Origin of the sequence: Ideonella sp. (assembly GCF_041918995.1) — a bacterium.
In the GTDB taxonomy this organism is placed as follows: domain Bacteria; phylum Pseudomonadota; class Gammaproteobacteria; order Burkholderiales; family Burkholderiaceae_C; genus Ideonella.
The window spans coordinates 1-50,592 of record NZ_JAYRUN010000024.1; the positions used below are offsets into that span (position 1 = coordinate 1).

A 50,592-nucleotide genomic window follows, 5' to 3' on the forward strand; every position below is an offset into this window, starting at 1 on the left:
CCGTGCGTGCCGCGCCGGCATCGCGGCGGGGGTGCTGCTGGCGGCCCTGGCCGCGGCCTGCGGCGGCGGCGACGCGGGCCGCGCGCCCGACGCCGCCGCTGCGCGCCCGCCCGCGACCGGAGCGTCCGACGCGCGCCCCGGGGTGCGCAGCGCCGCGCAGCCGGCCGAGCGCCCCCGGCCGGCCAGGGCCGTGCCGGCCGACGCCGCCGAGCGCGGCCTGTTCTCGCCGCTGGCGAACTGGCCGCTCATCGCGATCCATGCGGTGCTGCTGCCCGACGGCCGGGTGCTCACCTACGGCAGCGACGCCGCCGGCCGCCAGACCGGCTACTTCGTCTACGACGTGTGGGACAGCACCCAGCCGCCCGATGCCGGCCACCAGGTGCTGCCCAACACCACTGGCACCGACCTGTTCTGCAGCTCCCAGGTGCTGGTGCCGCTGGGGGGCGACCGGCTGCGGCCGCAGGTGGTCATCTCCAACGGCGACAACTGGGACGGGGGCATGGCCACCAACACCGGCAACGACCGCAGCAGCCTCTTCGACGTGGCCGGCAACACGCTGACCCGCGGGCAGGACACGCAGCGCCAGCGCTGGTACGGCACGTCCACCGTGCTGCGCAACGGCGAGGTCTACATCCAGGGTGGCTGGGAGGGCATGGACCGGCCCGAGATCCGTGGCGCCGACGGCCGCTACCGGCTGCTGGACGTGGACACCAGCGCCCTGGATTTCTACTACCCGCGCAATTTCCTGGCGCCCGACGGCCGGGTGTTCGGCATCGACAGCCACGGCCAGATGTACCACGTGAACACCCAGACCGCCCGGCTGCGGCTGGCGGGCCGCATCGGCGACGGCATCCATGGCACGGACTCGAGCGCGGCGATGTTCCGCCCCGGCCGCATCCTGCAGTTCGGCGGCTTCTCGGACCAGTCCATCGTGATCGACATCAACGGACCCGCGCCGGTGCTGTCCGGCCAGGCGCCGATGGCCTCGCAGCGGCGCCTGGCCACCGCGACCGTGCTCGCCGACGGCCGGGTGCTGGCCACGGGCGGCAGCCCGGTCTGGAACGACCTGCGCGACGCCGCGCTCGATGCCGAGCTGTGGGACCCCGCCACCGGCCGCTGGACGCCGGGCGCACGCGCGGCCGCGCCGCGGCTGTACCACTCCACCGCGCTGCTGCTGCCCGACGCCACCGTGCTGGTGGCCGGCGGCGGCGCACCCGGTCCGGTGGACAACCTCAACGCCGAGATCTACTACCCGCCCTACCTGTTCACCCCCGGCGGCGGATGGGCGGCGCGGCCGGTCATCACCGCCACGCCCGATTACCTGCGGGTGGGCCAGACCGTGGCCATCGACGTGGCCGCCGACCGCCCGGCCGCCCGCGTGGCGCTGGTGAGGACCGGCGCGGTGACGCACAGCTTCAACATGGACCAGCGCTTCCTCGAGCTCAGCTTCCGCGCCGAGGCGCAGGGCGCTGGCCGGCAGCGGCTGCATGTGCAGGTGCCCAGCCAGGCCAACCAGGTGCCGCCGGGCTGGTACCTCGTGTTCGTGATCGACGACGCCGGCGTGCCGTCGGTGGCGCGCATCCTCAACCTGGGCGTGTCCACCGGGCCGGACCCGGAGGTGAGCCCCGTGCTCACGCCGCCGCCACCGCAGAGCACGCCGGTGGGGGCGACCGTGGACCTGGCCCTGCAGGCGAGCGACCCCAACGGCGACACGCTGCTGTACAGCGCCGCCGGGCTGCCGCCCGGGCTGGCCCTGGACACGCGCACCGGCCGCATCACCGGCGTGCCCACCCGTGCCGGCCGCCACGACGTCGCGCTGGCCGTGTCCGACGGCCTGAACAGCGCCAGCGCGCAGCTGGTGTGGACGGTGGAGGGCGGCGTGCCGCTGGTGCTGGAGCCGCTGGCGCCGCCCGAGCTGGTGCTGCGCGGCGAGCGGCTGGACGTGCAGGCCAGCGCCAGCGGCTGGCAGGTGCAGTACCGCTGGCAGTTCGGCGACGGCACGGCGCCCACCGCGTGGTCGGACAGCGGCACCGCCAGCCACACCTACAGCCGCCCGGGCGTCTACACCGTGACGCTCACCGTGCGCGACGGCTTCGGCACCGAGCAGTCGCAGTCCTTCGTGCAGCGGGTGGGGCTGCCGCCCACGCCCGGGGGCGTGGCCACCCGCTCCAGCGGTCTGCTGGCCGAACCCGGCCGGCTGTGGGTGGTGAACCCGGACAGCGACAGCGTCAGCGTGTTCGGCCTGCCGGGGCAGGGCCGCATCGCCGAGATTCCGGTGGGCGCCGAGCCGCGTGCCATCGCGCGTGCCGCCGACGGCCGGGTGTGGGTGGCCAGCCAGCGCGGCGGCAGCCTGAGCGTCATCGACCCCGCGAGCCTGGCCGTGCAGGCCACGCTGATGCTGCCGCGCGGCAGCCAGCCGGTGGCGCTGGCCCTGTCGCCCGGCGGTCAGCTGGCCTACGTGAGCCTGGCCGCCAGCCAGCGCCTGCTGCGGCTGGACACCACCAGCTTCGCCCAGACCGGGGAACTCGCGCTGCCCGGCGGCCCGGGGGGGCTCGCCGTGTCGGCCGATGGCACGCGCGTGTACGTGTCGCGCTTCATCACCCCGCCGCTCACCGGCGAGGCCACGCTGCAGGTGCAGCCGGCCGCGGGCGACGGTGGCCAGGTGTGGCGCGTGGACGCCGCCGCCATGGCGCTGGCCGGCCGTTTCGTGCTGCGCACCAGCACCCGCGCTGACGGCGAGAACCAGGGCCGCGGCGTGCCGAACGCGCTGGGCGCCCCGGCGATCAGCCCGGATGGCAGCCAGGCCTTCGTGCCGTCCAAGCAGGACAACGTGCAGCGCGGCCTGCGCCGCGACGGGCTGCCGCTGACATTCCAGAACACCGTGCGGGCGGTCAGCTCGCGCCTGCTGCTGGACGCCGGCCGCGAGGACCTGGCCGGCCGCATCGACCACGACAACGCCAGCGTCGCCAGCGCGGCGCTGTTCGACCCGAGCGGCGTGCTGCTGTTCGTGGCGCTGGAGACCAGCCGCGAGGTGGCGGTGATCGACGCCCACGCGCGGCAGGAGCTGCTGCGCCTGCCCGTGGGCATTGCGCCGCGGGCGCTGGCGATGTCGGCCGACGGGACGGCGCTGTACGTGGCCAACCACCTCGACCGCAGCGTCAGCGCCTTCGACCTGCGGCCGCTGCTGCAGCACGGCCGGCTGTCGGTGCCGCCGCTGCACGAGCCGCTGGCGGCCGTGGCCACCGAGCCGCTGCCCCCGCAGGTGCTGCGCGGCAAGCAGCTCTTCCACGACGCCCGCGACACCCGGCTCGCGCGCGACGGCTACCTCAGCTGCGCCGCCTGCCACCACGAGGGCGGTCACGACGGCCGCACCTGGGACATGTCCGACGCCGGCGAAGGCCTGCGCAACACCGTCTCGCTGCGCGGCCGGGCTGGCCTGGCGCACGGGCCGCTGCACTGGAGCGCCAGCGCCGACGAGGTGCAGGACTTCGAGGGCCAGATCCGCCGCCTGGCCGGCGGCACCGGGCTGATGGCCGACGCCGACTTCCTCGCCGGCACTCGCAGCCAGCCGCTGGGCGACCCGAAGGCCGGCATCAGCGCCGACCTCGACGCGCTGGCCGCCTATGTGGCATTCCTGGCCAGCAGCGCGCCCAGCCCGCATCGCCCGGCCGCCGACGCGCCCAGTGCGCGCGCCCTGGCCGGCCGGGCGGTGTTCGCCGCCAAGGCGTGCGCCAGCTGCCACGGGGGCGCCGGCTTCACGCTGTCGGCCAGCCGGGGCCTGCAGGACATCGGCACCCTCACCGAGGCCAGCGGCCAGCGCCTGGGGGGCCCGCTGGCAGGCATCGACATTCCCGGCCTGCGCGACGTGTGGGCCACCGCCCCCTACCTGCACGACGGCTCGGCGCCGACGCTGGACGCAGCGCTGGCGGCTCACCAGGGCCTGCAGCTGGCGCCGCGCGAGCAGGCCGACCTGGTGGCCTACCTGCGCGAGATCGGGGGCGACGAGCCGGCGGCGCCGGAGCCGGGGCGCGGCCTCGCGGGCAGCTATTTCGCCAACCGGCAGCTCGCCGGCACGCCGGTGCTGCAGCGCGTGGAGGCGGTGGACGCGGACTGGGGCGCAGGCCCGCCGGGGCCCGGTGTGCCGGCCGACGGCTTCTCCGTGCGCTGGAGCGGGCTGATCGAGGCGCCGGCCAGCGGCACCTACCGCTTCCAGACCCTGTCCGACGAGGGCGTGCGGCTGTGGGTGGACGGCCGGCGGCTCATCGGCCACTGGACCCCGCATGCCGCCACGCTCGACACCTCGGACGCGATCACGCTGAAGGCCGGTCAGCGCGTGCCGCTGGTGCTGGAGTTCCAGGAGGTGAGCGGCCCGGCGCTGGTGCGGCTGGCGTGGCGGCTGCCGGGCACCGAGGTCTTCGTGCCGGTTCCGGCGCTGCGCCTGCATCCGGCTTGATCTGGCGCCGGCCAGGCGGCGGGCGCGCTTGACGTGGCGCAACCCGGCCGGTGCGCCGCTGCGTGACAGTGGCGCCGAAGCTGACCGACGCCCCGGATGACCGTGACCACGCCCGCGCCCCCCCCCCGCACCGCCCCCGCGGCGGGGCCGCCGCGGCCCGCCGCCGTGGCGCCCGCCCCGGCCGCCGGCCGCGAGCCTGCCGCCCTGGTGGGCGACGCCACCCGCCTGCCGCTGCCCGACGCACGGGCCTGGGGCGCGCTGTTCGCCGGGCCGGCCCTGTCGGCCTGCCAGGCCGAGCGGCTCGCGCCGCTGGCCCGCGTGCGCCGCCTGACCGCGGGCCAGGCGGTGTTCCGCCAGGGCGAGCCGGCGTGCAGCCTGGTGGCCCTGCTCCAGGGCGACGCCGCGCTGGGCCGCATGGACGCCCAGGGCCAGTTCCGCACCGAGCGGCACCTGTGCGGCCCCGCCTGGCTGGACGCCAGCGCGGCCTGGCTGGGGGCGCCCCGCGCCCACGATGCCCGGGCCCTGGGCGCCGCCACCCTGCTGGAATTCGATGCCGATGACCTGGCCGAGGCGCTGGAGCAGGCCCCGGGCCTGGCCACCCAGTTCGTCCGCGTGCTCGCCAGCGAGGTGCGCACGCTCACCCGCCATGCCCAGGCGCTCATGCACCAGGATGCGCCCGCGCGCTGGGCCGGCTGGCTGCAGGCCCATTGCCAGGACGTGCCGGGCGCGCCCGAGCGCGGCCTGGTGCAGCTCACGCTGCGCAAGCGCGACATCGCCTCGCAGCTGGCCATCACGCCCGAGACGCTCTCGCGCCTGATGCGCAGCTTCACCTCGCAAGGGGTGATCGAAGTGGCCGGCTACACCGTCCACGTGCTCGACCGCGCCCGCCTGGCCGCCCTGGCGGCCGGCTGACGCCCTCGGGCTCACCCTGAGCCCGCGGAGGGCCGACATGCCTTCGCGTTCGGCCTGAGCCTGTCGAAGGCCCTCCCTCGCCACAGCTCTCCCGCGTCCCCGGCACCCCCGACACCCGCCCCGCCGGGCGATTTCGGGAGCGGCGAGAAGCGCAGGGCGGCCGGCAGCGCGCCGGACCGGCGCGACTCGTTCTCTGACTCGCCGTCCGGTGTCTGAGCGCAGTGAACGTCAGTGAGCGCAGCGAGTTCGGCGGCGTGCCGGCTGGCCGAGCATCGCAGCGGACCCTCGGCCGCCAGGCCGAGGGCGCGGACGCATGAGCCCGGTGGGGCGGGTGTCGGGGGGGCCGTGCGCCGACGTCGGCGTGCGGGCCCTTCGACAGGCCCGGCCCGAGCCTGTCGAAGGGCCCAGGCGGAACGGGGAGCGACGCCGGCCACCGCCCCGGGCCCCACAATGGCGCCATGCCCGACGCCCCCACCCGCCTGGCCCTGCGCGGCGACCTGCTCGACTTCACGGGCACGCCGGCGCTGGACGAGCCCGCCAGCCCGGCCGTGCGCTTCCGGCCCGACCACTGGCTGCTCGTCGAGGACGGCCGCATCGCCGGCGCGCTGCCGGGCCCCACGCCGCCGGGCGAGGACTGGGCGCGCGAGGACCACCGTGGCCGGCTGCTGATGCCGGGCTTCATCGACACCCACGTGCACTGCCCCCAGCTGGACGTCATCGCCAGCTACGGCAGCAGCCTGCTGGACTGGCTGGACACCTACACCTTCCCGGCCGAGCAGCGCTTCGCGGATGCCGCCGCGGCGCGCGCGGGCTCGGCCCTGTTCCTCGATGCGCTGCTGGCGCACGGCACCACCGCCGCGGCGGTGTACCCCACCGTGCACGCCGGCTCGGCCGACGCGCTGTTCGAGGCGGCGGCCGCGCGCGGCATGCGGCTGGTGACCGGCAAGGTGCTGATGGACCGCCATGCGCCGCCGGCGCTGTGCGACGACGTCGTGGGTGGCCAGGCCGACTGCGAGGCCCTGATCGCCCGCTGGCACGGCCGTGGCCGGGCCGCGTACGCGGTGACGGTGCGCTTCGCCATCACCAGCACCCCGCCGCAGCTGGCCATGGCGGGCGGCCTGCTGCGGCGCCACCCGGGCCTGTACATGCAGACCCACGTCGCCGAGAACCGCGACGAGGTGCGCTGGGCGGCCGAGCTGTTCCCCGAGGCACGCAGCTACCTGGACGTGTACCACCGCGCCGGCCTGCTCGACGAGCGCGCCATCCTGGCGCACGGCATCTGGCTGGACGACACCGACCGCGCCCTGCTGGCCGACACCGGCGCCCACATCGCCCATTGCCCCACCAGCAACCTGTTCCTCGGCAGCGGGCTGTTCGACTGGGCGGCGGCGCGGGAGGCGGGCGTGCGGGTGTCGGTGGCCACCGACGTCGGGGGCGGCACCACGCTGTCGATGCCGCGCACGCTGGCCGAGGCCTACAAGGTGCAGGCGATGCAGGGCTGGCGGCTGTCGGCCTGGGCGGCGCTGCATGCGGCCACGCGCGGCGCGGCCGAGGCGCTGCAGCTGGGCGGCGAGATCGGCAGCCTGGAGCCCGGCCGCCTGGCCGACGTGGTGGCCTGGGACTGGTCCCACGGCCCCGTGGCCGCGCACCGGGACCGCCTGGCGCAGGCGCAGGCCCTGCATGCCCGGGTGTTCGCCTGGATGACGCTGGCCGACGAGCGCCAGGTGGCGGCCACCTGGGTGGCCGGTGTGCCGCGCTGGCGACGAGCGCCCGATCGCGCGCCGCAGGTGGCCGCACTCGGGTGACAATCCAGGGTTTGTCCCTCGCGCGCACCGCACCGGCCGGCATGTACCGCCTCGAACTCCAAGGCATCACCAAGCAGTACCCCTCGGTGCGCGCCAACGACGACGTGTCGTTGCGCGTGGCGCCGGGCGAGATCCACGCCGTGCTGGGCGAGAACGGGGCCGGCAAGTCCACCCTGATGAAGGTCATCTACGGCGCCACCCAGCCGGACGCCGGCCGCATCCTCTGGGACGGCCAACCGGTGCAGGTGGCCAGCCCCGCGGCGGCCCGCGCCCTGGGCATCAGCATGGTCTACCAGCATTTCTCGCTGTTCGACACGCTGACCGCGGCCGAGAACGTGTGGCTGGGCCTGGACAAGGCGCTGTCGCTGGCCGACGTGACGCGTCGCATCCGCGAGGTGGCCGAGGGCTACGGCTTGGCCGTGGACCCGCTGCGGCCGGTGCACTCGCTCAGCGTGGGCGAGCGGCAGCGGGTGGAGATCGTGCGCGCCCTGCTGGGCCGGCCGCGCCTGCTCATCCTGGACGAGCCCACCTCGGTGCTCACGCCGCAGGCGGTGGAGCGCCTGTTCGTCACCCTGCGCCAGCTCAGCAGCGAGGGCTGCAGCATCCTCTACATCAGCCACAAGCTCGACGAGATCCGCGACCTGTGCCACCACTGCACCGTGCTGCGCGGCGGCCGGGTGACAGGCGAGGTGGACCCCACGCGCGAGACCAACGCCAGCCTGTCGCGCCTGATGATCGGCGCGGAGCCGCCGGCCCTGGCGCGCCGCGGCCCGCATGCGGGCGACGTGGCGCTGGAGGTGCGCGGCCTGTCGCTGCCGCAGGTCGATCCCTTCGGCGTGGCGCTGGAGGCGGTGTCGCTGCAGCTGCGCGCGGGCGAGGTGCTGGGCATCGCCGGTGTGTCCGGCAACGGCCAGCAGGAGCTGATGGCGGCGCTCTCGGGCGAGGACCGCCGGGCACCGGCCGGCAGCGTGCGCCTGGGCGAGGCCGACATCTCGCGCGCCTCGCCGCGCGAGCGCCGTGCCCGCGGCCTGCACTTCGTGCCCGAGGAGCGCCTGGGCCGCGGCGCCGTGCCGGCCATGAGCCTGGCGCAGAACACGCTGCTGACCCGCGAGGAGGCCGTGGGCCGCACCGGCTGGCTGCACCTGGGCGAGACCCGGCTGCTGGCCATCCGGCTGATCGAGCGCTTCGGCGTCAAGGCGCCGGGGCCGGACGCCGCGGCGCGGTCCCTGTCCGGCGGCAACCTGCAGAAGTTCCTGGTCGGCCGCGAGATCGACGCGCGGCCGCAGGTGCTCATCGTCGCGCAGCCCACCTGGGGCGTGGACGTGGGCGCCGCCGCGCAGATCCGCCAGGCCCTGCTGCAGCTGCGCGACGAGGGCTGTGCGGTGCTGGTGGTCAGCGAGGAGCTCGACGAGCTGTTCGAGATCTGCGACCGGCTGGTGGTCATCGCCCGCGGCCGCCTGTCGCCGCCGGTGCCCATCGCCGAGGCCACGGTGGAGCAGGTGGGCATCTGGATGTCCGGGCTATGGCCCGGCGCGGATGGCGCAGCCTCGGACGGTGCGCGGGAGGTGGCCCATGTGGCGGCTTGAAGCGCGCCCCCAACCCTCGCGGGCGCTGTCGTACGCCTCGCCGCTGATCGCCCTGGCGATCACCGTGCTGATCGGCGTGGTGCTGTTCGCCGCGCTGGGCAAGGACCCGCTGCGCGGCCTGCAGGTGTTCTTCGTGGAGCCGCTGAAGAGCGCCTACGCGTTGTCCGAGCTGTCCGTCAAGGCCGTGCCGCTGGTGCTCATCGCGCTGGGCCTGGCGGTGTGCTTCCGCGCCAACGTATGGAACATCGGCGCGGAAGGGCAGTTCGTGGTGGGTGCGCTGGCGGCCGGCTGGATGGCCATGCAGGCCGGGCCGGCCACGGCCTGGCTGGGCGCGGGCATGGTGGCCCCCGTGCTGGTGGCGGGCGCGGTGGGTGGCATGGCCTGGGCGGCCATCGTGGCCCTGCTGCGCGACCGCTTCAGCGCCAACGAGATCCTGGTCAGCCTGATGCTGGTGTACGTGGCCGACCTGCTGCTGGCCTGGCTGGTGTACGGGCCCTGGAAGGACCCGGCGGGCTACAACTTCCCGCAGACCATCACCTTCGATGCCACCACCCGCGTGCCGCGCCTGGTGCAGGGCCTGCGCATGAACGCCGGGGTCGTGGTGGCGGTGGTGGCGGTGGCGGCGCTGTGGGTGTTCATGTTCCGCACCTACCGCGGCTTCGCGCTGCAGGTGGGCGGGCAGGCGCCGGCCGCCGCGCGCTACGCGGGCTTCTCCTCGCGCCGTGCGGTGTGGACGGCGCTGCTGCTGTCGGGCGGGCTGGCCGGGCTGGCCGGTGGGCTGGAGGCGGCCGGGCCGCTGGGCCAGCTGACGCCCTACGTGCCGGCCGGCTACGGCTTCGCGGCCATCATCGTGGCCTTCGTGGGCCGGCTGCACCCGGTGGGCATCGTGCTGTCGGCGGTGCTGATGAGCATGTTCTACATCGGCGGTGAGCTGGCCCAGTCGCGCCTGGGCCTGCCCAAGGCACTCACCGGCGTGTTCCAGGGCCTGCTGCTGTTCGCGCTGCTGGCCTGCGACACCCTGATCCACTATCGCCTCGTCCGCTCGAAGGGAGCCCGGGCATGAACGAGATGGCGCTGCTGCTGGCGGCCACGCTGAACGCCGGCACCGTGCTGGCCATCGCCGGCCTGGGGCTGCTGCTCAACGAGCGGGCCGGCATCGTCAACCTCGGCGCCGAGGGCATGATGCTGGTGGCCGCGGTGGCGGGCTTCGCCACGGCCGTGCACACCGGCTCCGACCTGCTGGCCTTCGCGGCCGGCATGGGCGCGGGCGCACTGATGGCCGCCGCCTTCGGCGTGCTGGTCATCTGGCTCAACACCAACCAGTACGCCAGCGGCCTGGCCCTCAGCCTGTTCGGCGCCGGCTTCTCCGCCTTCGTGGGCATCGGCTACGTGCAGGAGCGCATCGGCGAGCGCACCGTCTTCGCGCTGCCGCTGCTGGCCGACATCCCGGTGCTGGGGCCCGCGCTGTTCCGCCACCATCCGCTGGTGTATGGCGCCATCGCGCTGGCGGCCGGCCTGGCCTGGTTCCTGTACCGCTCGCGCGCCGGGCTGGTGCTGCGCGCAGTGGGCGAGTCGCCCGAATCCGCGCATGCGCTGGGCTACCCGGTGCGGCGCATCCGCCTGGCCGCGGTGGTGGGCGGCGGTGCGCTGTGCGGGCTGGCGGGCGCCTACCTGTCGGTGATCTACACGCCGCTGTGGGTGGAGGGCATGGTGGCCGGCCGCGGCTGGATCGCCCTGGCGCTGACCACCTTCGCCACCTGGCGGCCGGCACGCGTCCTGCTTGGCGCCTACCTGTTCGGCGGCGTCACCATGCTGCAGTTCCACCTGCAGGGTGAGGGCGTGGAGATCGCCAGCCAGTGGCTGTCCATGCTGCCCTACCTGGCCACCATCGTGGTGCTGGTGCTCATCTCGCGCAACCCCGCGTGGATACGCGCCAACATGCCGGCCTCGCTGGGCAAGCCGTTCTTCCCGGGGCAGTGAAGCGTGCCTCCCCTCGGCGCCGCGCTTTGACGGCGGCGTCCCATTCGTGAACCCTTTCTTGACGACGACACGGAGTCCTGACATGACCCTCTCGAAGCGAACCTTCCTCACCACCGCCGGCCTGCTGGGACTGGCCGCCACCGCCGGCCTGGTCGGCTGCGGCAAGAAGGAGGAGGCCGCTGCGCCCGGGGCGGCCAGCGCCGCCGCCTCCGCCCCCGCGGCCAAGCCCGAGCCGCTGAAGATCGCCTTCGCCTATGTCGGCCCGGTGGGCGACGGCGGCTGGACCTTCGCCCACGACAACGGACGCAAGGCGCTGGAGAAGGAGTTCGGCGACCGCATCGTGACCAGCTTCGTCGAGAAGGTGCCCGAGGCCGCCGACGCCGAACGCGTGTTCCGCGACATGGTGGGCCAGGGCAACACGCTGGTGTTCGGCACCACCTTCGGCTACATGGAGCCCATGCTCAAGGTGGCCGCCGACACGCCCAACGTGAAGTTCGAGCACGCCACCGGCTACAAGACGGCCGAGAACCTGCGCACCTACGACAGCCGCACCTACGAGGGCGCCTACATGGCCGGCGTGGTGGCCGGCGCCATGACCAAGAGCAACACGCTGGGCGTGGTGGGCTCCATTCCCATCCCCGAGGTGATCCGCAACATCAACAGCTTCACCCTCGGCGCGCAGAGCGTGAACCCGAAGATCAAGACCAAGGTGGTCTGGGTCAACGAGTGGTTCAACCCGCCCAAGGAGACCGAGGCCGCCACCGCGCTGATCAACGGCGGCGCCGACGTGCTCATGCAGAACACCGATTCCGCCGCCGTGCTCAAGACCGCGGAAGACAAGGGCAAGCGCGCCTTCGGCTGGGATTCCGACATGACCGCCTACGGCCCCAAGGCCCACCTCGGCTCGGCCGTCATCAACTGGGGCCCGTACTACGTCAAGGCCACGCGTGACGTGCTGGACGGCACCTGGTCCACCGGCAAGGCCTGGTGGGGCGTGAAGGAAGGCGCGATCGATTTCGTGGGCATCGCCGAGGACGTGCCGGCCGAGACCAAGGCCCGCGTCGAGCAGATCAAGGCCGGCCTGAAGGACGGCAGCTTCGTGATCTGGAAGGGCCCCATCGTGGACAACGCCGGCAAGGAAGTGCTGGCCAAGGACGCCGTGGCCGACGACGCCTTCCTGGGCGGCATCAAGTTCTACGTCAAGGGCGTGGACGGAAAGGTGCCGGGCGACGGCAAGTAAGCCGGCGCACCCCTTCCGCCGCCCAGGCCGCCGGCACCCGCCGTGCGGCCTTTTTGTCGCGCGGCGCGCCCGCGCCGCACCCCCGGGCAAGCCCCGATGTGACGATTCTTGCTAGAGCCCCGGTGCCGCGCATCCCGGGTAGTAGGATGCGCGGCACCTACTTTTCCCTTATGGCCCGCATCCCGGGCCGCATTGAAGCGAGGAGATCCCCCATGCCGCGTCTTTCTTCCCTGACGGTCACCGCCGCCGCCGTGGTGATGCTGTTCGGTGCCGGTGCCGCGTCGGCCCGCAACATCGACGCCATCAAGAAGTCGGGCACGATCATCGTGGCCACCGAGGGCCAGTACGCCCCCTTCAACTTCTTCGAGGGCTCCAAGCTCACCGGCTTCGAGGTCGAGCTGATGGAGGGCGTGGCCAAGAAGATGGGCCTGAAGATCGAGTGGAAGACGCTGGGCTTCGACGCCCTGCTCACCGGCCTTGGCCAGGACCGCTGGGACGTGGTGATCGCCTCGCACGGCATCACCGAGGAGCGCGCCAAGGCGGTGACCTTCACCAACCCGCACTACTGCTCGGGCGGTGCCATCGTCACCAAGAACCCCGACCTGAAGACCGCGCAGAGCCTGGCGGGCAAGGTGCTGGCCGTGCAGACCGGCACGTCCTACCTCGAGTCGGCGCAGAAGATCCCGGGCGTGAAGGAAGTGAAGAACTTCCCCAAGGACCCGGATGCCCAGGCCGCCGTGATGTCCGGCCGCGCCGACGCGTGGGTGACCGACAAGTTCGTGGCGCTCGACGTGCTGAAGAACAACAAGAACACCGGGCTGCGTGCCACCGGCATGCTGTTCGTGGAGAAGATCGCCGCCGCGGTCGCCAAGGGCAACCAGGGTGTGGCCGATGCCTACAACAAGGCGCTGGCCGACTACATGGCCAAGGGTGGCGGCTACGAGACCCTGACCATGAAGTACTTCGGCGAGGACGTGCGCTGCAAGTGATGCGCGCCCCGGGGCGCCCCCGGGCGCCCCGGCCGAGGACCTCTTTCCCACGGCCAGCCGTCTGTCCATGATTCTTCCTGTCCCCGGTTGGCCCGCGGGCTGGTCGCGCGAGCGGCGCAGCCTGGCCACCATCGTCACCGCCTCCCTCGCCCTGCTGGCCGCCCTGTGGGTGGCGGCCAGCCTCATCGCCCTGGCACCTGCGCCCATCGGGCCGAACGCGAAGTTCTTCGCCGAGGGCATGGTGGTCACCATGCAGCTCACCGTGGTGGCCAGCATCGCCGGCGTGGTGCTGGGCCTGCTGGCCGCGCTCGGCAAGACCTCGCGCATGCGGCCGCTGCGCTGGGTGTGCGGCTTCTACATCTGGGTCATCCGCGGCACGCCGCTGCTGGTGCAGATCTTCTTCGTCTACTTCGCGCTGCCGGTGCTGGTCGAGGCGATCGGCTGGGAGTGGCTCACGAATGCCTCGCGCATGTCCGAGTTCACCGCCGCCGCGCTGGCGCTGTCGCTCAACGTGGGCGCCTACAACGCCGAGGCGTTCCGCGCCGGCCTGCTGTCGGTGCCGCGCGGGCAGTTCGAGGCCGCACAGTCGCTGGGCCTCAGCCGCTGGCACACGCTGCGCGACATCACCTTCCCGCAGGCCTTCAAGGTGGCCCTGCCGCCGCTGGTGAACAACGTGGTGGCACTGCTGAAGGATTCTTCGCTGGCCTACTCCATCGGCGTGGTCGAGCTCACCAACGTGGGCGCGCGCGTGCAGTCGTCCACCTTCCAGCCCGTGCCCATCCTGATCACCACGGCCATCCTCTACCTCGTGATGACCACGCTGCTCACGCAGATCACCAACGGCATCGAGCACCGCTTCGACATCGAGGGGCGGCAGTCATGACCGGCTCCGCCCCGCTCATCACCGTGGACAAGGTCAACAAGCACTTCGGCCCCGCCCATGTGCTGCGCGACGTGTGCACCCATTTCAACACCGGCGAGGTGGCGGTGGTCATCGGCTCGTCGGGCTCGGGCAAGAGCACGCTGCTGCGCACGCTGAACCGCCTGGAAAAGCACGACAGCGGCCGCATCGTCATCGACGGCATCCCGGTGGACGACGACCCGAAGCACCTCAAGGCGCTGCATGCCGAGGTGGGCATGGTGTTCCAGCAGTTCAACCTGTTCCCGCACCTCACGGTGCTGGACAACGTGTCGCTGGCGCCGCGCCGGGTGCGCGGCCTGAAGAAGGCCGAGGCCGCCGAGCGCGCCATGGGGCTGCTGGAGAAGGTGGGCATGCAGGCGCATGCGCACAAGCACCCCTTCCAGCTCTCGGGCGGGCAGCAGCAGCGCGTGGCCATCGCCCGCGCGCTGGCCATGCAGCCGCGCATCATGCTGTTCGACGAGCCCACCTCCGCGCTCGACCCGGAGATGGTCAAGGAAGTGCTCGACGTGATGAAGGGCCTGGCCGCCACGGGCATGACCATGATCGTGGTGACCCACGAGATGGGCTTCGCACGCGAGGTGGCCGACCGGGTGCTCTACTTCGACAAGGGCTGCATCCTGCAGGACCGCCCGCCCGAAGACTTCTTCGACCGCCAGGACAACCCGCGCATCCGCGCGTTCCTGGGGCAGATCGGGCACTGATTCCCTTCCCACCGTTCGGTCCGAGCCACCCCGGCCGTTCGGCCTGAGCTTGTCGAAGGCCCCCGCACGCCGAGGTGGGTGCCAGCCCGCACCGGCACCCACCCCGGCCGGCTCATGCGTCCGCGCCCTCGGCCTGGCGGCCGAGGGTGCCCTGCGATGCTCGGCCGCGGGTCGCGCGGCTCAACTCGCTTCGTTCGCTGCGCTCTCTGCGCTCGGACAGTCGCCGCGAGTCAGTGCACGCAGCGCGCTGGCGCGCGCCGACCCGCGTCCTGCGCTTCTCGGCGCTCCCAAATCGCCGGCCGGGGTGGGCACCGGTGCGGGCGGGTGAACGGCTCGTCCTGTCAGGGGCCTCTTCGACAAGCTCAGGGCGAACGGGGAGGGCTGCGCTTGCTCACGCATCGTTCGGCCTGAGCTTGTCGAAGGCCCTCCCTCGCCGCCGCACCCACGCATCCCCGGCACCCCCGACACCCGCCCCGCCGGGCGATTTGGGGAGCGGCGAGAAGCGCAGGACGGCCGGCAGCGCGCCGTGTCGGCGCGCCTCGTCCTCTGACTCGCCGTCCGGTGTCTGAGCGAAGCGGGCGGCAGCCCGCGCAGCGAGTTCGGCGGCGTGCCGGCCGGCCGAGCATCGCAGCGGACCCTCGGCCGCCAGGCCGAGGGCGCGGACGAATGAGCCCGGTGGGGCGGGTGTCGGGGGGGCACGCGCCGGCCTTGGCGTACAGGGCCTTCGACACGCTCAGGCCGAACGGAAGGCAGGGGCCCTCGAGTGGCGGGACAATGGCGCCGCTGCCATCGCCACCTCCCATCCGCCATGCCTGATTTCGACCGCATCCCCCGTGACCGGCTGCCCGCGCTGCTGCGCCAGATGCCCAAGGCCGAGCTGCACATCCACATCGAGGGCTCGCTGGAGCCGGAGCTGATCTTCCGGCTGGCCGAGCGCAACGGCGTGGCGCTGGCCTACCCCAGCGTGCAGGCGCTGCGCGAGGCCTACGCCTTCACCGACCTGCAGAGCTTCCTGGACATCTACTACGCGGGCGCCAGCGTGCTGCTCAAGGAAGCCGACTTCTTCGACATGGCCTGGGCCTACTTCGAGAAGGCGGCGGCGGACAACGTGGTGCATGCCGAGCTGTTCTTCGACCCGCAGACCCACACCGAGCGCGGCGTGCCGATCGAGGCGGTGATCCTCGGCCTGCACCACGCCTGCCAGCGGGCCCATGCCGAGTTCGGCATCACCAGCCGGCTCATCCTGTGCTTCCTGCGCCACCTGAGCGAGGAAGATGCCTTGCGCACGCTGAACGCGGCCCTGCCCTACCGCGAGTACGTCGTGGGCGTGGGGCTGGACAGCTCCGAGCGTGACCACCCGCCCGAGAAGTTCGCCCGCGTGTTCGCGCGCTGCCGGGAGCTGGGGCTGCACGTCGTGGCCCACGCCGGCGAGGAAGGCCCGCCGGCCTACATCGACAGCGCCATCGACGTGCTGAAGGTGGAACGCATCGACCACGGCGTGCGCTGCGTGGAGGACCCGGGCCTGGTGGCCCGGCTGGCGGCGCTGCGCATGCCACTCACCGTGTGCCCGCTGTCCAACGTGAAGCTGTGCGTGTTCCCCTCGCTGGCGGCGCACAACCTGCCGCAGCTGCTGGACGCGGGCTTGGTGGTGACGATCAATTCGGACGACCCGGCCTACTTCGGCGGCTACCTCAACGACAACTTCGTGCAGACCTTCGCGGCCTTGCCCCAGCTGGGCGCACGACAGGCCTACACCCTGGCGCGCAACAGCTTCGAGGCCAGTTTCGTGGACGCGCCGGCCCGGGCCGAATGGCAGCGCCGGCTGGACGAGGTGTTCGCCGCGGCCGCGGTGTGAGCGCGCCGGTGTGCTGCCTGGCCGCGCTGCCCTGATGCGTGCGGCTTGCGTCCTGCGCGGCGAGGCGGCAGCATGGGGCCAAGGAGAGTTTCCATGAAGATCCTCGTTCCCATCGACGGCACGGCGCTGTCGCTCGCGGCCCTGCGCCATGCCATCGGCCTGGTGCAGCTCGGCCTGCGCGCCGAGCTGGTGCTGGCCAATGTGCAGGAGCCGGCCAGCCTGTACGAATGGCTGCGTGCGCCCGATCCCGACACGCTCGGCCACATCGCCGAGGCCGCGGGCGAGCATGCGCTGCAGACGGCCGAAGGCCTGCTGCGCCAGGCCGGGCTGGACGCCACCGAGGTGCTGGTCACCGGCGAGCCGGCCCATGCGCTGCTCGATCTCATCGAGACCGAGGACTGCGGCGCGGTGGTCATGGGCACGCGCGGCGGCGGCGGTTTCCTGGCGGCGTTCTCCGATTCGGTCTCGCATGTGCTGGTGGAGCGCTCGCCCGTGCCCGTCACGCTGGTGAAGCTGCCGGACGAGGACGACGCGCGCTTCAGCACAGACGCATGACACGGTGATGGCGGGGCGCGCCGCTATGCTGCGGCGCACCCGCCATGACCACCGGCCCCCGCCACACCCTGCCCGAGCTTGTCGAGCTGCAGGCGCTCCAGCGCCTGGGCGGCGCGGCGCTGCGCGAGCGGCTGCTGTGCACGGTGCCCGTGCGCGGCGCGCCAAGCGGCGGGCTGCCGGTGTGCGCCTACACGCTGGGCAGCGAGCGCCCCGAGGCGCCGGCCCTGCTGGTGGTGGGTGGCGTGCACGGCCTGGAGCGCATCGGCGCCGAGGTGGCCATCGCCTGGCTGCGCAGCCTGGTGATGCGCCTGGCCTGGGACGACACGCTGCACCGCCAGCTCGATGCCGTGCGGCTGGTGTTCGTGCCGCTGCTCAACCCGGGTGGCGTGTGGCAGGGCACGCGCAGCAACCCGCGCGGGGTGGACCTGATGCGCAATGCCCCCGTGCAGGCCGAAGACCCGGTGCCGTGGCCGCTGGCCGGCCAGCGCCTGTCCGCCCGGCTGCCCTGGTACCGCGGGCGCCGCGGCGAGGCCATGGAGCCGGAGGCCCAGGCGCTGTGTGATCTCGTGGAGACGGAGCTGCTGCCGCGCCCCTTCACCCTGGCCGTGGACTGCCACTCCGGCTTCGGCCTGCACGACCGGCTGTGGTTCCCGTTCGCGCACACCGCGCGGCCCATCGGCCACCTGCCCGAGCTGCACCGCCTGGCCGAGATGCTGGACCAGGCCCTGCTGCACCACCGCTACGTGATGGAGCCGCAGAGCCGCCAGTACCGCACGCATGGCGACCTGTGGGACCACCTCTACCTGCGCGCCGGTGCCGCCGGGCCCGGCCACACCTTCCTGCCGCTGACCCTGGAGATGGGCTCGTGGCTGTGGGTGAAGAAGAACCCGCGCCAGCTCTTCAGCCGCCACGGCATCTTCAACCCGCTGGTGGACCACCGCCAGCGGCGCGTGCTGCGGCGTCACCTGGGGCTGCTCGATTTCCTCGGCCGGGCCGCGGCCAGCCATGCGCGCTGGCTGCCGCAGGGGCCGCTGCGCGAGCACCACCACCAGGCCGCGGTGCGCCGCTGGTACGGCGCGCCACCGGTGGCCAACGCATGACGGCCGAGCGGCACGCAGCACCGGCGCCGTGGGTGCTGCTGCGCGGCCTGACGCGCGACAGCCGCCACTGGGAGGACCTGCCGGCCCGCCTGCAGGCCGCGCTGCCGGCGGGCACCGTGGTGCGGGCACTGGACGCCGCGGGCAACGGCGCGCGCTGGCGCGAACGCAGCCCGGCCTCGGTGGCTGCCATGACCGAGGACGCGCGGGCCAGCCTGGCCGGCCTGGGGCTGCGCGGCCCGGTGCGGCTGCTGGCGCTGTCGCTGGGTGCGATGGTGGCGGTGGACTGGGCCGCGCGCCACCCGCAGGAGCTGGCCGGCGCCGTGCTGGTGAACACCAGCCTGCGGCCCTTCAGTGCCGCGCACGAGCGGCTGCGCTGGGGCTGCTGGCCGGCCGTGGCCGGCGCACTGATCCGGCGCCCCGATGCCGAATCGTTGGAGCGCCTGGTGTGGCGCCTGACCAGTGCGCGCCCGCGAACCGCCGAGGAGACGGACGCCCTGGTCGCCCGCTGGGCCGGCTGGCGCGACGAGGCGCCCGTGTCCGCCGCCAACGCGATGCGCCAGCTCTGGGCGGCGGCGCGGTTCCGCGCCCCGGCGGAGCCGCCGGCCGTGCCGATGCGGGTGCTGGTGGGCGCGGGCGACGCGCTCGTGCACCCACGCTGCAGCGAACGCCTGGCCGCCGCCTGGGGCCTGCCGCTGCAGCGCCACCCGTGGGCGGGGCACGACCTGCCGCTGGACGACCCCGGCTGGGTGGTGCAGGCGGCGTGCGAGGCGGACGCCGCGTGGCGCCGCGCCGGTCAGCTGCGGCCGGCCTCCACCGCCCAGCAGGCCACGCGCTGATCGGGATGGGCGGCGCCCGGCGGCGCGGCCAGCGGCGGCATCTCGGCCGCGCAGCGCTCGAAGGCGAGCGGGCAGCGCGTGCGGAAGGGGCAGCCGCTGGGCCGGTCGATGGGGGAGGGCAGCTCGCCCTTGAGCAGGATGCGCTCGCGCCGGTGGGCCGAGTCCACGGTGGGCGTGGCCGACAGCAGCGCGCGCGTGTAGGGGTGGCGCGGCGACTCGAACACCGCGTCGCGCGGGCCGCTCTCCACGCAGCGGCCGAGGTACATCACCAGCACGTCGTCGGCCACGTGGCGCACCACGCCCAGGTCGTGCGAGATGAAGACATAGGCCACGTGCAGGCGTTCCTGCAGCTCGTCCAGCAGGTTCAGCACCTGGGCGCGGATGGACACGTCCAGCGCCGACACCGGCTCGTCGAGCACCAGCACGCGGGGCCGCAGCATCAGCGCGCGGGCGATGGCCACGCGCTGGCGCTGCCCGCCGGAGAACATGTGCGGGTAGCGGCCGAAGTGCTCCTCGCGCAGGCCCACCTGGCGCAGCATCTCGCGCGCCTGCTGTTCTCGCTCGTCGCGGTTGCCCAGCCCGTTGACCAGCAGCGGCTCCATCAGCGCGGCGCCCACCGTCTGGCGCGGGTTGAGCGAGCCGTAGGGGTTCTGGAAGACGATCTGGATCTGCCGGCGCAGCTGGCGCTTCAGCGCCTCGTCGGCCGCGGCGACGTCCTGGCCGTCGATCAGCAGCTGTCCCGCGGTGGGCGGCTCGATCATGGTGAGCAGCCGGGCCAGCGTGGACTTGCCGCAGCCGGACTCGCCCACCACCGCCAGGGTGCGCCCGGCGGCCACGCTGAAGCCCACGCCGTCGAGCGCGTGCACGACCGCGGGCGGCTGGAACAGGCCGCGCGAGACCGGGTAGTCCCGGCGCAGGGCCACGGCCTGCAGCACGGTCGCCGTGGTGTCGGGCGACGCGGGCGCCACGGTCCGATCGAGGGTGTCGGTGTTCATGCCGCCTCCGGGTGCGGTGCGCCGGCGGCCAGGTCCGGCGCGCGGCCGTCCACCAGCGGGAAGTGGCACAGCGCGCGGCCCAGCGAATCGCAGGCCGCCGCCGGCGCCACGCGGTGGCACAGCGGCTGCGCCTGCGGGCAGCGCGGCGCGAACAGGCAGCCGGCCGGGCGGTCGAACTGGCCGGGCACCAGGCCGTCGATGGCGGACAGGCGCTGCCCGTGCGCCACCCGCTCGGGCAGCGCGGCCAGCAGCGCGGCGGTGTAGGGGTGGTGCGGGTCCTGGAACAGCGTGGCCGCGGGCTGGGTTTCCACCGGCCGCCCGGCGTACTGCACCAGCACACGGTCGGCGGTCTCGGCCACCACGCCCAGGTCGTGCGTGATGAGCACCAGCGCCATGCCGGTGTCGCGGCGCAGGCCGCGCAGCAGGTCGAGGATCTGCGCCTGGATGGTCACGTCCAGGGCGGTGGTCGGCTCGTCGGCGATGAGCAGGCGCGGCTTGCAGGCCAGCGCCATGGCGATCATGACGCGCTGGCTCATGCCGCCGGAGAGCTGGTGGGGAAAGGCGCGTGCGCGGCGGGCCGGGTCGGGGATGCCCACCTGCTCGAGCAGCTCGATGACCCGGGCGCGGCGCTGGGTGCGGTCCAGCGCGGTGTGGGCGGCCAGCGCCTCGCCGATCTGGTAGCCCACGGTGAAGCACGGGTTCAGCGAGCTCATCGGCTCCTGGAACACCATGGCCACGTCACGGCCGACGAGCGCGCGGCGCTGCTTCGGGTGCATGGCCAGCAGGTCCTGGCCGTCGAAGTGCATGCGCTCGGCGCCCACGGTGGCGGTCCAGGGCAGCAGGCCCATGATGGCCAGCATCGCCACCGACTTGCCCGAGCCCGACTCGCCCACGATGGCCAGCACCTCGTTGGGCGCCACCTGCAGGTCGACGCCGTCCACGGCCCGGAAGGCGCCGCCGCGCGTGGCGAAGCTGACGCTCAGCCCGCGGATGTCGAGAAGCGGAGTGGAGGACCTCATGGGCGGCGTAGGCGGTAGGCAGGCTGAGGCGGCGCTCCGAAGGAGCCGCCGCCATCCAAGTGGCGTGCGCGGATCCGGCTTCGCCGGTCCGCTGCGCGAGCCCCCTCGGGGGGCAGCGACCGGCAGGGAGCGTGGGGGCTCACGTTTTTCTCATCTTGGGATCGAGGGCGTCGCGCAGGCCGTCGCCGGCCAGGTTGATCGACACCACGGTGACGAGGATGGCCAGGCCGGGCAGGGTGACCAGCCAGGGGTCGGAGCGGATGAACTCGCGGGCGTCGGCCAGCATGGTGCCCCACTCGGCGGTGGGCGGCTGCGCGCCCAGGCCCAGGAATCCCAGCGCGGCGGCCTCGAGGATGGCGTCGGACACGCCGAGCGCGGCCTGCACGATGAGCGGCGCCAGGCAGTTGGGCAGCACGGTGAAGAACATCAGCCGCCACTTGCCCACGCCGGCCACGCGCGCGGCGGTGACGTAGTCCTTCTGCAGCTCGGCCATGGCCGACGCCCGCAGCAGCCGCACATAGCGCGGCAGGTAGACGATGGTCACCGCGATGATGGTGTTGGCCAGGCTGGGGCCCAGCACCGCCACCACCAGGATGGCGAGCACCAGGCTGGGCACGGCCATGATGAGGTCCATCACGCGCGTGATCACCACGTCCACCGCCTGGCCGAGCGAGGCGCAGGCCAGGCCCAGCAGCACGCCGATGACGAAGCTGAAGGCCATCACCGACAGGCCGATGAACAGCGACACCCGGGCACCGTGGATCAGGCGCGAGAGGTGGTCGCGGCCCAGGCTGTCGGTGCCCAGCAGGAAGCGCGTGCTGCCGCCTTCGGCCCAGGCGGGCGCGGCGCGCACGGCGTCGCGGAACTGCTCGTTGGGCGAGTAGGGCGCCACCACGTCGGCGAAGATGGCCAGCAGTGCCACGATCACCACGACCACCAGGCCGGCGACCGCGCCCTTGTTCTCGCTGAAGGCCCACCAGAAGGACTTCCAGGGGGAGGGCGGGGCCGGCGCGGCCACGGCGGGGGACAGTGCGGACGTATCAGCCATGCCTAATGCGTGGGTTGATCAGGCCGTAGGCCAGGTCGACCAGCAGGTTCACGCCGATCACGATGGAGGACACCAGCATCACGCCGCCCTGCAGCGCGGGGTAGTCGCGCCGCGAGATGGACTCGATGAGCCACTTGCCGATGCCGGGCCAGGAGAAGATGGTCTCGGTGAGCACCGCGCCGGCCATCAGCGCGCCCACCTGCAGGCCGATCACGGTGACCACCGGGATCATGGCGTTGCGCAGCGCGTGCACGCCCACCACGCGCCAGGCGGGCAGGCCCTTGGCACGCGCGGTGCGCACGTAGTCCTCGCCCAGCACCTCCAGCATCGCCGAGCGCGTCATGCGCGCGATGACCGCCAGCGGGATGGTGCCCAGCACCACGGCCGGCAGCACCAGGTGGTGCAGCGCGTCGAGCACCGCGCCGTCCTGGCCGGACAGCCAGGCGTCGACCACCATGAACCCGGTGACCGGCTCGAAGTAGTACTGGATGAGGTCGATGCGGCCCGACACCGGGGTCAGGCCCCAGCGCTCGCCCACGAACATCACCAGCAGCAGCCCCCACCAGAAGATGGGCATGGAGTAGCCGGTGACCGACAGGCCCATGAGCGCCTGGTCGTACAGGCTGCCTCGTTTCGCCGCGGCGATGGCGCCCGCCGGCAGGCCGATGAGGGCGGCGAACAGCATGGCGAAGAAGCTCAGCTCGAGGGTGGCCGGGAACAGCGCCATGAACTCGGTGAGCACCTTCTGGTTGGTGGCCAGCGAGGTGCCGAAGTCGCCTTGCAGCAGCTGGCCGCAGTAGTCGAGGAACTGCTTCCACACCGGCTGGTCGAGCCCCAGCTCGTGGCGGAACTGCGCCAGCCGCTCGGGGCTGATGCCGCGCTCGCCCACGCGCACCTCGACCGGGTCGCCCGGCACCAGGCGGATCGCCACGAAGGTGACGAACATCAGGGCGAAGAAGGTCGGAATGGTCAGCGCCAGGCGCCGCCAGAGGAACTTCAGCATGAATGAACAAGCGGCCTCGTGGGCCGCCTCCATCGGGGTGTCGCACGCGCTGCCAAAGGTGCGGCGGCGCGGCGGAGTCAGGGCAGGGTCACCACACGTCGCTGCGGGTGAGCAGGAACCACGCGCCCTTGTTGAGCTGGTAGACGCTCACCGAGCCGTAGCGCTGCTCGCCGTCCGCCGCGAAGCGCATGGTGGTCGTGACCGGCGCCAGGGCGTCGATCGACTTCAGCACCGGCAGGAGTTTCGCACCGTCTGCCGACTTCGCCTGCTTCATCGCGGCTGTCAACACCCAGACCGCGTCGTAGGCGTAGTGCGCGGCGTACACCGGCTCATGCTTGAACTGGGCACGGAAACGCTCGAGGAAGGGCTTGCCGCCGGTGAACTCGCCCGCGCCGATGATGGGCGAGGTGGCGTAGATGTTGCCCACCGCCGGGTTCACCTTGAGCATGCCCTCGGTCTTGATGGTGTCGCTGCCGATGATCTGCATGTTCTTCATGCCGGCGGCCACCAGCTGGTCGGCCAGGGCCACCACCTGGAAGTCGGCCAGCGTGGTCACGAACACGTCGACGTTCTTCGCCTTCATCTCGGGCACGAGCTTGGAGAAGTCGGTCGTCTTGTCGTCCAGCGACATGCGGATGGCGATGTTCTTGCCCTTGAGCTGCGCCGCGGCCGTGTCGGCCAGGCCCTTGCCGTAGGGCGTGGCATCGTCCACCACCGCGAACACGTGCTCGCCCGGCAGGCTGCCGGCGATGGAGCCCATGGCCTTGGACTGCAGGTTGTCGTTGGCCACCAGGCGCAGCGTGGTGGGCAGGTCGAGCTGGGTGTACTTCGGGTTGGTGGAGATGGCCAGCTGCGGAATCATCTTCTCCGCGTAGATGGGCGCGGCCGCGATGCTGACGCCGGAGTTCAGGTGGCCGATGACGGCCGCCACGCCCTGGTCCACCAGCTGCTTGGCGGCCGCCTTGCCGGCCTCGGCGTCGGCCTTGTCGTCGGCCGTCACCAGCTCCAGCGTGACGAGCTTGCCGTCGATCTTCAGGCCCTGCTTGTTGATGTCCTCGATGGCCATGCGGGTGCCGTCGACCATGTCCTGGCCGAGTTCCTTCAGGGGGCCGGACAGCGGCTGGGCCACGCCGATCTTCACCGTGTCGGGCACGCCGGGCGAGCAGCCGGCCAGGGCGGCCAGGCCGATCAGCGCGGCCAGGCCGAGGGCGACACGGGTGGGGGCAAACGTCGTCATGCAGGTCATCTCACTTCAGGCTGACACCATTGAACTGGTGGGTGTTGAACGGGCTCTGCTTGTAGCCCGTCACCTCCTTGCGCAGCACCTCGAAGACCACCGAGTGGGCGATCTTGAAGTCCGGCGCCTCGTCACGCTCGATGGCCTGCATCTCTTCGTACAGCTTGGCGCGCGCCTTGTTGTCGGTGAGCGAACGGGCCTTCTCGAGCCTCTCGTCGAACGGCTTGTGGCACCACTTCGACAGGTTCTGTCCGCCCGGGCGCGCGGCGTCGCAGCCGTGCAGGAAGAAGAAGTTGTCGGGGTCACCGTTGTCGCCGTTCCAGCCGAGCATGCCAGTCATGTGCTCGCCTTGTTGCATCCGCTTGCGGTACTCGCCCCATTCGTACGTGACCAATTTCGCGTTGACCCCGATCTTGGCCAGGTCGGCCTGCATCATCTCGGCCATGCGCTTGGCGTTGGGGTTGTACGGGCGCTGGACCGGCATGTACCAGAGGTCCACCTCCAGCGGTGTCTTCACGCCGGCCTTGGCCAGCAGGTCCCGCGCCTTGGCCGGGTCGTGCGGCCACTCAGCCACCTTGTCGTTGTAGCCCCAGAGGGTGGGCGGGATCAGGTTCTTCGCCGAGGTGCCCGCGCCCAGGTACACGTCGCGCAGGATGGCCGCCTTGTCGATGGCCATGGTGAACGCCTGGCGCACCTCCTTCTTGTCGAAGGGCGGCTTGGTGGTGTTGAAGGACCAGTAGGCGATGTTCAGGCCCGGCATGCTGGTGACCTGCAGCTTCGGGTCCTTCTTCATCTCGGCCAGGTCGGCCGGGCGCGGGTAGCCCATCACGTGGCACTCGCCGGCCTTGAGCTTGGCGTAGCGCGCGGTGGCATCGGGCGTGATGGCGAACACCAGGTCGTCGACCATGGCCTTCTCGCCCCAGTAGACCGGGTGCGCCTTGTAGCGGATGACCGCGTCCTTCTGGTAGACCACGAAGCGGAAGGCACCGGTGCCCACGGGCACCTGGTCGAGCTGCTCCTTGCGGTTGGCCTTGGCCAGCGCATCGGCGTACTCGGCCGAGTGGATGGCCGCGAAGTCCATGGCCAGGTTGGGCAGCATGGTGACGTTGGGCTTCTTCAGCACCATCTTCACCGTGTGGGCGTCCACCTTCTCCAGCGATTCCAGGTCGTCCTTCAGGCCCATGTCGGCGAAGTAGTCGTACTTGCCGCCCGACACCTTGGCGTACGGGTGCTCGGCCTTCCACTGGCGCTCGAACGAGAACAGCACGTCGTCGGCGTTGAAGTCACGCGTGGGCGTGAAGCCCGGCACCGCGTGGAACTTGACGCCCTTGCGCAGCGTGAAGGTGTAGGTGCGGCCGTCCGGCGACACCGTCCAGCTCTCGGCCAGGCCGGGCTCCACCTCGGTGCTGCCGCGCTTGAAGTGCGTGAGGCGGTCGTACACCGGGCGGGCGGCGTCGAAGCTGGTGCCCGTGGTGTTGAGCGCCGGGGTGAAGTTCTCCGGGGAACCCTCGGAGCAGTACACCAGGGTCTTGGCCAGGGCGGGCGTGGCCGCGAGCGGCGCCATCAGGCACAGGGCGGCGGTGGCCAGCGTGTGGCGAGTCGGGGTGGAACGGTCGCGGGGCATGTCCATCTCCTTGGGGCGCACGGGGTGCCGTGCGGGGCATCGGGGCGGGCTTCGATGGAAGCCGGAAGCCCGGCATTCTGGCGCGAGTTGTCGCTCGCAAGGCCCATGCCGGGCCCTGGGGTTTGCACGGTGGCGTTCACCAGTCCGCCGGCGGGCGGAAGCGCGGGTTGGTCAGCGCCGTCACCTGGTGGTCGCGCCAGGCGCCCGCGATGAACAGGTAGTCGCGGGCCAGGCCCTCCACCTGGAAGCCCAGGCGGGCCAGCACCTGGCCGCTGCGCCGGTTCTCCGGCCGGTAGGCGGCCTGGACACGGTGCAGGTTGACGCGCTCGGAGAACATCTCGGCGATGAGCGCCACGAGCGCCTCGTGCATCAGGCCGCGGCCTTGGGCCCGCTCGTCCAGCGCATAGCCGAGCACGGCGTTGTGGAAGGCGCCGCGCGTCACCTGGCTGAAGTGCACCGAGCCGATCACCTCGTCCGGGGCCTCCGGCAGCACCAGCCAGTAGCGGAAGGCCTGGCCCTCGGCAAAGGCCAGGTCGGCCGCGCGCAGGCGCTCGCGCTGCACCCGCGCGGTGCCGAAGTCCGGCGGCGTGGGCGGGTCCCAGGGCGCGAAATGGCGCTGGTTGCGGCGGTAGAACTCGGCCACCGCCGGGGCCATGTCGGTGTCGCTGGCCTGCAGCCACAGCCGCGCGGTGCGCAGCAGGCGGCGGGCGGGGGTGAGGTCCATGCCGGCAGTCTCGCATGGACCCGGGGCCGGGCGGCGGGCCCGGCGCCCGCAAGCCGCCCGCCCCTTGGCCGTCACCAGCGATTGAAGCGCAACAGGCCGCTGCCGCTGTACTCGATGTAACCGGCGAGCACGCCGTCGGCGGTGGCGGTCGCGCCGGCGACCACGCCGCCCGGGACGACGCGGCGCGCCAGCACCCCGGTGGACGCGAAGACGTTGAACTCGGTGCCGTAGTTGGCGTAGAGCCTGCCGTCGCGGCCCACGGCGATCGAGTCGATCGAGTTGCCCAGGTCGCCCTGGTCGTAGTACGGCAGGAACGCCTCGCTGGTGAACGTGCCGGTGTCGATGCGTGCGGCGCCGACGTACAGCTTGCGGCCATCCGGGCTCAGGGCGAGGAACGGGCGGAAGCCGTGGCTGTCGTAGTCGCCCAGTTCGCCCTGCGCCACCAGCTCCAGGCCCAGGTCGTTGGCGTCGACATAGTCCACCGCCCACTTGTACGCGCTCAGCGGGCTGATCCCCGAGTTCACGCCGTACAGGGCGCTGCCGTCGTCGCTGGCCACCATCCGGTGGACCGCCAGGCCCAGGTCCGTCCGGATGCGCTCGCCCGTGCCGGCCAGGAACGCCGTGGTCGAACTGAGGAGCACGCCGACGCCGTTCGGGCGGATGAACTGGATGCCCATGTCATGCCGGTAGCCGTCGTCCAGCGCCCAGGGCTGCAGGCGCGTGCGGCTGGCCAGGTCGAAGACCTCGATGGCGCGGCTGGTGGCGTTCACGGCGTACAGCCGGGTGCCGTCGCTCGAGGTGGCCATCTCACCCAGGTCCGCCCCGGCGGCCGGGGTGAGCGTGGCCAGCACCGCGCCGGTGTAGGCGTTGACCACGTCGATGGCCGACCCGTCGTGGGCGTACACCAGCGGGGCGGCGCGGTCGGTGATGGCGTGGGTGTAGCGGCGCGCGCCGCCGGTGTGCGACGACGGGTTGGTGGCCCCCTTCCACACCGCCACGCGGATGGACTCCTGGTTGACGACGGTGGGGTCGGACGAGCTCAGCGTGACGGTGGCGTAGCTGATGGTGTCGGCCGGCAGCGATGCGGGGTCGGCCACCAGCACCAGGCCGGAGCCGTCGCCGGTCGTGCCGCTCGCCGTCGCGCTCAGCCAGGGCCGGTCGGAGGTGGCGGTCCAGGAGGTGGCGCGCGCGAGGTTGTCGGTGATGCGGACCGTGGCCTCCAGGCGCGAGAGCGCGGCATTCGGGAACGCGGCCAGTCCCACGGCCTGGCGGTCGCTCAGCAGCCGGTGCACGGTGCGCCGTGCATTCACCGTGATGGTGTACGGCACCTGCCAGACGGCGCTCTCGAAGCGCTGGGTGAACCCCGGGTCGGTGTAGAGCGTGACCTCGAACTCGCCCTGGTGGACGCCAGGCGCCAGCTCGGGCGACACCTCCATCTGCACGGTGTAGTCGTGATCGGTCTGGCCCATCTCCACCACGAACACCCCGGTGGTCACACCGGCCGGGTCGACGATCTTCACGTACAGGTCCTGCGCGATGGTCCGGCTCGAGTGCGCCTGCACCGTCAGGGTGCTCGACGTGCCCTCCAGCAGGCTCACCTGCAGGGCGCTCGGCGTGAAGCTGAGCCAGCTTCCATCCGACGGGTCGCTGCCCGAGCCGCCACCGCCGCACGCGGCGAGGACGGACAGCCAAGCCAGCGCCAGCAGGCGCTTCATCCAGTTCATGGTCTTCTCCCTGCGGCGGCTTCCAGCGCCGCCCTGTTGGCCAAAACCGCGCATGCTAGCGTCGCAATTGCTTACAAGCGATGACACAACGCACGGTATTGCCCAGGGATGCAGGCCGGGCGCCCCGCTCAACGCGCGGGCAGCAGGTGCCGCAGCGGCAGCGCGGCGCCCGCCTTCACCTCGCCCAGCGAGAAGCTGGTGTGCAGGTCCTTCACGTTGGGCAGCCGGAACAGCGTGTCCATCGTCCAGCGCGAGTAGGCGTCCAGGTCGGTCACCAGCACCTGCAGCTCGAAGGTGCCGGCGCCGCTGATGTAGTGGCAGGCGATCACCTCAGGCAGGCCGCGGATGGCGTCCTCGAGGGCGCGGGTGGATTCGGCGTTGTCGCGGTCGGTGTCCACGCGCACGAAGGCGAGCACGCCCAGGCCGATCCTGCGGCGGTCGATCTCGGCGCGGTAGCCCGTGATCACGCCGAGCTCCTCGAGCCGGCGCACGCGGCGCCAGGTGGGCGCGGCCGACAGGCCGATGGCGGCCGCCAGGTCGGCATTGGACTGGCGGGCGTCGCGCTGCAGCGCGTCCAGGATGGCCACGTCGTAGCGGTCCAGGGCCACCGGCCCCGCCCCCGGCGCGGCGCGGGGCGCGGCGGACGGCGAGGGGGCGGAGGCGGCGCGGGCGCCCGCCGCGGGCGGTGTGCGGGCGGGGGTTTTCCCTCGGTTTGCGGGCTTCGGCAATGTCGATCCGTTTTGGTGGGTGCTGTGAGCAAGATTGTTGCTGCGAAGCCGCCAAACGGGCAATCGAAAGAAAGCACTTCTCGGGGGCTTGTGCCTACACTGCCGCGTTCGCCTGCCGAGCTCGCCCCGACCCGTCCCGATCCACGAAAGCCGCCGCCATGAACGCTCCCCTGCCCGACTCCGTCCGCCGTGCGCTGGCCTCGGTGACCCTCGACGACAAGTACGCGCTGCCCGCCGGCCAGGCCTTCATGAGTGGGGTGCAGGCGCTGGTGCGCCTGCCCATGCTGCAGCGCACGCGCGATGCGGCCGCCGGCCTGAACACCGCCGGCTTCATCAGCGGCTACCGCGGCTCGCCGCTGGGCGGCTACGACCAGGCGCTGTGGGCGGCCAAGAAGCACCTGGCGGCGCAGCACGTGGTGTTCCAGCCGGGCGTCAACGAGGAGCTGGGCGCCACGGCGGTGTGGGGCACGCAGCAGCTGGAGCTGTTCAGGCAGCAGTCGCGCTACGACGGCGTGTTCGGCATCTGGTACGGCAAGGGCCCCGGCGTGGACCGCTGCATCGACGTGTTCAAGCACGCCAACATGGCCGGCACCTCGCCGCACGGCGGCGTGATCGCCATCGCCGGCGACGACCACGTCTCGAAGAGCTCCACCGCACCGCACCAGAGCGACCACGTCTTCAAGGCCTGCGGCTTTCCCACCTTCTTCCCCAGCAGCGTGCAGGACATCCTCGACATGGGCCTGCACGCCTTCGCCATGAGCCGGTTCTCCGGCCTGTGGAGCGGCATGAAGACCATCCAGGAGGTGGTCGAGTCCTCGTCCAGCGTCGACGTGTCGCCGGACCGCGTGAAGATCCTGCTGCCCGAGGACTTCCAGATGCCGCCGGGCGGCCTGCACATCCGCTGGCCCGACCCGCCCCTGGAGCAGGAGGCGCGGATGATGGACTACAAGTGGTACGCGGCGCTGGCCTATGTGCGCGCGAACCGCCTGAACCACAACGTCATCGAGACCGCGCACGACCGCTTCGGCCTCATCGCCAGCGGCAAGGCCTTCAACGACACCCGCCAGGCGCTGGCCGACCTGGGCCTGGACGACGCCACCTGCCGCCAGCTGGGCATCCGCCTGCACAAGGTGAACGTGGTGTGGCCGCTGGAGGCCACCATCACGCGCGACTTCGCCACCGGGCTGCAGGAGATCCTGGTGGTGGAGGAGAAGCGCCAGGTCATCGAGTACCAGATCAAGGAGCAGCTCTACGGCTGGCGGCCGGACGTGCGGCCCAACGTGCTGGGCAAGTTCGACCAGCAGGAGGGGGATCTCTCCGGCGGCGAATGGAGCATGCCCAACCCCAGCGAGAACTGGCTGCTGCGCGCCAAGGCCGACCTCACGCCGGCCATCATCGCCAAGGCCATCGCCAAGCGGCTGAAGAAGCTGGGCGTGCCGGCCGACATCGCCGCGCGCATGGACGAGCGCATCGCCGTCATCACCGCCAAGGAGCAGGCGCTGGCGGCGCTGGAGATCAAGACCGGCGACCGCACGCCGTGGTTCTGCTCGGGCTGCCCGCACAACACCAGCACCCGCGTGCCCGAGGGCTCGCGCGCGGTGGCCGGCATCGGCTGCCACTACATGGTGAGCTGGATGCCGGGCCGGCAGACGGCCACCTTCACCCAGATGGGCGGCGAGGGCGTGCCCTGGGTGGGCCAGGCGCCGTTCACCAACGAGAAGCACCTGTTCGCCAACCTGGGCGACGGCACCTACTTCCACAGCGGCATCCTGGCGATCCGTCAGTCCATCGCCGCGGGCGTGAACATCACCTACAAGGTGCTCTACAACGACGCCGTGGCCATGACCGGCGGCCAGCGCGTGGGCGAGCGGCCGGAAGGCCACTCGGTGCTGCAGATCATGCGCAGCCTGGTCAGCGAGGGCGTGGCCCGGCTGGTCATCGTCACCGACGAGCCGGCCAAGTACGAGGGCGTCACGCTCAGCCCCGGCGTCACCGTGCACCACCGCGACGAGCTCGACCGCATCCAGCGCGAGTTCCGCGAGATCGCGGGTGTCACCGCCATCATCTACGACCAGACCTGCGCCACGGAGAAGCGCCGCCGCCGCAAGCGCGGCACCCTGGCCGACGTGGACAAGCGCGTGGTCATCAACGAGCTGGTCTGCGAGGGCTGCGGCGATTGCTCGGTGCAGAGCAACTGCGTGTCGGTCGAGCCGCTGGAGACGGAGTTCGGCCGCAAGCGCCAGATCAACCAGAACTCCTGCAACAAGGACTTCTCCTGCGTGAAGGGCTTCTGCCCCAGCTTCGTCACGGTGGAAGGCGGCACGCTGAAGAAGCCCAAGAAGGGCGCGGGGCCCAGCCTCGCCGACCTGCCGGCCATCCCCGACCCCACCCTGCCGCCGGCGCACAGCGCCTGGGGCATCGTGGTGGCGGGCGTCGGCGGCACGGGCGTCATCACCATCGGCCAGCTGCTGGGCATGGCGGCGCACCTGGAAGGCAAGGGCATCGTCACGCAGGACGCCGCGGGCCTGGCCCAGAAGGGCGGCGCCACCTGGAGCCACGTGCAGATCGCCGACACGCCGCAGGCCATCCACACCACCAAGGTGGACACCGCCAAGGCGGATCTGGTGATCGGCTGCGACGCCATCGTGGCCGCCAGCAAGACCACGCTATCGGTGCTGCACCCGGAACGCAGCTTCGTGGCGCTGAACAACCACGCCACGCCCACCGCCAGCTTCGTGGGCGACACCGAATGGACCTTCCCCGCCGGCCAGTGCGAGCAGGCCATCGCCCAGGCCGTGGGCAGCGGGCGCTTCGCCAGCTTCGACGCCGAGCAGGCGGCGGTGCAGCTGCTGGGTGACTCGATCTTCACCAACCCGCTGATGCTGGGCTTCGCCTGGCAGCACGGCCGCATCCCGCTCTCGCGCGAGGCGCTGATGCGTGCCATGGAGCTCAACGGCGTGCAGATCGAGGCCAACAAGGCCGCCTTCGAATGGGGCCGCCGCTGCGCCCACGACCTGGCGGCGGTGAAGGCGCTGTTCCAGGCCAGGTCGGTGATCCAGATCGTCAAGCGGCCCTCGCTCGACGAGGTGGTGTCACGCCGCGTGGAGTTCCTCACCGGCTACCAGGACGCGGCCTATGCCGAGCAGTACCGCACCTTCGTGCAGAAGGTGCGCGAGGCCGAAGGCCGTCTGGGCCAGGGCACGCGCCTGTCCGAGGCGGTGGCCCGCTACCTGTTCAAGCTGATGGCCTACAAGGACGAGTACGAGGTGGCGCGCCTGCACACCGACCCGGCCTTCCAGGCGAAGCTGGCGGCGCAGTTCGAGGGCGACTTCAAGCTGGTGCACCACCTGGCGCCGCCGCTGTTCGCGAAGAAGAACGAGCGCGGCGAGCTGGTCAAGCAGGCCTACGGCCCCTGGATGCGCCGCGCCTTCGGCGTGCTGGCGCGGCTCAAGGGCCTGCGCGGCACGGCGTTCGACGTGTTCGGCCGCACCGAGGAGCGGCGCACCGAGCGTGCGCTGATCTCGGAATACCGCGCCACGGTGGAAGAGCTGCTGGCGGGCCTGACTGCCGAGAAGCTGCCGCTGGCGGTGGAGATCGCCACGCTGCCCGAGCAGATCCGCGGCTTCGGCCATGTCAAGGAGCGCCACCTGCGCGCCCTGCGCCCGAAGTGGGCGGCGCTGATGGCGCGCTGGCGCGCACCGGCCGCCGCCCCCGCGCCGGCCGCCCACCCGGCCGAGCTGGCCTGACGCCGCCGCACCCGCCCCCTCGCCGGGCGGGTGCCCTGGCGGACAATGCGCCGATGTCTTCCCGGCCCCAGGATCTCGTCGGCGCCACGCTGTCCGAACACGGCGGCGTGCGCTACCTGCACCTCGATTCCCCCTGGGTGCAGGGCGCGATGCGCCTGTCCAAGCCCAACCAGCTGGAGCTGGAGTACATCCAGCGCATGATGGCCTGGATGCTCTGGCGCCCGCAGGACGAGGTGGCCGAGGGCCATGCCGTGCAGCTGGGCCTGGGGGCCGGCGCCATCACGCGCTTCTGCCACCAGGTGCTGCGCATGCGCACCACCGTGGTGGAGATCAACCCCACCGTCATCGCCGCGAACCGGCTGTGGTTCCGCCTGCCGGCGGACGACAAGCGCCTGGCGGTGGTGGAGGGCGACGCCGCGGCCTGGGTGGCGGCCGCCGGCCACGCCGGCTGCGCCCAGGTGCTCAACGTGGACCTCTACGACCACGAGGCCGCCGCCCCGGTGCTGGACGACGAGGCCTTCTACACCGGCTGCCGCGACGTGCTGGACGCCCACGGGGGCGTGATGACGGTGAACCTCTTCGGCCGCGACGCCAGCTTCTCCCACAGCACCGAACGCATCGCCGCGGTGTTCGGGCGCGACCAGGTCTGGACACTGCGGCCCACGCGCGAGGGCAACACGGTGATCGTGGCCGCGCGCGGGGTGGTGGTGCCGGGGCGCGAGGAGCTCAGTGCCCGCGCGGCTAACATCGAAGCGCGCTTCGGGCTGCCGGCACGCAAGTGGCTGCGCATGGTGCGGCCCCTGCCACCGCCCTGATCCCCTCCAGCCTGCGGCCTGCGGCCGCCCCCGCCATGAACGCTCCGACCGACCCCGCCCCGCCTGCCCCGGCCACCCCGCGCGCGGCGGTGCCGCCCAAGGGCCGGCTCGAGATGCGGCAGCTGCTCAAGTGGCTGCGCGACGACGGCGTGCTGAGCCCGGTGGAGGCGGACACGCTGGCACGGCGCTTCGGCCAGGCCGGCTCCAGCCTGCACCCGCTGCTGCGCCTGGGCGGCGCCGGCCTCAAGAGCGCACGCGACGGCAGCGCGCTGGACACCGAAGCGCTCACCCGCTGGCTGGCCGGCCGCTTCGGGCTGCCCTTCCAGCGCATCGACCCGCTGCGCGTGGAAGCCAGCAAGGTGGCCGACGTGATGTCGCTGGCCTATGCCGAAAGCCGCCGGGCCCTGCCGCTGCACGTGGGCGCCACCGAGGTCACCATCGCCACCTGCGAGCCCTTCGACGTGGGCTGGCTGCCCGACATCGAGGCGCACACGCGTCGCCACATCAAGCTGGTGCTGGCCACGCCCGATGACGTGGCGCGCTTCACGGCCGAGTTCTATGCGCTCGCGCAGAACGTGCGCGTGGCCAAGAAGACGGGCGACCTGGCCGCCAGCGCGGTGAACTTCGAGCAGCTGGTGGACATGGGCCGCGTGCGCGACAACGCGCTCGATGCCAACGACGCCGGCGTGGTGCAGATCGTCGACTGGCTGTGGCAGTACGCCTTCGAGCAGCGCGCCAGCGACATCCACCTGGAGCCTCGCCGCGACACCGGCGTCATCCGCTTCCGCATCGACGGCGTGCTGCACCTGGTGCACCAGGTGCCCGCGCCGGTGATGGCGGCCATGACCGCGCGCATCAAGCTGCTGGGCCGCATGGACGTGGTCGAGCGCCGTCGGCCCCAGGACGGCCGCATCAAGACGCGCCGGCCCGACAACGCCCCCGGCGGCGGCGGCGAGGTGGAGATGCGCCTGTCCACGCTGCCCACCGCCTTCGGCGAGAAGGTGGTGATGCGCATCTTCGACCCCGGCACGGTGGACAAGCCCTTCGACGCGCTGGGCTTCTCGGCCGACGAGGCGCGGCGCTGGCAGTCGCTCATCGAGCAGCCGCACGGCATCATCCTCGTCACCGGCCCCACCGGCTCGGGCAAGACCACCACGCTGTACTCCACGCTGAAGAAGCTGGCCACGGAAGAGGTCAACGTCTGCACCGTCGAGGACCCCATCGAGATGGTGGAGCCCGCCTTCAACCAGACGCAGGTGCAGCCCGCGCTGGAGCTGGGTTTCGCCGACGGCCTGCGTGCCCTGATGCGCCAGGACCCGGACATCATCATGGTGGGCGAGGTGCGCGACCTGGAGACCGCCGAGATGGCCATCCAGGCCTCGCTCACCGGCCACCTGGTGTTCTCCACCGTGCACACCAACGACGCGCCGGCCTCCATCACCCGGCTGGTGGACCTCGGCGTGCCGCCGTACCTCATCGGCGCCACCGTCATCGGCGTGCTGGCCCAGCGCCTGGCGCGCGCGCTGTGCCCGTCGTGCAAGCAGCCCGACCCGTCGGTCACCATCGAATCGCTGCAGTCGCTGGCCGCCCCCTGGCGCCTGGCCGGCAGCATCCGGCCGCACAAGGCCGTGGGCTGCCCGGCCTGCCGCGGCACCGGCTACCGCGGCCGCAGCGCGCTGTACGAGTTGATGACGCTCAGCGAGGCGGCGCGCAACGCGATCCACCCCCACTTCGACGCCGCCCGCCTGCGCCGCCAGGCGGTGAGCGAAGGCATGCAACCCCTGCGCGTGGCCGGCCTGGCCAAGGTGGCCCAGGGCGTGACCACGCTGGAGGAGGTGCTGCGCTGCACGCCGCGCTGGGAGACGGACGCGCCGGGCTGACCTGCGGCGGCCCGCGCGGGGCCGCGGTGTGACGCCTTGGCGGCGCGTTACGTGTATTCCACAGCCGCCCGAGGGGGTCCGGTTCCTAGAATCCGCGGCCATTGCCCCTGATTCCGTGGAGGAGATCCCGTGAAGATCAAGAGCCAGAAGGATTTCTGGTCCGGCCTGATGTTCGTGGCCGTTGGTGCCGCGTTCGCCGTCGGTGCCGGCAACTACAGCCTCGGCGACTCCGTGCGCCCGGGGCCCGGGTACTTCCCCCTCGGGCTGGGCGTGCTGCTAACGCTGCTGGGCGCGGTGGTGCTGTTCCAGTCGCTCACCATCGAGACCGACGACGGCGACCCGGTGGGCGCCATCGCCTGGCGGCCGCTGCTCATCATCCTGGGCGCGGTGGCCATGTTCGGGGTGGTGCTGCCGCGCCTGGGCCTGGTGGTCTCGCTGCCGCTGCTCATCCTCGTGTCGGCCTATGCCAGCGAGGAGCACACCTGGCTGGGCTCGGCCGTCAACGCGGTGGCCATCACCACGCTGTCGTGGCTGGTGTTCGTGGTGGGCCTGAAGCTCACGCTGCCGCTGTGGCCCACGATCTTCGCCGCGTCCGCGGCGGCCGGCGCCTGAAGGACACCCCGCCATGGACCTGCTGAACAACCTGGCGCTGGGCTTCCAGACCGCCTTCACGCTCTCCAACCTGCTCTATGCCTTCGGCGGCGCCGTGCTCGGCACGCTGATCGGCGTGCTGCCGGGCCTGGGGCCGGTGGCCACCATCGCGATGCTGCTGCCCAGCATCTACTCGCTGGACGCGACGCCCGCGCTCATCATGCTCGCGGGCATCTACTACGGCGCGCAGTACGGCGGCTCCACCACCGCCATCCTGATCAACGTGCCGGGTGAATCGAGCTCGGTGGTCACGGCCATCGACGGCTACCAGATGGCCCGCCGCGGCCGCGCCGGCGCGGCGCTGGCCGCCGCCGGCCTGGGCTCGTTCTTCGCGGGCTGCGTGGGCACGGTGATCATCGCCGCCTTCGCGCCGCCGCTGACCGAGCTGGCCTTCCAGTTCGGCGCCGCCGAGTACTTCGCGCTCATGACGCTGGGCCTGATCGGCGCGGTGGTGCTGGCCTCCGGCTCGCTGCTCAAGGCGATCTCCATGATCGTGCTGGGCCTGCTGCTGGGCCAGATCAACACCGACGTCATCTCCGGCGTGCCGCGCTACAGCTTCGACATCCCCGAGCTGACCGACGGCATCAACTTCGTGGTCATCGCCATGGGCGTGTTCGGCTTCGGCGAGATCATCGCCAACCTGGGCCGCCCGGCCGAGCACCGCGAGGTGTTCACCAAGCACGTCAGCGGCCTGTGGCCCACCCGGCAGGACTTCAAGGATGCGTTCCCCGCGGTGCTGCGTGGCACCACGCTGGGCTCCATCCTGGGCGTGCTGCCCGGCGGCGGCGCGCTGCTGGCGTCCTTCGCCGCCTACACGGTGGAAAAGAAGATGAAGCGCCGCGAGGACGAGGCCGTCTTCGGCCAGGGCAATATCCGCGGCGTGGCGGGCCCCGAATCGGCCAACAACGCCGGCGCGCAGACCAGCTTCATTCCCATGCTGACGCTGGGCATCCCGCCCAACGCGGTGATGGCGCTGATGGTCGGCGCCATGACCATCAAGGGCATCCAGCCCGGCCCGCAGGTCATGACCAGCAACCCCGAGCTGTTCTGGGGCCTGATCGCCTCGATGTGGCTGGGCAACCTGATGCTGGTGATCCTGAACCTGCCGCTGATCGGCATCTGGATCAAGCTGCTCACGGTGCCCTACCGCTTCCTGTTCCCGGCCATCCTGTCGTTCTGCTGCATCGGCCTGTACACGCTGAACAACAACAACTTCGACGTGTACATGGCGGCGCTGTTCGGCCTCATCGGCTACGGCTTCTACAAGCTGGGCTGCGAGCCCGCGCCGCTGCTGCTGGGCTTCATCCTGGGCCCCATGATGGAGGAGAACCTGCGCCGCGCGCTGCTGCTGTCGCGCGGCGACTGGACCACCTTCTTCACGCGCCCGCTGTCGGCCGGCCTGCTCATCGCCGCCGCGCTCATGGTGGTGGTGGTGCTGCTGCCGTCCATCCGCAGCAAGCGCGAGGAAGCCTTCCAGGACGCGGACTGAGCCGCGCCCCGGCTGCCGGCCCGGTCAGTCCGACCAGGCCAGCAGCTCGCAGCCGAGGGTGCGGGTCTCGCCGTCGCGGTTCTTCACCTCGAAGGCGTACGCGTCGCCCGCGGCCGGCAGGGCGGTGACGCGGCGGGCCGTGGCGGGCACGTACCAGAGCTCGCAGGTGCCCATGCAGCCGAAGCCGGTGCAGAAGTGGCCGGTGTCCACGTCGAACGCGATGTGCCGGCCATCCGGTGACCAGCGGGCGTAGTACGACATCGTGGTGGCGGTCAGGGGCTCCAGCCGGCTGCCGTCGAGGTCGGCCACCCAGATGTCCGCGTCCACCAGCGTGCCCACCTGGCGGTGCAGCCGCACGGCCAGGCGGTCGCCCTGCCGGTTCACCCAGGCGTCGGCCACCGTGTGGTGGGCCGGCAGCGCGAGGCGCCCGGTCACCTGCTCGGTGCCGCCCAGTCGGCCGGTGCGGATCTCACCCGAGCCCAGCACGCGCAGGTAGCGCCCGTCGGGCAGCCAGTCCAGGGGCGCGTCGCCGGGCACGGCATGCACCACCTGGGCAGCGTCCAGGTCGATGAACACCCAGTCCGCCGGCGAGGTGCTGTCCGGGCCCAGCAGCGCCACGAGCAGGTTCTTGTCCACGGGCGAGGGCCGCTCCTGGCGCAGGTAACCGTCGGCCCACAGGGCATGGCGCACCTGCCCGGTGGCGGTGTCCATCACCTCCAGCGACGAGCGGTCCTCGAACACATCCCACTCGGTGGTCGCGTACTGGGTGCCGTCGGGCCAGGGGTAGGCGGCGGCCTCGGACGTCACCTGCACCGGCAGGGCGCCCGCGGGCGAGGCGATCTGCGTGCCGTCCCGGAAGTCCAGCGCGTAGTTGTCGTGCCACAGCTGGCCGGACAGCCCGGTGGGCGGCGGGGGCGGGGGCGGCGGGTTGCCGGGGCCGGGGTCGGTGTCGCCACCGGCGCCGCCGCAGGCGGCCAGGGTGGTGCTGAAGGCGACGGCCGCCATCAGCCGGCGCAGCCGGCGGGTCGCCGGCGTGGCGGGCGTGGCCAGGGGAGTGCAGGGGTTCATGGGGGTCCTCCTTCGGGGCCGCTCGAACGGGCGCGGCCATGCGGCAGACTAGGCCGCGCACCGTTCAAAACCCATGCTTGACACTGAACCGTCCGACCCGCTGCCCGCCGCCGACTGGGCCCCGGTGGCCGACCTGCTGGTCACCGACCCGGCCGCCGTGGAGGTGCTGTGGCAGGCCGACAAGCGCCGCCACCTCAAGCCCTTCCTGGGCCGCGCGGCCGACCTGGCCACCGCCGCGGCCGAGCTGGGCATCGCCAAGCCGGCCATGAGCTACTGGATCGGCCGGCTGCTGGACGTGGGGCTGATCCGGCTGGTGGGCACGCACAAGCAGGGCCGCCATGTGCGGCGCTCGTACCGCTGCGTGGCCGACCGCCTGCGCGTGGCGCTGGTGGAGGCGCCACTGTCCAGCTACGAAGGCGTGTTCGCCGATTTCTCCACCCGCTGGATGGGCCAGGCGCACGACGCCATGGCGCGCTCGCTGGCGCGCCAGGCCGCGCAGCTGGAGCTGGCCATCGCGCACACCGGGGCGGCGGGGCTGTCCACCACCATCCTGCCGCGCGCCGGCTGCAGCGCGCCGCCGGACGACTTCCTCTACTACTGGGCGCGCCTGTGGCTGGCGCCCGAGCAGGCCCAGGCGCTGGCGCAGGAGATGGACGCGCTGTGGGAGCGCTACGCCGCGCTGAGCCACCGCGACGCGCCGGGCGCCGTGCCCACGCTGGTGCACCTGCTGCACGTGCGGGAAACCCGCTGACAGGCTCGCGCCAGCGGGCGGTGGCAGACTGTCAGCCCCCATCGGCGCGGTGCACGCGCCGGCACGACGAGGCCTGCCGCATGACCCACGATTTCCACTGGTCCAACGCCTACCCCAGCACCCGCACCCCCGTGTTCGCACGCAACGTGGTGGCCACCTCCCACCCGCTGGCGGCCCAGGCCGGCCTGCGCATGCTGGCGCGCGGCGGCAACGCGGTGGATGCCGCCGTGGCCACGGCCGCGGCCATGACCATCGTGGAGCCCTGCAGCAACGGCCTGGGCTCCGACGCCTTCGCCATCGTCTGGGACGGCCAGCGCCTGCAGGGCCTGAACGCCTCCGGCCGCGCCCCGGCCGCGTGGACGCCCGAATGGCTGCGCCGCACCTACGGCGTGGACGCGCAGATGCCCGTGCGCGGCTGGGGTGGCATCACGGTGCCGGGCGCCGTGTCCGCCTGGGCGGCGCTGTCCGAGCGCTACGGCAAGCTGCCCTTCGAGGACCTGCTCGCGCCGGCCATCGAGATCGCCGAGCGCGGTTATGCGGTGCCGGTCATCGTGCAGCAGAAGTGGGCGCTGGCGGCCAAGGTGGCCGAGCTGGTGCGCCAGCCCGGCTTCGCCGAGACCTTCCTGCCGCGCGGCCGCGCGCCGCAGGTGGGCGAGCTGTTCCAGTTCCCCGGCGCGGCGCGGGCGCTGCGGCTCATCGCCAGCACGCGCGGCGAGGTCTTCTACCGCGGCGAGATCGCCGCCGCCATCGCGGCCCAGTCCGCCGCGCAGGGCGGCGCCATGACGGCCGCCGACCTGGCGGCCCACCGGCCCGAGTGGGTGGACACGGTGGAGGTCGACTACCGGCACGGCTATCGCCTGCACGAGATCCCGCCCAACGGCCAGGGCATCGCCGCGCTCATCGCGCTGGGCATCCTGCGCCACTTCGACATCGGCGGCCTGGACCCGGACGGCGTGGAAAGCCAGCACCTGCAGATCGAGGCCATGAAGCTCGCCTTCGCCGACGTGTACCGCTATGTCAGCGAGCCGGCGAGCATGGGGCTCACCCCGGCCGACCTGCTGGACGACACCTACCTGGCCGAACGCGCGCGCCTGGTCGACCCGAAGCGCGCCCAGCCTTTCGAGCCGGGCAACCCCGTCAAGGGCGGCACCATCTACCTCACCGCCGCCGACGAGAGCGGCATGATGGTGAGCTTCATCCAGAGCAACTACATGGGCTTCGGCTCGGGCGTGGTGGTGCCGGGCTACGGCGTGAGCCTGCAGAACCGCGGCCACGGCTTCTCCATGGACGCCGGCCACCCCAACGTGGTGGCACCGGGCAAGCGGCCTTTCCACACCATCATCCCGGCCTTCGTCACGCGCGACGGCGAGCCCCAGATGAGCTTCGGCGTCATGGGCGGCCACATGCAGCCGCAGGGCCACCTGCAGACGCTGGTGCGCATGGTCGACTACCACCAGAGCCCGCAGGCCGCCTGCGACGCGCCGCGCTGGCGCTTCAACCACGGGCGCGAGATCAACGTGGAGCCGCACATGCGCCGCGACACGCTGGCGGGCTTGCAGGCCCTGGGCCACGAGGTGGCGGGCCTGGACGACAGCTACATGGATTTCGGCGCCGGCCAGTTCATCTGGCGGCTGGGCGACACCCGCACGCAGGGCTACGCGGCCGCCAGCGACCCCCGGCGCGACGGCGCCGCGGTGGGCTTCTAGGCGGGGCGCCGCCGGCGTGCGCGCAGGGCCCGATTCAGCGCCGGATGCAGGCCGTGTCCTGCGCATGCACGCAGGTGCGCCAGCCCTCCGGCCGGGCGGGCGCGGGCGGCAGCATGTCGGCGCCGCAGTGCGCGCGCACGGCCACGGCCTCGGCCGACGTGAGGCGGTCATGGGCGGAGCGGTTGCGGCTGGCCCAGTCGTAGTCCTTCATCGCCTGGCGGCAGGCCGGGCTGGACGTGTCCGGGCCCTTGGCGGCGGACCCGGCCGACCAGGCCTGCAACACCTCGGCGTCCCGGGCCTGCACGTTGCGCCGCTCCAGCGCCTGGCGCGCCTGCTCGCGCTGCACGAACGCGGCGCCCGCCTCGGCCGCCTCGCCCGCGCCGTCGATCTGGTTGGGCGTGGCGCGCAGCTGCCCTGCCCGGGCCGTGGCGCTGGGACACGGGGCATCGGAGTAGGTCACCCGGCCGGCGGCGTCCACGCACTTGTGCACGGCCAGCGCGGGGCCGGCGGCCAGCAGGCCGGTGGCGAGGAGAACGGGCATCACGAGGCGCATGGCGGGCAGACCGGAAGGCAGGAGCCTGCACTGTACAAACGCGCCGTTAGCGCCGCAACCCGGCGGCCCCCCCCATGACGCCATCGCGTGCGTTCGGGGGTGGCGCCCGCTGGCCGGGCCTGCTGCTGGCCATCGGCGGCGCGGTGGCCTTCTCGGGCAAGGCCATCATCGTCAAGCTGGCCTACCTGCACGGCGTGGACGCGGTCACGCTCATCATGTACCGCATGCTGTTCGCGCTGCCGTTGTTCGCCGCCATGGCCTGGTGGGCGGGCCGGGGCCGGCCGGCGCTCACGCGGCGCGAGGCACTCGCCCTGCTGGCGCTGGGCTTTTCGGGCTACTACCTGGCCAGCCTGCTCGACTTCATGGGCCTGGCGCTCATCAGCGCGAGCCTGGAGCGGCTGATCCTCTACCTCAACCCCACCATCGTGCTGGGCCTGTCGGTGCTGTTCCTCGGCCGCCGCGTCACGCTGCGCCAGCTGGGTGCGCTGGGCGTGAGCTACGCCGGCGTGCTGCTGGTGTTCGGCCAGGAGCTGCAGTTCCAGGGCACGCACGTGGCGCTCGGCACCGCGCTGGTGTTCGCCAGCGCCGTGAGCTATGCCGTCTACCTGGTGATGAGCGGCCAGTGGGTGGGCCGCCTGGGCGCCATGCGCCTGGCCGGCTGGGCCGGCAGCATCGCCTGCCTGTTCTGCATCGGCCACTTCCTGGTGGCCAACGTGGCGGACCCGCTGGGCGCGGCGCGGGTGGCCGAGCCGGTGCTGTGGCTGTCGGTGCTGAACGCCACCGCCTGCACGGTGGCGCCGGTGTGGATGGTGATGATGGCCATCGAGCGCCTGGGTCCCACGCTCACCGCACAGACCGGCATGGTCGGCCCCATGAGCACCATCGCGATGGGCGTGCTGTTCCTGGACGAGCCCTTCACCCCGTTGCTGGTGGCCGGTACCGGCCTGGTGCTGGCCGGCGTGTGGCTGCTGGCGCGCCAGCCGGCACCCCCCAAGCCCACCAAGGCATAGGGTTTGCCCCAGCGCCGCACAATGCACGCTGGAGGAGGGAACACCCGATGGACTTGGGCCTGCAAGGCAAATGGGCGCTGGTGTGCGCCGCGAGCAAGGGGCTGGGCAAGGGCTGCGCGGCCGCGCTGGCGGCCGAGGGCGTGAACGTGGTGATCACCGCGCGCGGGGCCGAGGCCCTGGAGACCACCGCGGACGAGCTGCGCCAGCTCGCCCCCGGCGTGCAGGTGCGCACGGTGGTGGGCGACATCACCACCGAGGCGGGCCGCGCCGCCGCGCTGGACGCCGCCCCCCAGGTGGACATCCTGGTCAACAACGCCGGCGGGCCGCCGCCGGGCGACTTCCGGCAATGGGAGCGCGAGCAGTGGATCGCCGCGCTCGACGCCAACATGCTCACGCCCATCGCGCTCATCCGCGCCACGGTGGACGGCATGGCCCAGCGCGGCTTCGGCCGCATCGTGAACATCACCTCGGCGGCGGTGAAGGCGCCCATCGACACGCTGGGGCTGTCCAACGGCGCGCGCAGCGGCCTGACCGGCTTCGTGGCCGGGCTCGCCCGCCAGCCGCGGCTGGCGGGCCGCAACGTGACCCTCAACAACCTGATGCCCGGCCCCTTCGACACCGACCGCCTGCGCAAGACGGTGGAGGCCGCCGCGCAGGCCCAGGGCCGGCCGCTGGAATCGGTGTGGGACCAGCGCCGCCTGGGCGTGCCGGCGCAGCGCTACGGGCGGCCGGAGGAATTCGGCGCGGCCTGCGCGTTCCTCTGCAGCGTGCATGCGGGCTACATCACCGGGCAGAACTGGCTGCTGGACGGCGGCCTGTACCCCGGCACGTTCTGATCGCCATGCTGCGCCGCCTGCCCCCTCTGGCCGGTACGCCCCGGATGGCCCGGCGGCCGGCGCTGCTCGCGGCGGCCGGGTGGCTGGCCGCCGGCGCGGGGTGGGCGCAGGACGGCGGCGTGGCCGACGGCACGTCGCCCGACTGGTGGCCGCAGCAGCTGTTCGTGCAGGCCGGCGATTCGCACGAGTCGCGCAGTGCCGTGGCGGGGTTGGGCTGGGACAGCGGCTGGCGCGCCCGGGCGCTGGGCGGGCACTGGACGCTCTACACCGAGCTGGCCGCGGGCCGCTGGGTGCGCGACCACGACGCGCGCCGCGACCCCACGGCCGACGCCTGGTTCACTCAGGTGGGCATCGCGCCAGTGCTGCGCTGGCAGTCCGCCGAGGGCCGGGGCTGGTTCCTCGAGGGCGCCATCGGCCTGAACCTCATCTCGCCCGTGTACCAGCGCCAGTCCAAGCGCTTCTCCACCGCGTTCAACTTCGGTGACCACCTCGCGGCGGGCTACCGCTTCGGCGAGCGCGGGCAGCACGAGATCGCCCTGCGCATCGAGCACTTCTCGAACGCCGGCCTGCGCCTGCCCAACCCGGGCGAGAACTTCCGCCAGCTGCGCTACGCGTGGCGGCTGTGAGCCGCCCCTAGAACGACGAGCCGGGCGTGGCCAGGAAGGCCCGCTCCTGCGCGGTGCTGGCGCGCCCGAGGATGGCGTTGCGGTGCGGGAAGCGGCCGAAGCGGCGGATCACGGCCTCGTGCCGCTCGGCGAAGTCCACGAAGCTGTCGAAGGCCGCCCGCTGTGCGGCAGGGGCGCGATCGCGCAAGGCACGCATGCCCTGCACGCAGCGGGCCTGCAGACCGGCGTCCTCGGCATGCTCCAACGGCAGCCAGGCGAACACCTGCTGCACCGGGGGCAGCGCATCGAACACACCCTGCTCGATGCCCTCCAGCGCCCAGCGCCGGGCCAGTGGGTCCAGCGCGAAGGCGGCCGGGGTGCCGCGGTGGATGTTGCGCGGGAACTGGTCGGTCAGCAGCACCAGCGCCAGCCGGCCGTCGGGGCTGGCGGCCCAGCCGTCCAGCGCGCCGTCGGCCGCCGCCTGCACCTGCGCACCGAAGCGCTCGCGCATGGCGGCGTCGACCTCCGGCTGCTTGGCCCACCACAGGCGCTGCAGCGTGGGGTCGTCCAGGGCCCGGGCCGGCTGCTCGCCAAACCAGAAGCGCAGGATGTCCGCCGGCGTGGGGGCGCCGCTCATCGCGGGGCGCGGGCGCGGGCCGCCGCCTGGTGGAAGAAGTCGTACACGCCGGTGTCGCTCATCTGGCGGGCGTTGGCCAGCTCGCCGCCCCGGGTGGCGTAGAGCAGCTCACCCTGCGGCGACACGATGGCGGCGGCGGGGATGCCCTTCTTGATCGGGTTGCCGTAGCGGCCGGCGATGTCCAGGTGGCGGTTGAAGTTGCCCACGTCCACCTTCACCACCACGAACTCCTTGTCGAGCATCGCGGCGTTGGCCGAGGTGTGCATGGCCTTGTCCAGCGCGCGGCAGTCGCCGCACCAGTTGGCGCCGAACACCACCAGCAGCGGCCGGCCCAGGCGCGCGGCGGTCTGCTGGGCGCGCTGCACCTCGGCGGCGGCGTCGGCCCGCTCGTCATAGGGCAGGGGGGCCGCGGCTGCGCTTGCGGCCGCGGCGGGCGCCTGGGCGGCGGCCGGTGCGCCCGCGCACAGGGCGGCGGCAACGAGGACGGCGGGCAGCAGGCGAAGGGCGATGGGGGGCGTCATGCGTGGCGGCTCCTGTGGAACACACGGCGGGCCGCCATGATGCCCCGCTTCAGCCGCGACGCCGCGAGGACAGCCAGATCCCCGCCAGGATCAGGGCGAATGCGACCCCGTGGTACCAGTGGGGCGGCTCGCCGAGCAGCGCGGCCGACATCACGCCCGCGAACACCGGGGTGAGGTTGCTGAAGAAGGCGGCGACGGCCGGGCCCACCGTGGCCACGCCCAGCCCCCAGCAGCGGTAGGCCACCAGCGATGGGCCGATGGCCACATAGGCCAGCAGCGCCAGCACGCCCGGGCTCCAGTGCCAGGCCAGCTCCGGCGCGGCCACCGCCTCGACGCCCGCGGCCAGCCCGCTCCAGCCCAGGCCGAAGGCGATCTGGACCAGCAGCATGCCGGCCCAGTCCCAGGCGGGGCGGCGATCGCCCTGCATGTGCGCGGGCGGGCGGGCCAGCAGCCAGCTGTACAGCGCCCAGCACACGACGGCCAGCAGCATGAGCAGGTCGCCCGCCACGAAGCGCAGCTCGGCCAGGCGGGCGGGCTCGCCGCGCGCCACCACCAGCGCCACGCCGGCCAGCGAACAGGCGGCGCCCAGCAGCGCGCGCCCGCTGGGGTGCACCCGGTAGAGCAGGGCGCCGAAGCCGAGCATCCAGGCCGGCATGCTGGCGGCGATGAGCGTCACGTTCAGCGGCGTGGAGGTGTGCAGCGCCAGGTACTGCAGCGCGTTGTAGCTGCCCATGCCCAGCAGGCCCAGCGCGGCCAGGTAGGGCCAGCGCGCGGCGATGGCGGTGCGGTCGGCCAGCGCGGCGCGGCCCAGCGGCCACAGCAGCGCGAAGGCCAGCGCCCAGCGCGCGAAGTTCAGGCCCACGGGCGGCACCTGGCCCACCGCCAGGCGGCCGACGATGGCGTTGCCGGCCCACAGCAGCGGCGGCAGCGTCAGCAGCAGGGCCAGGCGGGGTGTGAGGGCGGCGGCAGACATGGGCAAAGGCTGGCACGATAGCCGAGAAAACGTCGCGCCCGCCTGGGTGCGGCGCCTTGTCACCCCTTCCCGAGGAGAACCCATGCCCCATCCCAGCCGCGCCATCCGCATCGACGCCTTCGGCGGCCCGGAGCAGATGCGCCTGGTCGACACCGAGGTCGGCGAGCCCGGCCCGGGCGAGATCCGCATCCGCCACCATGCCGTGGGCCTGAACTACATCGACGTCTACCAGCGCACGGGGCTGTACCCCAACGCGCTGCCGCTGCAGCTGGGCATGGAAGGCGCCGGCATCGTGGAGGCCGTGGGCGAGGGTGTCACCCACCTGTCGCCGGGCGACCGCGCGGCCTACGCCAGCGCGCCGCCGGGCAGCTACTGCGAGCTGCGCGTGATGCCGGCCAGGTGCGTGGTGCGGCTGCCCGACGGCATCGACTTCGAGACCGGCGCCGCCATGATGCTCAAGGGACTGACCGCGCAGTACCTGCTGCGCCAGACCCTGCCCGCCGGCGGCCTGCAGGCGGGCGACTGGGTGCTGTTCCACGCGGCGGCCGGCGGCGTGGGGCTCATCGCCTGCCAGTGGGCGCGGGCGCTGGGGCTGAAGCTGATCGCCACGGCCGGGGGTGCGGCCAAGTGCGAGCTCGCCCTGCAGCATGGCGCGACCCACGCCATCGACTACCGCAGCGAGGACTTCGTGGCCCGCGTGCGCGACATCACCGGCGGTGCGGGCGTGAAGGTGGTGTACGACTCGGTGGGTGCCGACACCTTCATGAAGTCCCTCGACTGCCTGGCGCCCTTCGGCCTGCTGGCGAACTTCGGCAGCGCCTCGGGCAAGCCGGCGCCGCTGGACGTGGGCGTGCTGGCGAAGAACTCGCTGTACGTCACCCGGCCCACGCTGTTCACCTACATCGCCACGCGTGAACGCACCCAGGCCATGGCCGACGACCTGTTCGCCGTGGTGCAGTCGGGCGAGGTGCGCATCCGCATCGACCAGCGCTACCCGCTGGCCGAGGTGGCCCAGGCGCACCGCGACCTCGAGGCACGCGCCACCACCGGCTGCACGGTGCTGGTGCCCTGAACGAAAGGAAAGGGCCGCCGCGCTCTCTCCTGAACGCGGCGGCCGGTGCGAGGTCAGCGGCGACGGGCGATGCCCGTCGTGCTGCGTCGTGGTCGAGGTGCGGGCGTGGCGGCCGGCTCAGGAGCCGATGCGGCCGCCGTCGTCCTTGGTGATCACCACCGTGGCCGAGCGCGGGCGGGCCAGCGCGCCGCCGGCGCCGTAGCCGGTGTTGCCCGGCCAGTGGCTGAGGTACTTGCTGGGGTCCGCCACGTCGGCCGTGAGGATGCTCTCGCCGGGGTGCTGGATGTTCACGAACAGCGCCTTGCCGTCGGGCGTCTCGCAGCAGCCGGTGATCTCGCAGTCCTTGGCACCCACCAGGAAGCGCTTGAGCTGCGTGGCCTTGGGCGCCTTGCCCACGGGGGTGTTCACCGTGAGGGTGGAGCCGTCGGCCTTGGTGTAGCTCAGCGTCTTCGTGGCGCCGTCGCCCACGTGGCCGGGGATGGCGGCCAGCATCATGCAGTTGCTGGCGTCGGTGTAGGCGCCGTCGTCGGTCTGGATCCAGCAGATGCCGGTGGCCTGGCTGAACCACAGGCCGTCCGGGCTGGAGAAGTCCTGGTCGCCGGTGAGGGACGACAGGTTCACCTTGGCCGGGTCGGCACCGGCTTCCGCGCCGAACAGGTACACGTCCCACTTGAACGCCGTCGAGGTCGCCTTGTGGCCGTTCTCGCGCAGGCGCAGGATGTGGCCGTTGATGTTGCCCGGCGAGCCGAGCGGGCCGCCGGCGTAGCTGTCGCTGTAGCTGCGCGGGTTGGCGGCGTCCACGGCGGCGTGCGAGCTGCTCGTCACGTCCACTTTGCGGTTGCTGTTGTTGGTCAGCGTGAAGTAGATCTCGCCGGTGCCCGGGTGGGTGGCGCACCACTCGGGGCGGTCCATCTTGGTGGCGCCCACGGCGTCGGCCGCCAGGCGGGCGTTCACCACCACGTCGGCCTGGTCGGCGAAGGCGTAGCCGGCGTAGCCCTTGATGGCCGGGTGGTCGATCGTCAGCGCGATCCACTGGCCCGTGCCGTCGGCGTTGAACCGGGCCACGTACAGCGTGCCCTCGTCCAGGTACTTGGCGCCCACGGCCAGGCGGTCGGCGCGCTCGGCGTCACCGGCGGACCAGGTGGCCTTGGAGACCCACTTGTAGATGTACTCGTTGCGCGAGTCGTCGCCCATGTACACGGCCAGCGGCAGGCCAGGCGTGAGCAGCGAGAAGGCGCCGCTCTCGTGCGCGAAGCGGCCCAGGCCGGTGCGCTTCTGCGGCTTGGACAGCGGGTCGTACGGGTCGATCTCCACCATGTAGCCGAAGGTGTTCAGCTCGTTGCGGTAGTCGTCGCTGCCGTCGGCGCTGACACCGGTCTTGCTGATGTCGAAGCGGCGGTACTTGTCGTCGGCGCCGCTGGTCTCCCAGCCGTGGCGGCTGGTGGCGCCGGCGGTGCGGCCGTAGCGGTTCAGCGAGGCCACGCTCTTGTCGTTGCCGCGCGCGGTGTTGTCGTTGGCGTTGCGGGTGAAGTAGCCGGCCCAGTTCTCCTCGCCGGTCAGCAGCGTGCCCCAGGGGGTGCGCGAGGTGCCGCAGTTGTTGATCGTGCCGCGGCAGGCGATGCCTTCCGGCGCGTACATCGTCTTCATCAGCGCGTTGCCGCGCGCCGGGCCGGTGATCTCGGCCGGGGTGTGCGGGGTGATGCGACGGTTGAAGCGCGAGCCCTTGACCACCTTGAAGGTGCCGCCGCGCGGACGGTGCACTTCCATCACGGCCACGCCGTGCACGGGGATCTCCTTGTCCGACTCGGCGGCCGGGCGCGGACGCGGGCTGACGCCGTTCGGGTGCAGGAAGTTGTCGGTGGTGGCCTCGTGGTTCATGGCCAGCAGCGCGCGGCGGCTGTTCAGCGGGTCCGGACCGGTGCGGTCGTTGGACAGGCCGAAGTAGTCCATGCCGTCGTGGTGGTCGCCCGAGCGCAGCTCGAAGTCGGTGTCGGTGCCGTCGTTCTTGTACTCGGCCACGCCCTTGTGCAGCGGGTCGCCGAGCGCGACAACCACGTTCACGCTGTAGCCCGGGGGCACCGTGACCATGTCGGCCACGCTCTTGGCCACGGGGGTGAACTTGAGCGACTGGATCGGGTTGACCAGCGCGGCCGTGGCCGGCACGCCGGCTTCGGCGAGCGTGGGCACGCCCAGCACCGCGGTGGTGGCGGCACCCAGGCCGCCCAGCACCAGGCCGCGGCGCGACAGGCGGGTGTCGAGCACTTGCTGGAAGTGGGTGTTGGGGCTGTCGTTGTGGCCGATGTCGTCGGCGTCGTCGTGGTGCTGGCTCATGGCGGGCTCCTCGTGCAAGGCAGGTGTCGAAACAGCCCGCGATGCTCGGCAGAAGCCGTGACCGCACCGTGACCGGTGCGTGACAGCAGGGTGACAAGGGGCTTCGACAGGCTCAGCCCGAACGGACGTCTTCCGTGCGCCCCGAGCTTGTGTCTTCCGTTCGCCCTGAGCTTGTGTCTTCCGTTCGCCCTGAGCTTGTCGAAGGGCAGACGAAGGACGGGGAGGGCTTCGACAAGCTCAGCCCGAACGGACCGGGGCTTCGACAGGCTCAGCCCGAACGGACCGGGGCTTCGACAGGCTCAGCCCGAACGGACCGGGGCTTCGACAGGCTCAGCCCGAACGGACCACGCACCAGTGGCTCAGCCCGAACGGGCCACGTACCCGTGGCTCCGCGCGAACGGCCGGGGCGGGGAGTCGCGGAGGTCAGACGACCCATCCCTGGGCCAGCGGCCCGAAGGCGTAGGCATCCATCGCCAGGTGGCCGTAGGTCACGCTGGCGTGCAGGCGGTGGCCCGTGGCGCCGGGGCCGGCGGCGCCGGCGGCCACGTAGAAGGGCAGCCAGTGCTCGTCGCTGGGGTGCATGTGGGCGGCATGCGGCGCCTGGCGGCGGTAGTCGAACAGGGCGGGCCAGTCGGCGGCGGCGCTGCGCTCGGCGACCCAGGCGCGGAAGGCGGCGCTCTCCGGGATCTCGGGGGCGTCCACCGCCCCGCGGCCGGCCATGAACAGGCGCAGGTTGTGGGTCAGCGCGCCGCTGCCCATCACCAATACGCCCGCGGCGGCCAGCGGCGCCAGGGCGGCGCCCAGCGCATGCAGCCGCTCGGGCGGCCAGCCGGGCGGCCAGGCCAGCGGCAGCACGGGGATGTCGGCCGCGGGGAACATGTCGCGCAGCGGCGTCCAGATGCCGTGGTCCAG

General features: G+C 72.5%; 41 protein-coding genes. 25 read left to right on the forward strand and 16 right to left on the reverse strand.

Annotated features, from left to right (window positions below; all coding sequences use genetic code 11):
- The 14 genes from ACE3UN_RS17725 to ACE3UN_RS17790 all read left to right on the forward strand — a co-directional run.
- On the forward strand, positions 1 to 4,453 hold a 4,453-nt coding region (locus ACE3UN_RS17725), incomplete at its 5' end, for a PA14 domain-containing protein (protein WP_374676315.1).
- Positions 4,454 to 4,549: 96 nt separating this feature from the next.
- Positions 4,550 to 5,365, forward strand: coding sequence for a Crp/Fnr family transcriptional regulator (locus ACE3UN_RS17730; protein WP_374676316.1), 816 nt, complete (start codon positions 4,550 to 4,552; stop codon positions 5,363 to 5,365).
- Positions 5,366 to 5,823: 458 nt separating this feature from the next.
- Positions 5,824 to 7,170 (forward strand): guanine deaminase, encoded by a 1,347-nt coding sequence (gene guaD, locus ACE3UN_RS17735; protein WP_374676317.1) that lies wholly within the window; start codon positions 5,824 to 5,826, stop codon positions 7,168 to 7,170.
- Positions 7,171 to 7,211: 41 nt separating this feature from the next.
- The gene (locus ACE3UN_RS17740; protein WP_374676355.1) at positions 7,212 to 8,756 is read left to right on the forward strand and encodes an ABC transporter ATP-binding protein; all 1,545 of its coding nucleotides are present in this window, start codon (positions 7,212 to 7,214) and stop codon (positions 8,754 to 8,756) included.
- Positions 8,743 to 9,819 carry an ABC transporter permease gene (locus ACE3UN_RS17745; protein WP_374676318.1) on the forward strand — a complete coding sequence of 359 codons (1,077 nt, stop codon included), beginning with the start codon at positions 8,743 to 8,745 and terminating at the stop codon, positions 9,817 to 9,819. The genes ACE3UN_RS17740 and ACE3UN_RS17745 overlap by 14 nt, the downstream gene beginning before the upstream one ends.
- Positions 9,816 to 10,736: an ABC transporter permease gene (locus ACE3UN_RS17750; protein WP_374676319.1), complete on the forward strand. Its 921-nt coding sequence runs from the start codon at positions 9,816 to 9,818 to the stop codon at positions 10,734 to 10,736. Before ACE3UN_RS17745 ends, ACE3UN_RS17750 begins: the two co-directional genes overlap by 4 nt.
- Before the next feature lie 82 nt (positions 10,737 to 10,818).
- Positions 10,819 to 11,976, forward strand: a complete 1,158-nt coding sequence (locus ACE3UN_RS17755) for a BMP family ABC transporter substrate-binding protein (protein WP_374676320.1) — start codon at positions 10,819 to 10,821, stop codon at positions 11,974 to 11,976.
- A 212-nt stretch (positions 11,977 to 12,188) separates the two neighbouring features.
- Positions 12,189 to 12,965, forward strand: coding sequence for an ABC transporter substrate-binding protein (locus ACE3UN_RS17760; protein ID WP_374676321.1), 777 nt, complete (start codon positions 12,189 to 12,191; stop codon positions 12,963 to 12,965).
- 67 nt (positions 12,966 to 13,032) lie between these two features.
- Positions 13,033 to 13,848 carry an amino acid ABC transporter permease gene (locus ACE3UN_RS17765; protein ID WP_374676322.1) on the forward strand — a complete coding sequence of 272 codons (816 nt, stop codon included), beginning with the start codon at positions 13,033 to 13,035 and terminating at the stop codon, positions 13,846 to 13,848.
- Positions 13,845 to 14,588 carry an amino acid ABC transporter ATP-binding protein gene (locus ACE3UN_RS17770; RefSeq protein ID WP_374676323.1) on the forward strand — a complete coding sequence of 248 codons (744 nt, stop codon included), beginning with the start codon at positions 13,845 to 13,847 and terminating at the stop codon, positions 14,586 to 14,588. The genes ACE3UN_RS17765 and ACE3UN_RS17770 overlap by 4 nt, the downstream gene beginning before the upstream one ends.
- An 808-nt stretch (positions 14,589 to 15,396) precedes the next feature.
- Positions 15,397 to 16,443 carry an adenosine deaminase gene (locus ACE3UN_RS17775; RefSeq protein WP_374676324.1) on the forward strand — a complete coding sequence of 349 codons (1,047 nt, stop codon included), beginning with the start codon at positions 15,397 to 15,399 and terminating at the stop codon, positions 16,441 to 16,443.
- Positions 16,444 to 16,536: 93 nt separating this feature from the next.
- Entirely contained in the window at positions 16,537 to 16,998 is a 462-nt protein-coding gene (locus ACE3UN_RS17780) for a universal stress protein (RefSeq protein ID WP_374676325.1), read from the forward strand.
- Between the two features lie 44 nt (positions 16,999 to 17,042).
- Positions 17,043 to 18,098 carry a M14 family zinc carboxypeptidase gene (locus ACE3UN_RS17785; RefSeq protein ID WP_374676326.1) on the forward strand — a complete coding sequence of 352 codons (1,056 nt, stop codon included), beginning with the start codon at positions 17,043 to 17,045 and terminating at the stop codon, positions 18,096 to 18,098.
- Complete coding sequence (locus ACE3UN_RS17790; protein WP_374676327.1) at positions 18,095 to 18,934, forward strand: alpha/beta fold hydrolase; 840 nt, start codon at positions 18,095 to 18,097, stop codon at positions 18,932 to 18,934. The genes ACE3UN_RS17785 and ACE3UN_RS17790 overlap by 4 nt, the downstream gene beginning before the upstream one ends.
- On the opposite strand, the gene ACE3UN_RS17795 is transcribed toward ACE3UN_RS17790, so the two are convergent.
- From ACE3UN_RS17795 to ACE3UN_RS17835, 9 genes are all read right to left on the reverse strand, one after another.
- A complete protein-coding gene (locus ACE3UN_RS17795) occupies positions 18,892 to 19,929 on the reverse strand; it encodes an ABC transporter ATP-binding protein (protein ID WP_374676328.1) in 1,038 nt (345 codons plus the stop codon). The two genes, ACE3UN_RS17790 and ACE3UN_RS17795, sit on opposite strands and share 43 nt — an antisense overlap.
- Positions 19,926 to 20,948, reverse strand: a complete 1,023-nt coding sequence (locus ACE3UN_RS17800; RefSeq protein ID WP_374676329.1) for an ABC transporter ATP-binding protein — start codon at positions 20,946 to 20,948, stop codon at positions 19,926 to 19,928. Before ACE3UN_RS17800 ends, ACE3UN_RS17795 begins: the two co-directional genes overlap by 4 nt.
- Positions 20,949 to 21,087: 139 nt before the next feature.
- Positions 21,088 to 21,996 carry an ABC transporter permease subunit gene (locus tag ACE3UN_RS17805; protein ID WP_374676330.1) on the reverse strand — a complete coding sequence of 303 codons (909 nt, stop codon included), beginning with the start codon at positions 21,994 to 21,996 and terminating at the stop codon, positions 21,088 to 21,090.
- A complete protein-coding gene (locus tag ACE3UN_RS17810; RefSeq protein ID WP_374676331.1) occupies positions 21,989 to 22,999 on the reverse strand; it encodes an ABC transporter permease subunit in 1,011 nt (336 codons plus the stop codon). Before ACE3UN_RS17810 ends, ACE3UN_RS17805 begins: the two co-directional genes overlap by 8 nt.
- 88 nt (positions 23,000 to 23,087) lie before the next feature.
- Positions 23,088 to 24,236 (reverse strand): branched-chain amino acid ABC transporter substrate-binding protein, encoded by a 1,149-nt coding sequence (locus ACE3UN_RS17815; protein ID WP_374676332.1) that lies wholly within the window; start codon positions 24,234 to 24,236, stop codon positions 23,088 to 23,090.
- Between the two features lie 10 nt (positions 24,237 to 24,246).
- Positions 24,247 to 25,860 (reverse strand): ABC transporter substrate-binding protein, encoded by a 1,614-nt coding sequence (locus ACE3UN_RS17820; RefSeq protein WP_374676333.1) that lies wholly within the window; start codon positions 25,858 to 25,860, stop codon positions 24,247 to 24,249.
- A gap of 136 nt (positions 25,861 to 25,996) precedes the next feature.
- Entirely contained in the window at positions 25,997 to 26,584 is a 588-nt protein-coding gene (locus ACE3UN_RS17825; RefSeq protein ID WP_374676334.1) for a GNAT family N-acetyltransferase, read from the reverse strand.
- A gap of 71 nt (positions 26,585 to 26,655) precedes the next feature.
- Positions 26,656 to 28,308, reverse strand: coding sequence for a YncE family protein (locus ACE3UN_RS17830; RefSeq protein ID WP_374676335.1), 1,653 nt, complete (start codon positions 28,306 to 28,308; stop codon positions 26,656 to 26,658).
- A 128-nt stretch (positions 28,309 to 28,436) separates the two neighbouring features.
- Positions 28,437 to 28,916 carry an Lrp/AsnC family transcriptional regulator gene (locus ACE3UN_RS17835; RefSeq protein WP_374676336.1) on the reverse strand — a complete coding sequence of 160 codons (480 nt, stop codon included), beginning with the start codon at positions 28,914 to 28,916 and terminating at the stop codon, positions 28,437 to 28,439.
- Positions 28,917 to 29,194: 278 nt separating this feature from the next.
- On the opposite strand from ACE3UN_RS17835, the gene ACE3UN_RS17840 reads away from it, so the two are divergent.
- The 5 genes from ACE3UN_RS17840 to ACE3UN_RS17860 all read left to right on the forward strand — a co-directional run bounded on the left by ACE3UN_RS17840 (position 29,195) and on the right by ACE3UN_RS17860 (position 37,617).
- Entirely contained in the window at positions 29,195 to 32,782 is a 3,588-nt protein-coding gene (locus ACE3UN_RS17840) for an indolepyruvate ferredoxin oxidoreductase family protein (RefSeq protein ID WP_374676337.1), read from the forward strand.
- 53 nt (positions 32,783 to 32,835) lie between these two features.
- Positions 32,836 to 33,597 (forward strand): spermidine synthase, encoded by a 762-nt coding sequence (locus ACE3UN_RS17845; RefSeq protein ID WP_374676338.1) that lies wholly within the window; start codon positions 32,836 to 32,838, stop codon positions 33,595 to 33,597.
- Positions 33,598 to 33,632: 35 nt separating this feature from the next.
- Positions 33,633 to 35,477, forward strand: coding sequence for a GspE/PulE family protein (locus tag ACE3UN_RS17850; protein WP_374676339.1), 1,845 nt, complete (start codon positions 33,633 to 33,635; stop codon positions 35,475 to 35,477).
- 129 nt (positions 35,478 to 35,606) lie between these two features.
- Positions 35,607 to 36,089: a tripartite tricarboxylate transporter TctB family protein gene (locus ACE3UN_RS17855; RefSeq protein ID WP_374676340.1), complete on the forward strand. Its 483-nt coding sequence runs from the start codon at positions 35,607 to 35,609 to the stop codon at positions 36,087 to 36,089.
- Positions 36,090 to 36,102: 13 nt separating this feature from the next.
- Complete coding sequence (locus ACE3UN_RS17860) at positions 36,103 to 37,617, forward strand: tripartite tricarboxylate transporter permease (protein WP_374676341.1); 1,515 nt, start codon at positions 36,103 to 36,105, stop codon at positions 37,615 to 37,617.
- A 24-nt stretch (positions 37,618 to 37,641) separates the two neighbouring features.
- Here the strand turns inward: ACE3UN_RS17860 and ACE3UN_RS17865 are convergent, their stop codons facing one another.
- Positions 37,642 to 38,685, reverse strand: a complete 1,044-nt coding sequence (locus tag ACE3UN_RS17865) for a TolB family protein (RefSeq protein WP_374676342.1) — start codon at positions 38,683 to 38,685, stop codon at positions 37,642 to 37,644.
- Between the two features lie 73 nt (positions 38,686 to 38,758).
- On the opposite strand from ACE3UN_RS17865, the gene ACE3UN_RS17870 reads away from it, so the two are divergent.
- Positions 38,759 to 39,436 (forward strand): hypothetical protein, encoded by a 678-nt coding sequence (locus ACE3UN_RS17870; RefSeq protein ID WP_374676343.1) that lies wholly within the window; start codon positions 38,759 to 38,761, stop codon positions 39,434 to 39,436.
- An 80-nt stretch (positions 39,437 to 39,516) separates the two neighbouring features.
- Complete coding sequence (locus tag ACE3UN_RS17875; protein WP_374676344.1) at positions 39,517 to 41,142, forward strand: gamma-glutamyltransferase family protein; 1,626 nt, start codon at positions 39,517 to 39,519, stop codon at positions 41,140 to 41,142.
- 34 nt (positions 41,143 to 41,176) lie between these two features.
- Here ACE3UN_RS17875 and ACE3UN_RS17880 read toward each other — a convergent pair whose 3' ends face one another.
- Positions 41,177 to 41,683 carry a DUF4124 domain-containing protein gene (locus ACE3UN_RS17880; protein WP_374676345.1) on the reverse strand — a complete coding sequence of 169 codons (507 nt, stop codon included), beginning with the start codon at positions 41,681 to 41,683 and terminating at the stop codon, positions 41,177 to 41,179.
- Positions 41,684 to 41,769: 86 nt separating this feature from the next.
- Here ACE3UN_RS17880 and ACE3UN_RS17885 point away from each other — a divergent pair, with 86 nt between their 5' ends.
- Genes ACE3UN_RS17885 through ACE3UN_RS17895 form a run of 3 tightly spaced genes read left to right on the forward strand, consistent with a single transcriptional unit; the run spans position 41,770 to position 44,167 of the window.
- Positions 41,770 to 42,705 (forward strand): DMT family transporter, encoded by a 936-nt coding sequence (locus ACE3UN_RS17885; protein ID WP_374676346.1) that lies wholly within the window; start codon positions 41,770 to 41,772, stop codon positions 42,703 to 42,705.
- 47 nt (positions 42,706 to 42,752) lie between these two features.
- Entirely contained in the window at positions 42,753 to 43,541 is a 789-nt protein-coding gene (locus ACE3UN_RS17890; RefSeq protein WP_374676347.1) for an SDR family oxidoreductase, read from the forward strand.
- A gap of 5 nt (positions 43,542 to 43,546) precedes the next feature.
- Positions 43,547 to 44,167: an acyloxyacyl hydrolase gene (locus ACE3UN_RS17895; protein WP_374676348.1), complete on the forward strand. Its 621-nt coding sequence runs from the start codon at positions 43,547 to 43,549 to the stop codon at positions 44,165 to 44,167.
- Positions 44,168 to 44,174: 7 nt separating this feature from the next.
- Here the strand turns inward: ACE3UN_RS17895 and ACE3UN_RS17900 are convergent, their stop codons facing one another.
- From ACE3UN_RS17900 to ACE3UN_RS17910, 3 genes are read right to left on the reverse strand one after another with little or no spacing between them, the layout of a single operon-like run.
- Positions 44,175 to 44,783, reverse strand: coding sequence for a DUF924 family protein (locus tag ACE3UN_RS17900; protein WP_374676349.1), 609 nt, complete (start codon positions 44,781 to 44,783; stop codon positions 44,175 to 44,177).
- Positions 44,780 to 45,304, reverse strand: coding sequence for a thioredoxin family protein (locus ACE3UN_RS17905; protein ID WP_374676350.1), 525 nt, complete (start codon positions 45,302 to 45,304; stop codon positions 44,780 to 44,782). Before ACE3UN_RS17905 ends, ACE3UN_RS17900 begins: the two co-directional genes overlap by 4 nt.
- A gap of 49 nt (positions 45,305 to 45,353) precedes the next feature.
- On the reverse strand, positions 45,354 to 46,277 hold the full coding sequence (locus tag ACE3UN_RS17910; RefSeq protein ID WP_374676351.1) for a DMT family transporter: 924 nt from the start codon (positions 46,275 to 46,277) through the stop codon (positions 45,354 to 45,356).
- Positions 46,278 to 46,359: 82 nt separating this feature from the next.
- Between ACE3UN_RS17910 and ACE3UN_RS17915 the strand changes: the two genes are divergently transcribed.
- Complete coding sequence (locus ACE3UN_RS17915) at positions 46,360 to 47,349, forward strand: quinone oxidoreductase (RefSeq protein WP_374676352.1); 990 nt, start codon at positions 46,360 to 46,362, stop codon at positions 47,347 to 47,349.
- Positions 47,350 to 47,466: 117 nt separating this feature from the next.
- On the opposite strand, the gene ACE3UN_RS17920 is transcribed toward ACE3UN_RS17915, so the two are convergent.
- Positions 47,467 to 49,680, reverse strand: coding sequence for a PhoX family phosphatase (locus ACE3UN_RS17920; protein WP_374676353.1), 2,214 nt, complete (start codon positions 49,678 to 49,680; stop codon positions 47,467 to 47,469).
- Positions 49,681 to 50,103: 423 nt separating this feature from the next.
- Positions 50,104 to 50,592: dioxygenase (locus ACE3UN_RS17925; protein WP_374676354.1), on the reverse strand; the 489-nt coding region annotated here is incomplete at its 5' end.

Bases quoted from the DNA above. Each gene is read 5' to 3' on its own strand.
- ACE3UN_RS17730 (WP_374676316.1), top strand. From the start codon at position 4,550: ATGACCGTGACCACGCCCGCGCCCCCCCCCCGCACCGCCCCCGCGGCG.
- guaD (WP_374676317.1), top strand. From the start codon at position 5,824: ATGCCCGACGCCCCCACCCGCCTGGCCCTGCGCGGCGACCTGCTCGAC.
- ACE3UN_RS17740 (WP_374676355.1), top strand. From the start codon at position 7,212: ATGTACCGCCTCGAACTCCAAGGCATCACCAAGCAGTACCCCTCGGTG.
- ACE3UN_RS17745 (WP_374676318.1), top strand. From the start codon at position 8,743: ATGTGGCGGCTTGAAGCGCGCCCCCAACCCTCGCGGGCGCTGTCGTAC.
- ACE3UN_RS17750 (WP_374676319.1), top strand. From the start codon at position 9,816: ATGAACGAGATGGCGCTGCTGCTGGCGGCCACGCTGAACGCCGGCACC.
- ACE3UN_RS17755 (WP_374676320.1), top strand. From the start codon at position 10,819: ATGACCCTCTCGAAGCGAACCTTCCTCACCACCGCCGGCCTGCTGGGA.
- ACE3UN_RS17760 (WP_374676321.1), top strand. From the start codon at position 12,189: ATGCCGCGTCTTTCTTCCCTGACGGTCACCGCCGCCGCCGTGGTGATG.
- ACE3UN_RS17765 (WP_374676322.1), top strand. From the start codon at position 13,033: ATGATTCTTCCTGTCCCCGGTTGGCCCGCGGGCTGGTCGCGCGAGCGG.
- ACE3UN_RS17770 (WP_374676323.1), top strand. From the start codon at position 13,845: ATGACCGGCTCCGCCCCGCTCATCACCGTGGACAAGGTCAACAAGCAC.
- ACE3UN_RS17775 (WP_374676324.1), top strand. From the start codon at position 15,397: ATGCCTGATTTCGACCGCATCCCCCGTGACCGGCTGCCCGCGCTGCTG.
- ACE3UN_RS17780 (WP_374676325.1), top strand. From the start codon at position 16,537: ATGAAGATCCTCGTTCCCATCGACGGCACGGCGCTGTCGCTCGCGGCC.
- ACE3UN_RS17785 (WP_374676326.1), top strand. From the start codon at position 17,043: ATGACCACCGGCCCCCGCCACACCCTGCCCGAGCTTGTCGAGCTGCAG.
- ACE3UN_RS17790 (WP_374676327.1), top strand. From the start codon at position 18,095: ATGACGGCCGAGCGGCACGCAGCACCGGCGCCGTGGGTGCTGCTGCGC.
- ACE3UN_RS17795 (WP_374676328.1), bottom strand. From the start codon at position 19,929: ATGAACACCGACACCCTCGATCGGACCGTGGCGCCCGCGTCGCCCGAC.
- ACE3UN_RS17800 (WP_374676329.1), bottom strand. From the start codon at position 20,948: ATGAGGTCCTCCACTCCGCTTCTCGACATCCGCGGGCTGAGCGTCAGC.
- ACE3UN_RS17805 (WP_374676330.1), bottom strand. From the start codon at position 21,996: ATGGCTGATACGTCCGCACTGTCCCCCGCCGTGGCCGCGCCGGCCCCG.
- ACE3UN_RS17810 (WP_374676331.1), bottom strand. From the start codon at position 22,999: ATGCTGAAGTTCCTCTGGCGGCGCCTGGCGCTGACCATTCCGACCTTC.
- ACE3UN_RS17815 (WP_374676332.1), bottom strand. From the start codon at position 24,236: ATGACGACGTTTGCCCCCACCCGTGTCGCCCTCGGCCTGGCCGCGCTG.
- ACE3UN_RS17820 (WP_374676333.1), bottom strand. From the start codon at position 25,860: ATGCCCCGCGACCGTTCCACCCCGACTCGCCACACGCTGGCCACCGCC.
- ACE3UN_RS17825 (WP_374676334.1), bottom strand. From the start codon at position 26,584: ATGGACCTCACCCCCGCCCGCCGCCTGCTGCGCACCGCGCGGCTGTGG.
- ACE3UN_RS17830 (WP_374676335.1), bottom strand. From the start codon at position 28,308: ATGAACTGGATGAAGCGCCTGCTGGCGCTGGCTTGGCTGTCCGTCCTC.
- ACE3UN_RS17840 (WP_374676337.1), top strand. From the start codon at position 29,195: ATGAACGCTCCCCTGCCCGACTCCGTCCGCCGTGCGCTGGCCTCGGTG.
- ACE3UN_RS17845 (WP_374676338.1), top strand. From the start codon at position 32,836: ATGTCTTCCCGGCCCCAGGATCTCGTCGGCGCCACGCTGTCCGAACAC.
- ACE3UN_RS17850 (WP_374676339.1), top strand. From the start codon at position 33,633: ATGAACGCTCCGACCGACCCCGCCCCGCCTGCCCCGGCCACCCCGCGC.
- ACE3UN_RS17860 (WP_374676341.1), top strand. From the start codon at position 36,103: ATGGACCTGCTGAACAACCTGGCGCTGGGCTTCCAGACCGCCTTCACG.
- ACE3UN_RS17865 (WP_374676342.1), bottom strand. From the start codon at position 38,685: ATGAACCCCTGCACTCCCCTGGCCACGCCCGCCACGCCGGCGACCCGC.
- ACE3UN_RS17870 (WP_374676343.1), top strand. From the start codon at position 38,759: ATGCTTGACACTGAACCGTCCGACCCGCTGCCCGCCGCCGACTGGGCC.
- ACE3UN_RS17875 (WP_374676344.1), top strand. From the start codon at position 39,517: ATGACCCACGATTTCCACTGGTCCAACGCCTACCCCAGCACCCGCACC.
- ACE3UN_RS17880 (WP_374676345.1), bottom strand. From the start codon at position 41,683: ATGCCCGTTCTCCTCGCCACCGGCCTGCTGGCCGCCGGCCCCGCGCTG.
- ACE3UN_RS17885 (WP_374676346.1), top strand. From the start codon at position 41,770: ATGACGCCATCGCGTGCGTTCGGGGGTGGCGCCCGCTGGCCGGGCCTG.
- ACE3UN_RS17890 (WP_374676347.1), top strand. From the start codon at position 42,753: ATGGACTTGGGCCTGCAAGGCAAATGGGCGCTGGTGTGCGCCGCGAGC.
- ACE3UN_RS17895 (WP_374676348.1), top strand. From the start codon at position 43,547: ATGCTGCGCCGCCTGCCCCCTCTGGCCGGTACGCCCCGGATGGCCCGG.
- ACE3UN_RS17900 (WP_374676349.1), bottom strand. From the start codon at position 44,783: ATGAGCGGCGCCCCCACGCCGGCGGACATCCTGCGCTTCTGGTTTGGC.
- ACE3UN_RS17905 (WP_374676350.1), bottom strand. From the start codon at position 45,304: ATGACGCCCCCCATCGCCCTTCGCCTGCTGCCCGCCGTCCTCGTTGCC.
- ACE3UN_RS17910 (WP_374676351.1), bottom strand. From the start codon at position 46,277: ATGTCTGCCGCCGCCCTCACACCCCGCCTGGCCCTGCTGCTGACGCTG.
- ACE3UN_RS17915 (WP_374676352.1), top strand. From the start codon at position 46,360: ATGCCCCATCCCAGCCGCGCCATCCGCATCGACGCCTTCGGCGGCCCG.
- ACE3UN_RS17920 (WP_374676353.1), bottom strand. From the start codon at position 49,680: ATGAGCCAGCACCACGACGACGCCGACGACATCGGCCACAACGACAGC.